50 protein-coding genes and 1 other annotated feature are annotated in these 52,154 nt (G+C 43.3%); of the genes, 7 read left to right on the top strand and 43 right to left on the bottom strand.

What is annotated here, in order from left to right; all coding sequences use genetic code 11:
• The 4 genes from A8805_RS20440 to A8805_RS20425 form a co-directional block, all read right to left on the bottom strand.
• On the bottom strand, positions 1-843 hold an 843-nt coding region (locus A8805_RS20440; protein ID WP_109714567.1), incomplete at its 3' end, for an NAD(P)/FAD-dependent oxidoreductase.
• Positions 844-935: 92 nt separating this feature from the next.
• Complete coding sequence (locus A8805_RS20435) at positions 936-2,429, bottom strand: BCCT family transporter (protein ID WP_109714566.1); 1,494 nt, start codon at positions 2,427-2,429, stop codon at positions 936-938.
• A gap of 39 nt (positions 2,430-2,468) precedes the next feature.
• On the bottom strand, positions 2,469-3,773 hold the full coding sequence (gene grdH, locus A8805_RS20430) for a betaine reductase selenoprotein B (RefSeq protein WP_109714565.1): 1,305 nt from the start codon (positions 3,771-3,773) through the stop codon (positions 2,469-2,471).
• Between the two features lie 13 nt (positions 3,774-3,786).
• Positions 3,787-5,112: a glycine/sarcosine/betaine reductase component B subunit gene (locus tag A8805_RS20425; RefSeq protein WP_109714564.1), complete on the bottom strand. Its 1,326-nt coding sequence runs from the start codon at positions 5,110-5,112 to the stop codon at positions 3,787-3,789.
• A 284-nt stretch (positions 5,113-5,396) separates the two neighbouring features.
• Between A8805_RS20425 and A8805_RS20420 the strand changes: the two genes are divergently transcribed.
• Positions 5,397-6,053, top strand: coding sequence for a TetR/AcrR family transcriptional regulator (locus A8805_RS20420; protein ID WP_109714563.1), 657 nt, complete (start codon positions 5,397-5,399; stop codon positions 6,051-6,053).
• 86 nt (positions 6,054-6,139) lie between these two features.
• Here A8805_RS20420 and atpC read toward each other — a convergent pair whose 3' ends face one another.
• The 27 genes from atpC to A8805_RS20280 all read right to left on the bottom strand — a co-directional run bounded on the left by atpC (position 6,140) and on the right by A8805_RS20280 (position 34,123).
• Positions 6,140-6,592, bottom strand: a complete 453-nt coding sequence (gene atpC, locus A8805_RS20415) for an ATP synthase F1 subunit epsilon (protein ID WP_207657739.1) — start codon at positions 6,590-6,592, stop codon at positions 6,140-6,142.
• Positions 6,593-6,625: 33 nt separating this feature from the next.
• Positions 6,626-8,020, bottom strand: a complete 1,395-nt coding sequence (gene atpD, locus A8805_RS20410; RefSeq protein ID WP_109714561.1) for a F0F1 ATP synthase subunit beta — start codon at positions 8,018-8,020, stop codon at positions 6,626-6,628.
• Between the two features lie 10 nt (positions 8,021-8,030).
• Positions 8,031-8,870: an ATP synthase F1 subunit gamma gene (gene atpG, locus A8805_RS20405; protein ID WP_109714560.1), complete on the bottom strand. Its 840-nt coding sequence runs from the start codon at positions 8,868-8,870 to the stop codon at positions 8,031-8,033.
• A gap of 21 nt (positions 8,871-8,891) precedes the next feature.
• Positions 8,892-10,403, bottom strand: a complete 1,512-nt coding sequence (gene atpA, locus A8805_RS20400) for a F0F1 ATP synthase subunit alpha (protein ID WP_109714559.1) — start codon at positions 10,401-10,403, stop codon at positions 8,892-8,894.
• Complete coding sequence (gene atpH / locus A8805_RS20395) at positions 10,397-10,939, bottom strand: ATP synthase F1 subunit delta (protein WP_109714558.1); 543 nt, start codon at positions 10,937-10,939, stop codon at positions 10,397-10,399. The genes atpA and atpH overlap by 7 nt, the downstream gene beginning before the upstream one ends.
• Complete coding sequence (locus tag A8805_RS20390) at positions 10,933-11,481, bottom strand: ATP synthase F0 subunit B (RefSeq protein WP_109714557.1); 549 nt, start codon at positions 11,479-11,481, stop codon at positions 10,933-10,935. The genes atpH and A8805_RS20390 overlap by 7 nt, the downstream gene beginning before the upstream one ends.
• Positions 11,482-11,531: 50 nt before the next feature.
• Entirely contained in the window at positions 11,532-11,804 is a 273-nt protein-coding gene (gene atpE, locus A8805_RS20385) for an ATP synthase F0 subunit C (protein WP_109714556.1), read from the bottom strand.
• Positions 11,805-11,947: 143 nt separating this feature from the next.
• Entirely contained in the window at positions 11,948-12,637 is a 690-nt protein-coding gene (locus A8805_RS20380) for a F0F1 ATP synthase subunit A (protein ID WP_146199466.1), read from the bottom strand.
• Between the two features lie 25 nt (positions 12,638-12,662).
• Positions 12,663-13,034, bottom strand: coding sequence for an ATP synthase subunit I (locus A8805_RS20375; RefSeq protein WP_109714554.1), 372 nt, complete (start codon positions 13,032-13,034; stop codon positions 12,663-12,665).
• 72 nt (positions 13,035-13,106) lie between these two features.
• Entirely contained in the window at positions 13,107-13,343 is a 237-nt protein-coding gene (locus tag A8805_RS20370) for an AtpZ/AtpI family protein (RefSeq protein ID WP_242992519.1), read from the bottom strand.
• Between the two features lie 62 nt (positions 13,344-13,405).
• Positions 13,406-13,999 carry a type IV toxin-antitoxin system AbiEi family antitoxin domain-containing protein gene (locus A8805_RS20365; protein ID WP_109714553.1) on the bottom strand — a complete coding sequence of 198 codons (594 nt, stop codon included), beginning with the start codon at positions 13,997-13,999 and terminating at the stop codon, positions 13,406-13,408.
• Positions 14,000-14,392: 393 nt separating this feature from the next.
• A complete protein-coding gene (locus A8805_RS20360) occupies positions 14,393-15,079 on the bottom strand; it encodes a D-lyxose/D-mannose family sugar isomerase (RefSeq protein WP_109714552.1) in 687 nt (228 codons plus the stop codon).
• Positions 15,080-15,197: 118 nt separating this feature from the next.
• Positions 15,198-16,046: a MurR/RpiR family transcriptional regulator gene (locus A8805_RS20355; protein WP_109714551.1), complete on the bottom strand. Its 849-nt coding sequence runs from the start codon at positions 16,044-16,046 to the stop codon at positions 15,198-15,200.
• 49 nt (positions 16,047-16,095) lie between these two features.
• Positions 16,096-16,962, bottom strand: a complete 867-nt coding sequence (locus A8805_RS20350; RefSeq protein ID WP_109714550.1) for a ketose-bisphosphate aldolase — start codon at positions 16,960-16,962, stop codon at positions 16,096-16,098.
• Positions 16,963-17,129: 167 nt separating this feature from the next.
• On the bottom strand, positions 17,130-18,443 hold the full coding sequence (locus tag A8805_RS20345) for an ADP-dependent glucokinase/phosphofructokinase (protein ID WP_109714549.1): 1,314 nt from the start codon (positions 18,441-18,443) through the stop codon (positions 17,130-17,132).
• A 37-nt stretch (positions 18,444-18,480) separates the two neighbouring features.
• Positions 18,481-19,317: a carbohydrate ABC transporter permease gene (locus tag A8805_RS20340; protein WP_109714548.1), complete on the bottom strand. Its 837-nt coding sequence runs from the start codon at positions 19,315-19,317 to the stop codon at positions 18,481-18,483.
• A 2-nt stretch (positions 19,318-19,319) separates the two neighbouring features.
• Entirely contained in the window at positions 19,320-20,240 is a 921-nt protein-coding gene (locus A8805_RS20335) for a carbohydrate ABC transporter permease (protein ID WP_109714547.1), read from the bottom strand.
• A 163-nt stretch (positions 20,241-20,403) separates the two neighbouring features.
• Positions 20,404-21,720, bottom strand: a complete 1,317-nt coding sequence (locus tag A8805_RS20330; protein ID WP_109714546.1) for an ABC transporter substrate-binding protein — start codon at positions 21,718-21,720, stop codon at positions 20,404-20,406.
• A gap of 441 nt (positions 21,721-22,161) precedes the next feature.
• The gene (gene tyrS, locus A8805_RS20325) at positions 22,162-23,370 is read right to left on the bottom strand and encodes a tyrosine--tRNA ligase (protein WP_109714545.1); all 1,209 of its coding nucleotides are present in this window, start codon (positions 23,368-23,370) and stop codon (positions 22,162-22,164) included.
• 87 nt (positions 23,371-23,457) lie between these two features.
• Positions 23,458-23,716 (bottom strand) — a binding site (T-box leader).
• Positions 23,717-23,833: 117 nt separating this feature from the next.
• The gene (dhaL, locus tag A8805_RS20315; RefSeq protein WP_109714544.1) at positions 23,834-25,594 is read right to left on the bottom strand and encodes a dihydroxyacetone kinase subunit DhaL; all 1,761 of its coding nucleotides are present in this window, start codon (positions 25,592-25,594) and stop codon (positions 23,834-23,836) included.
• A 101-nt stretch (positions 25,595-25,695) separates the two neighbouring features.
• Positions 25,696-26,697: a lipoate--protein ligase gene (locus tag A8805_RS20310; protein ID WP_109714543.1), complete on the bottom strand. Its 1,002-nt coding sequence runs from the start codon at positions 26,695-26,697 to the stop codon at positions 25,696-25,698.
• Positions 26,687-28,237: an FGGY-family carbohydrate kinase gene (locus A8805_RS20305; RefSeq protein ID WP_109714542.1), complete on the bottom strand. Its 1,551-nt coding sequence runs from the start codon at positions 28,235-28,237 to the stop codon at positions 26,687-26,689. The genes A8805_RS20310 and A8805_RS20305 overlap by 11 nt, the downstream gene beginning before the upstream one ends.
• 66 nt (positions 28,238-28,303) lie before the next feature.
• Positions 28,304-29,683, bottom strand: coding sequence for a dihydrolipoyl dehydrogenase (gene lpdA / locus A8805_RS20300; protein ID WP_109714541.1), 1,380 nt, complete (start codon positions 29,681-29,683; stop codon positions 28,304-28,306).
• 68 nt (positions 29,684-29,751) lie between these two features.
• Positions 29,752-31,038: a dihydrolipoamide acetyltransferase family protein gene (locus A8805_RS20295; protein WP_109714540.1), complete on the bottom strand. Its 1,287-nt coding sequence runs from the start codon at positions 31,036-31,038 to the stop codon at positions 29,752-29,754.
• A gap of 14 nt (positions 31,039-31,052) precedes the next feature.
• Positions 31,053-31,967, bottom strand: coding sequence for a class II fructose-bisphosphate aldolase (locus A8805_RS20290; RefSeq protein WP_109714539.1), 915 nt, complete (start codon positions 31,965-31,967; stop codon positions 31,053-31,055).
• 13 nt (positions 31,968-31,980) lie between these two features.
• Entirely contained in the window at positions 31,981-32,994 is a 1,014-nt protein-coding gene (locus A8805_RS20285; protein WP_109714538.1) for an alpha-ketoacid dehydrogenase subunit beta, read from the bottom strand.
• A 157-nt stretch (positions 32,995-33,151) separates the two neighbouring features.
• Positions 33,152-34,123, bottom strand: coding sequence for a thiamine pyrophosphate-dependent dehydrogenase E1 component subunit alpha (locus A8805_RS20280; protein WP_109714537.1), 972 nt, complete (start codon positions 34,121-34,123; stop codon positions 33,152-33,154).
• A 230-nt stretch (positions 34,124-34,353) separates the two neighbouring features.
• On the opposite strand from A8805_RS20280, the gene A8805_RS20275 reads away from it, so the two are divergent.
• On the top strand, positions 34,354-35,148 hold the full coding sequence (locus tag A8805_RS20275; RefSeq protein WP_109714536.1) for a DeoR/GlpR family DNA-binding transcription regulator: 795 nt from the start codon (positions 34,354-34,356) through the stop codon (positions 35,146-35,148).
• A 111-nt stretch (positions 35,149-35,259) separates the two neighbouring features.
• Here A8805_RS20275 and A8805_RS20270 read toward each other — a convergent pair whose 3' ends face one another.
• From A8805_RS20270 to A8805_RS20215, 12 genes are all read right to left on the bottom strand, one after another.
• Positions 35,260-35,928 (bottom strand): histidine phosphatase family protein, encoded by a 669-nt coding sequence (locus tag A8805_RS20270; RefSeq protein WP_109714535.1) that lies wholly within the window; start codon positions 35,926-35,928, stop codon positions 35,260-35,262.
• Between the two features lie 12 nt (positions 35,929-35,940).
• Complete coding sequence (locus A8805_RS20265) at positions 35,941-36,708, bottom strand: hypothetical protein (protein WP_109714534.1); 768 nt, start codon at positions 36,706-36,708, stop codon at positions 35,941-35,943.
• A 111-nt stretch (positions 36,709-36,819) separates the two neighbouring features.
• Positions 36,820-37,866, bottom strand: a complete 1,047-nt coding sequence (locus A8805_RS20260; protein WP_109714533.1) for an NAD(P)-dependent alcohol dehydrogenase — start codon at positions 37,864-37,866, stop codon at positions 36,820-36,822.
• An 18-nt stretch (positions 37,867-37,884) separates the two neighbouring features.
• Positions 37,885-39,384: an FGGY-family carbohydrate kinase gene (locus A8805_RS20255; protein WP_109714568.1), complete on the bottom strand. Its 1,500-nt coding sequence runs from the start codon at positions 39,382-39,384 to the stop codon at positions 37,885-37,887.
• The gene (locus tag A8805_RS20250; protein ID WP_109714532.1) at positions 39,381-40,322 is read right to left on the bottom strand and encodes a transketolase family protein; all 942 of its coding nucleotides are present in this window, start codon (positions 40,320-40,322) and stop codon (positions 39,381-39,383) included. The genes A8805_RS20255 and A8805_RS20250 overlap by 4 nt, the downstream gene beginning before the upstream one ends.
• Positions 40,315-41,148, bottom strand: a complete 834-nt coding sequence (locus A8805_RS20245; RefSeq protein WP_109714531.1) for a transketolase — start codon at positions 41,146-41,148, stop codon at positions 40,315-40,317. Before A8805_RS20245 ends, A8805_RS20250 begins: the two co-directional genes overlap by 8 nt.
• Before the next feature lie 33 nt (positions 41,149-41,181).
• Positions 41,182-42,168, bottom strand: a complete 987-nt coding sequence (locus tag A8805_RS20240; RefSeq protein WP_109714530.1) for an ABC transporter permease — start codon at positions 42,166-42,168, stop codon at positions 41,182-41,184.
• A 12-nt stretch (positions 42,169-42,180) separates the two neighbouring features.
• Positions 42,181-43,677 carry a sugar ABC transporter ATP-binding protein gene (locus A8805_RS20235; RefSeq protein ID WP_242992516.1) on the bottom strand — a complete coding sequence of 499 codons (1,497 nt, stop codon included), beginning with the start codon at positions 43,675-43,677 and terminating at the stop codon, positions 42,181-42,183.
• 256 nt (positions 43,678-43,933) lie between these two features.
• Positions 43,934-45,025, bottom strand: coding sequence for a substrate-binding domain-containing protein (locus A8805_RS20230; protein ID WP_109714528.1), 1,092 nt, complete (start codon positions 45,023-45,025; stop codon positions 43,934-43,936).
• Between the two features lie 347 nt (positions 45,026-45,372).
• Positions 45,373-46,386: a LacI family DNA-binding transcriptional regulator gene (locus A8805_RS20225; protein WP_109714527.1), complete on the bottom strand. Its 1,014-nt coding sequence runs from the start codon at positions 46,384-46,386 to the stop codon at positions 45,373-45,375.
• A 4-nt stretch (positions 46,387-46,390) separates the two neighbouring features.
• Complete coding sequence (locus A8805_RS22405) at positions 46,391-46,579, bottom strand: hypothetical protein (protein ID WP_109714526.1); 189 nt, start codon at positions 46,577-46,579, stop codon at positions 46,391-46,393.
• A 7-nt stretch (positions 46,580-46,586) separates the two neighbouring features.
• Positions 46,587-47,465 carry a MurR/RpiR family transcriptional regulator gene (locus tag A8805_RS20215; protein ID WP_181392939.1) on the bottom strand — a complete coding sequence of 293 codons (879 nt, stop codon included), beginning with the start codon at positions 47,463-47,465 and terminating at the stop codon, positions 46,587-46,589.
• A gap of 245 nt (positions 47,466-47,710) precedes the next feature.
• Here A8805_RS20215 and A8805_RS20210 point away from each other — a divergent pair, with 245 nt between their 5' ends.
• The 5 genes from A8805_RS20210 to A8805_RS20190 form a co-directional block, all read left to right on the top strand.
• The gene (locus A8805_RS20210; RefSeq protein WP_109714524.1) at positions 47,711-48,646 is read left to right on the top strand and encodes a transketolase family protein; all 936 of its coding nucleotides are present in this window, start codon (positions 47,711-47,713) and stop codon (positions 48,644-48,646) included.
• A gap of 9 nt (positions 48,647-48,655) precedes the next feature.
• Entirely contained in the window at positions 48,656-49,477 is an 822-nt protein-coding gene (locus A8805_RS20205; RefSeq protein ID WP_109714523.1) for a transketolase, read from the top strand.
• 17 nt (positions 49,478-49,494) lie between these two features.
• A complete protein-coding gene (locus tag A8805_RS20200; RefSeq protein WP_109714522.1) occupies positions 49,495-51,033 on the top strand; it encodes an FGGY-family carbohydrate kinase in 1,539 nt (512 codons plus the stop codon).
• Positions 51,034-51,069: 36 nt separating this feature from the next.
• Positions 51,070-51,756: a cyclase family protein gene (locus A8805_RS20195; protein ID WP_109714521.1), complete on the top strand. Its 687-nt coding sequence runs from the start codon at positions 51,070-51,072 to the stop codon at positions 51,754-51,756.
• A 183-nt stretch (positions 51,757-51,939) separates the two neighbouring features.
• The coding region (locus A8805_RS20190) for a transposase (protein ID WP_181392938.1) at positions 51,940-52,154 on the top strand (215 nt) is incomplete at its 3' end.

Raw genomic sequence — 52,154 nt, 5'->3', positions numbered from 1 at the left:
TGCCGCGTAAACTCCAGGGATATTGGTATGCATGTCTTCGTCTGTTTTAATATACCCGATTTCATCCATATCAATGATGCCTTCAAACACTTTTGTATTCGGAATCATCCCGATAAATCCAAACAGTCCAAACAGTCCATCCTCCGGATCAGCGTCTACTTTTCTGGTCTCTCCGGTCTTTACATTCTTCACAATCATTCCCTGAAGAATCTCATCTCCATAGAGTTCCTCCACAACAGTATCCCAGAAGAACTCCATCTTTGGATTGGCAAAGGCTTTCTCCTGTATGGATTTAGCGGCACGCAATTCGTCCCGTCTGTGAATCAGGGTAACCTTTCTGGCAAACTTTGTCAGATACAGCGCTTCTTCCACTGCGGAATCTCCGCCCCCTACCACATAAACTTCCAAATCTTCAAAGAAGTTGGCATCACAGGTTGCACAGTAGGATACACCCTTACTCGCATATTCCTTTTCCCCCTTGCAGCCAATCGGTCTTGGGTGGGCACCTGTGGCAATGATAACGTTCTTTGCCTCATACTGAGTTTTTTCCCCCTTCAGGACTTTGATTTCACCATCCAGAGAAACTTCCTTGATTGTATCAGACACACGTTCCACTCCGAATCTTTCTGACTGAGCTGTCATTCTTGCTGTCAGGGATGGGCCGGATTCACCTTCCAGTACCTGTCCCGGATAGTTTTCGATTTCATCCGTGATGGCTATCTGTCCGCCATCCTGTCCCTTCTCTATAATCAGGGCTGAAAGGCGGCTCCTGCCCGCATACAGCCCAGCAGATAATCCTGCCGGGCCTCCTCCTAATATAATTACATCATAAATCTTACTCATGATAGTTCCTCTTAAACTTTCTATAACTTTTCTGTCTTTAATACTTTCACAAGTGAAACACAGACTAATAGCCCCTATTCATTTTGCCAATATTATACTTTTTCCTTTTTAATCGTCTTCAAAAACGATGCACACGCAGCGAACATAATAAATATAAACGGGAATGCTGCTGCCAGCGATATGGTCTGTAAGGGTTTTAATCCGCCTGCCATCAACAGGCCAACTGCCATTACAGACTGAATAATTCCCCATAATATTTTCTTATTGTTAGGCGGGTTGATATCTCCGTCTGTAGTCAGCATAGATAGTACATACACACCAGAATTGGCTGATGTAATGAAAAATGCACACAATGACACGATTGCAACCAATGACAGGAGGAATCCAAGGGGATATTCCTGCAGTACTACAAATAAGCCGACTTCTGGTACTGCAACTGCTTCTTGAAGTTTCTCAATTGCAAGAAGGCCTTTTTCTCCCAGGTTGATTCCCATACTTCCAAATACGGCCCCCCATACACAGGATGCAAGGGCAGGAACGAGTACAACACCCATAATAAATTCCCTTATTGTACGTCCCTTGGAAATACGGGCAATAAATACGCCGACAAAAGGTGCCCAGGCGATAAACCATGCCCAGTAGAACAGACGCCAGCTTCCCAGCCAGCTATTATCACCATAAGAATTAATACTCAATGCATCTGGAATGAAATTTCCAATATACTGTCCCATTCCATTGATAAGGCTGCCCAGCACTTCCAATTTAGGTCCCACAAGGAAACACACAACCATCAACCCAATCGCTACATAGATATTTGTGTCAGATATCACCTTAATTCCCTTGTCAATTCCAGAAACAGCAGAGCCGATATACAACACAGAAACAACTATAATAATAACTATCTGTACCGCCAAATTAGATGGTACTCCAAACAGGTGGCTAAATCCTGCATTAATCTGCAATGTTCCAAGCCCAAGTGATGTCACAATACCGGCCACTGTAGCAAATACCGCAAGTATATCAACTAATTTCCCAAGCCATCCATTAGCAAGTTTTTCCCCAATCAAAGGTTCCAGTATACTACTGATAAGTCCTTTCTTATCCTTGCGGAACATAAAGTAAGCAAGCGCAAGTCCAATAACTGCATAATTGGCCCATGGAAGAATCCCCCAATGCATGAAGAATGACTTCATGGCAAAATCTGCAGCTTCCGGCGTAGCACTTTCTACTCCCTGAGGATTCAGGTAATGGGTTAAAGGTTCTGCAACACCCCAGAATACAAGGCCCACACCCATGCCACAGCCAAAAAGAAGACCAAACCACGTCAAATTACTGTATTCCGGTTTAGAATCATCTCCGCCCAGGCGAATCTTTCCGTATCTGCCGAATGCCATGTAGACCACAAATACCAAAAATACAATCATCGCTAATAGATACAGCCACCCAAAACCTGTTGTCAAAAATGTAAATGCTGAATTGGACAGTGTGGTAAAACTATCATTGAATGCTACAGACCAGATTGCCATAATAGCGATTAAAACCAGTGAAACATAGAATACCGCATTTCCCATTTTCTTTTTTTCCATACAAAATCTCCCTCCAGATATCCATCAACAGCCCGCGTATTATACGCGGAATACTGTCTGTTCGTCAATGTCTGTTGCCAGACTTTCCAGTGCCGCTTTTGTTCTGTGGTAACGCAGTTTCCACTGCTCTTCCTTGGTAGTTCCTGGATCGCCAAGAGGATATGGAATGGAAATTGTTGGAACGATTCTGTTTGCACCAACTGTTTTTGCTACAGGGATCAGATTACACATCAGTACAATTGGGAAGCCAGCCTTCTCAATTTCTTTCACCATCGTTGCACCGCAACGAGTACAGGTACCTCATGTGGCAACCATAATGCAGGCATCTACATGATCCTCTCTTAAAAATGGAACCATTTCCTGAGCCATTCTCTGTGCCTCAGCCTGGGTTGTTCCTGTTCCAACTGTGGAATAGAAATAAGGATGCAGACTACCGAAAAATCCTTCTTTTTCTAATACTTTCAATGCATCTACCGGAGTAATGACATTGGGATCCGCATCAGCGGCTGCCGGATCAAATCCAGCATGTATTGTCTTATATTCACCGGTTTTCAGAGCATCTGTGTTAGAAATATCATATCTGCCCCAGCGTGTGGCTGATGCGGACTGAATGCGGTCCGGGTTATCTACAGGTACGATACCGCCTGTAGTAAGCAGAGCAATTCTGGCTGTCTTTAAATCATTTACAGGTGCAGCAATCGGAACTCTGTCCATCTTAGGAATCGGAAGTTCTGTCTCAAACGGCTGCCCGTTTACTTTCTTAATCAACATGTCAATCATACGCTCAGAAGCTGGTTTTAAATCAGCACGCCATACCTGACGGCGGATTCCTCTTGGGAAATATCCTTCCTCCTCAGCACTTCCTACCGGCTCACCATTTAATAACTTGTTGGCAACACCAACCATTGCAGCCACGTCTTTTCTCATCTTGGAAGCAATATTTCCGCCTCTTAAGATATACATATCTTTTTTAAACATCTCTGCTCCAGGGTTTTCTTCATTAATAGAAGTTACAACCGGAACACCAAATTTTTCTTTTACAGCCTTGCATATTGTGCCGCAGGCAACTCCATACCGCCCTGCCTGGAACGCCGGACCTGCAAGGAAAATGTCAAACTCTTTATCTTCCAGCATGCCGATAATTGTTGCAATGGCTGCTTCTGTATTAGATCCCATGTAGTTGTCACCACAGATAATTGTATGGGTAACTTCTGCATCTAAAAGTTTATCAAACTGCATTGCCGGACCGATTTGTCCCTCATGAATCTGAGGTTCAATTCCAGCCTGGTCCTCTCCGCCAATCTGGCCGAAAAACTGGTTTACATATACAATCGCTTTTTTCATCATCTTCCCTCCATTAGAATTCTTTCATCGTTTTCGGAGACCATCCGCAAACCTGGTCACCACAGAACATTGAATTGTTTTCCATAATAATGGAACCATCTTCTCTAACAGATGAACCTAAAATTTCATCATTTGCCCATCCGCCAGAAAGTCCGTCTCTTGCTAATGCTTCCAATTCGCCAAGAACGGTTTCCATAGGAGGCAGCTCGATCATTTCTGAAACATTACCGCAGGATACGATTGCATCACATTTCTCATCCAAAGTCACAAGAGGCTGAGATTGTCCGTCACGTCCCGTACACTCATTTGTTACACCTACTGTCTTAACTCCTGCGTCTTCCAGAGCTACAATGCATCCAACGAAGTCCGCATCCGGATTTCCATATCCCTCTTCTGCTACAACAGCGGCATCAGCACCAAGTGTTTTTGCAATCTGCGCAACATAAAGTGCAGCTCTTTCTTTCTCCTCCAGTGCAACATTCAAGTTTGACATAATTACACCAAGGAAATTAATTGTCTTGCCATGCTCTTTATAAAGCGCTTTGATATTTGGACAATTCTGGAAATCATAGGTTGACCACTTAGAAGAAACAGGCATGAAGCTTCCTGATACAATAGCACCGTCTAAAATCTCATTTGGATTCATAACAGTAGGTACCATGTGGTTGGTATCCCATCCATAAACCAAATCATTGTAGCCTGCGGCCTCCATCTGAGACTGTGGCTGCATTACATAAACAACAGATGGTAATTTTTCAACCTCTTCCCCGCGTCTGATCATCGGCTCAGATTCATAAACTTCAGTATCTTCCGGTGTCAGTTCTTTCAAACATGCACCAATAAACTCTGCAAGTTTATGTCCTGCTCTTCTGAGCGCATCATTCTTTTTCTGCTGCTCATGTTTTTCAAAATCCTCATTTGTATCAGCAACTAATACAAGATTATTCAGCTGACCAAAATATGTATATTTCTGGCCTTCTCCACTCATGTCGATCACGCCATCCTGAAATCCGCCCCAATGTTTTCCAACTACTAATACGCTGCAGTTCTTTAAGGCATAAGTAACACCATCCCCAGCCTGCGCCAAATCTCCTATATATCCGGGGAACAGGCTTCTTCCATCCAGGCGGGTTCTTGGTTCAATTGCCTCTTTTACCGGACACATACGAATCTTATCTCCCGGCTTCGCAATGTAAAGATCTGCCTCTGTAATCCGATCATCTTCACATACAAACTTGAGAGCTTCTTCTTTATTAACAGTAAGCACGCCGTCATTAAACGACAACAGCTCTCCAAATACTATATCTTTCACATAGAAATTACCAATTTCCAGCTTCATGACTTCCTCCTTTTATTGGACTACACTAAATGTCATTTTTACTAAATATTCAATTTAACAAGCGCGCTTATGTTAAATATTATACAATCATATTAGCAATAAGCATGATTATTGTCAAGGCTAATTTATGATTATTATCTATAATGTTATTTGCTTTATAAATGGTCTGTAAAAACAGTTATATAAGTACTGAATTTACCTTGATTTTTGGTTGTTACGTGGTAAAATTTAGAAGGAATAACTTTACGCCATTTATTACAGACTGAAAGGAATAACAAAGAATTATGAGACCAAATGATATTGATAATGACGAACTTAAAAAGGCAAACCGCAGAGAGTTTATCAATGCTACTAAGGAGTTAATGGAAGAAGAAAGTTTTCAATATATCTCTATTAGGAAAATTGCAGAAAGAGCGGGTTTTCACAATTCTACGCTTTACTTGTATTTCAAAGATTTAGACCAGCTGCTCCTGTTAGCGTCTATGAAATATTTCCGTGAATACAGCCATTCTTTGAATATACTTAGCCGGGAGAAACACGCTCCTATTAAGAGCTTTATAAGCATTTGGGACTTTTTTCTTACATCGGTGCTGAAAAACCCTATGATATTTTATAATTTTTTCTTTGGAAAAAGCAGCGACAATCTATATGATATTATGACAATGTATTACGATATCTTTCCCGAAGAACGTGAACAGTTTTCGCAGGATATTGAAGCGATGTATTTTGGCAGAAATATTACAGAACGTTCGTTGTATATATTGCGTACTATCCTTTTCGAAAACACTTCCGTAACGGAAGAAAATCTACACATGCTGAATGAATTAAGCGTAAGTTATTGTAAGTATAAATTGGAGCTCAAATGCCAGAACCCCAATTTAGATTCTGAACAAATAAAAAAAGAGATTCTCACCGCCTATTCTTACCTTTTTGGATTATAAAAAACAAAAGGACTTGAATCCAGCTATTCGGATTCAAATCCTTTCATTTCTTGTCCTTCTTTTTATTGCCATTCCGGGCAATACATCTATATTGAATTTGTTTCTTCGTCGTCTGAATATTCCTCATCGTCTTCCAAATGTAAACTAACTTCAATGCGAACCAAAGAGCGGCGCAGCAAAATATAGGAACTGCGGAATTTCAGTTCTTCCGATGCTTCTAATATAGTGGCCTCTGCCGACTGGCGGTCCTCCTCCGCACGCTCTCTGTCAATTTCCTCCGGATGCTGTGCTATAGTAGTGAAAATGTTTACCGTCGTATTTCCAATTTCAGCGATACCGCCGAATACAGCAAGCTTCTTCTCAACACCATTATTGAAAATACGTAAAATTCCGTCACCAAGTATTGTCGAAACTGGTTCATGCCCCAAAAGCGCCCCCATATTTCCATCAATACAGCGCATAATAATCATATCCGCCTTTTCAACGAATTTCACCCCGCGAGGTGTAGTTATATTCAGATTGATTTTTCTATCATTCACAACATTCGTCTGCTGTCCGGCCATATTTTCACCCTATACATTCTTATATTTTTCTACGACTTCATCAATCGATCCTACATTGAGAAAATAGCCCTCAGGTATGTCATCATGGACTCCTTCAATAATTTCCCTAAATCCCCGCACAGTTTCTGCAATGGAAACATGACGGCCCGGAATGGATGTAAATTTCTCAGCCACATAAAAGGGCTGCGACAAAAAGCGCTGAACCTTTCTGGCCCGGCTGACAATTTGCTTGTCATCTTCGGAAAGTTCATCAACACCCAAAATTGCAACAATATCCTGAAGGTCTTTATAGCGCTGCAGTATACTTTGAACCGCCCTTGAAACATGGTAATGCTCTGCTCCCACAATATTTGCCTCCAGCATACGGGAGGATGAGCCCAGCGGGTCAACGGCAGGATAAATCCCCTGTTCAACGATAGACCTGGACAAAACCGTCACCGCATCCAGGTGAGCAAAAGTGGTTGCCGTTGCCGGATCTGTAAAGTCATCCGCAGGTACATAGATAGCCTGCACTGAAGTAATGGAACCGGACTTGGTAGATGTAATACGCTCCTGTAAGGAACCAATTTCCGCTGCCAGAGTTGGCTGATAACCTACTGCACTGGGAGTACGCCCCAATAAAGCTGACACTTCAGAACCCGCCTGTACAAACCGGAAGATATTATCAATGAAAAGCAATACATCCTGATTATCTCTATCTCGAAAATATTCAGCCATAGTCAGACCAGTAAGCCCTACTCTCATTCTCACTCCGGGCGGCTCATTCATCTGCCCGAAAATCAGTGCTGTCTTATCGAGAACACCTGAGTTTTTCATATCGTTATAAAGATCGTTTCCTTCACGGGTACGTTCCCCTACACCAACGAATACAGAATATCCGCCATGTTCTTTTGCAATGCTGTTGATGAGCTCCATAATAAGGACAGTTTTCCCTACTCCTGCACCTCCAAACAAACCTATCTTACCACCTTTCGCAAAAGGGCAAAGCAGGTCAACAGCTTTGATTCCGGTTTCTAATATCTCCGGCTGAGCAAGCTGGTCAGACAGACTGGGCGGCTGTCTGTGAATGGACCACTCTTCTTTCGCTTTCAAGGCCTCCAGGTTGTCAATTGGGTTCCCTAAAACATTTACCATGCGGCCAAGGACTTCTTCGCCTACGGGTACTGTAATGGGAGCACCTGTGTCTACTGCTTCCATGCCTCGTTTCAAGCCATCTGTAGGGTGCATGGAGATGCAGCGCACTGTATTGTCACCAAGATGCTGCATGACTTCCAACACCACTGTTTCTTCTTCCTGAAGTGGCACTTCAATCGCGCTATATAAAGAAGGCAGTCCACTTTTAAAGCGAATGTCAATAACTGCACCTATTATTTGAATAATTTTACCTGTATTTTTAACTGCCATGTAGTCCCCCTTAGTTTAAATTATTTGCGCCGCCTACAATCTCACTGAGTTCTTGTGTGATATTTGCCTGGCGTTTACGGTTATACATACGAGTTAAATCCTCAATAATTTCCGAAGCATTCTTTCCCGCTGCATCCATGTTGACCATACGTGCTGCCTGTTCACTGGTGTGTGATTCCGAAAATGCTCTGAATAAGCTCATATGCAGGTACAACGGGATAGTGTGGTCAATGAAGGTATTAATGTCCGGTTCATATTTTCTAATACCATCATCTTCATCCATCATCCCGGCCATAGGCAAAGGAAGCAGTTTTTCTACAATGGGTTCATAATTTAAAACTGTTCCAAAGTGTGTATAAGCAACAAACACTTCTTCTATTTCACCGGCCAGATAGAATTCCATCACCTTTTTTGCAATGCGTTCAGTACCATAATATACCTGGGCATCCGCCATATCAGTAATAGCATGGATAATATTCTTATTTTTTTTCTTAAAATACTCGTGCCCCCTGGAACCTACTGCGAGTATTTTTTCGTTTTTGCCCTGATTCATATGTTTTAAGGATCTTGCCATAATATTTGCATTATAGCTGCCAGAGAGTCCACTATTGCTGGTCAGTATGATATATAAAGAATTTTTCACTTTACGCTCTTCATAGAATACATGATTTTTGCTTTCCTTCTGTCTCCCAAGCTCTTCTACAACACGTTTAAGCTCATAGCAGATAGGGCGGACACCTTCCAACTGCGCTCTTGCTTTAACCAGCTTTGTAGAGGCAACCATATCCATCGCTTTTACAATCTGCTCTACGGAACTAACGTTGGATATTCTCTGTTTGATATCTCTCATCGAATTCACATTAGTCCCTCCTTAGTTGTAGTTATACTGTTCTTTGACCTGGGAGATGGCTGCATTGATATGCTCAACCAGCTCTTCTGAAATCTTACCACTTCTCCTAATATCTTCTGCAATATGAGCAGCATGTTTTTTCACATAGTGAATGAAGTCCTTCTGGAACTTCTGGATACGCCCGGTATCTATACTTTGCATATATTTATTGCTTAAGGCATAGAGCATCAGAATTTGATATTCTACAGGCATGGGTTTGTATTGCGGCTGTTTTAAAACCTCCATAATACGTTCACCGTGATCAAGACGGTCCAACGTATCTTGATTTAAATCGGAGCCAAACTGGGAGAAAGCCGCCAATTCTTTGTACTGTGCAAATTCAATTCTAAGAGGGCCTGCCAGCTTTTTCATAGCCGGAATCTGAGCTGATCCTCCTACACGGGAAACAGACAAACCGGGGTTAATCGCCGGACGGACGCCATCGTTAAAAAGATCTGCTTCCAAATAAATCTGTCCGTCTGTAATGGATATAATATTCGTCGGAATATAGGCAGAGATATCACCCTCTTGTGTTTCTACAATAGGCAGCGCCGTTAAAGTACCTCCCCCGTAATTCTCGCTCATACTTGCTGCACGTTCCAATAATCTTGAGTGCAGGTAAAAAACATCTCCCGGATAAGCCTCCCGGCCGGGAGGACGGCGCAGAAGCAAACTGATTGCACGGTAAGCCACCGCGTGCTTAGATAAATCATCATAAACAATCAACACATCCTTGCCCTGCAGCATCCACTCTTCTGCAATGGCACAGCCCGCATAAGGGGAAATGTACTGCAAAGGCGCAGAATCACTGGCAGTAGCTAAAACCACTGTTGTGTAAGCCATGGCTCCGGTCTGGTTCAGCACTTTTATGATACGTGCTACGCTGGATGCCTTTTGCCCTATAGCAACATACACACAATAAACATCTTTGTCTTTCTGATTGATAATGGTATCAATACCAATCGCTGTTTTTCCTGTTTCACGGTCACCTATAATCAATTCCCTCTGACCTTTTCCAATGGGAACCAGTGCATCAATGGCTTTGATACCTGTCTGTAAGGGCTGATTTACTTCACGGCGCATCATTACACTGGGAGCCGTGCTTTCTATTTTACGGTAAGTATCTGCTGCAATGGGACCCTTTTCATCCAGGGGCTCTCCCAGCGCATTAACAACACGTCCAAGCAAACCGTCACCCACCGGAACTTCAGCCATCCGGCCTGTCAGCTTAACAGGGTCTCCCTCTTTGATACCTGCGTCAGCCCCCATAATAACAACGCCTATACTCTCTTCATCCAGATTCAGTGCCATACCGTAGGTTCCACCCGGAAACTCCAGGAGTTCGCCGCTCATCGCACTATGTAAGCCATACACGCGTGCAATGCCATCCCCAACCTGTATGACAGTACCGGCTTCAGAAAAATCCAGATTGGACGAGTAAGACTCAATCTGTTGTTTTATCACCTTGCTTATTTCATCAGGTTTTACTAGCATTCATAACTTCCTCTCTTTAAGCATTCTCTCATATTGTGCAATTCAGACCGCAGCGTACCATCAAAGATACGTCCGTCTGCCAGAACATAAAATCCACCTATTACATCGGGGTCAACTGTTGCTGTTACCTTAACCTGCATATTCATTTGCCTTGATAATACAGTACGGATGGATTCTGTTTGTTCCTCTGTAAGCACTTTAGCAGAAACAATTTTTGCCTCGATTCTGCCTAAGCGTCTATTTGTACGATCTATATATTCTGTTAATGCGGACACAATTAATGACTCGCGATTCTTCCGGACCATAAGATATAAAAATCCCATTAGATGCCTGGCGAGCTGTTCTGAAAAAGTATTTTGAAAAAGTTCATGTTTTGCTGAATCAGGAATGTGAGGATGTACAAGAAATGCCTGTACATCAGCATTATTAAGCGCATCTCTGACCAAAACCACTTGTTCTAAATCCTTTTCTAAAGTACCGTTTTCTTCTGAGAGTTCCAAAAGTGCGTTCGCATAACGATTCTTTAACTTTACCATTGTGCAATCTCCATCTGTGCCAATGCCTCCTCAAAGACTTTATCCTGGGTTTCATTGTCTATCTTCTGGGTAATATACTTTTCAGCCATGAAGGAAGCCATCTCAATAATATAAAGACGCGTTTCCTCCTGAAGACGTTTCTTATCTGCCAAAACACTGTCCATAGAACGTTTCTTGATCTCACTTGCCTCTTTTTTCGCTTCTTCCAAAATGAGTTTACCTTCATCAGCCGCCTTAAGACGGGCAGCTTCAAGAATTTTTATACGTTCTTTATCTATATCCTTTATCTTTATGTCGTACTCGGCGATAAGTTCCTGGGCTTTGACCATTGTTGCATCTGTGTCCTCAATCTTGCTCTGAATCCCTTCGGTACGCTTACGCATAAATTCTTTTACTGGTTTATAAAGAATAAAACCAAGAGCAGCAGCTAGAATGATTCCGTTTACTAACTGGATACCGATACTGATTAAGGTTTGTAAATCCAAACCAAAAACACGTCCGGACGGCACAGTTTGAGCCAAAAATACTATCTGACTATGCAATTCAAATGACCTCCTTTCCTCTGTCTTTTATCAAGTTCTTCCATCCACTGTTAACCGATGTAGTTAATCAAAATATTTACTAGAGGATTTGCGAATAACATGATGATAGCAATCAAAAGACCGTAGATACCAGATGTCTCAGCCATAGCTAAACCAACAAACATAACGCTTCGGATAGAATCGGCAGCTTCCGGCTGCCTGCCTATTGATTCGATAGCCTGTGCGGCGATTTTCGCCTGTCCAAACGTAGTGAACAGCCCGTTCATAAGTGCAAGCGCAGCTGCGATATGGGCTACAGCAATAACAGTTCCTAATATTTCCATAATAATTTCCTCCAATCACTTCTTCTATTTTTTATTTTTATAGCATTATGTGTTTCTTACACAATGCCTGTTTCACGCTGTACAGTATTCTATTTTGTATTGTATACCTTCTTGAACATTAGTCGTTCAAGAAATATAATATGTTATTCTGCTGCGCCTCTGACATACATGAGGCTGATGATGACAAAGATATAGGTTTGTAACGCTCCAAATACCACATCAAAGAATGCATGCAACAATGAAGGGATGCCGAACTGAACAAATAGTGGTGTCAGTCCATAATAGAGTGTCAGAATAATCGTACCGGAAAGCATATTCCCAAAGAGTCGAAAACTCAATGAGACCGGCTTCGCCAATTCTCCTATAAAATTCAATGGAAAGAATATAAAATGTGGTTCAAAGAAGCTCTTCAGATATTCACCTTTACGATGCTTAAATCCCATAAAGAGCATAAGTGTGAAACTGGCAAGGGCCAGGGCGAAAGTAGTTGCCCAATCTGCCGTAGGGGCTCTTACTCCGAAAACGCTGAACAAACTAGACGAAAGAACAAATGCAAATACCATGAAAAACCAAGGTGCTACATAGGAGAGCTTTTCCCCTAACGTGTTTCTGGCAAAGTTATCAAATGTCTCTACCATTATTTCTGTTACATTTTGAAATCCTGTTGGAACCGTTTTAAAATTACGAAGTTTAACATGTGCTATCACTGCAAATACAATAAGAACAAACATAATAAGCCATGTATTCACAATTGTTTCTGTAATCCATACTTCAACACCCGCAATATTTAACACCCAAATATTATCGATGTTTAAATTCACTAAATAAATCACCACCTGACTTCTACTAAATTTTTACTTACTTTTTTGAGATGAATTTAACGTTGTACACAGCGAGCTGGAAGGCTAATATTCCAGCCGCCACTCCCCACAAACTAATCTGAGACACAAGTGCACCTAACATCAACACGGCACCGGAAATAAGAAGCCTCAACAGATGCTGGAGATTAACATAGTTTCCAGCGCGTTTTTCTTCCATTGACAGGGCTATATCCACAGCCCGCTCCAAAAGAAATACTTTGAAAATACTGACGATTGAACCTAAGAATACACCGAACATAAATGGGAGAAACTCCCGAGAACGATAATAGATTGCTGAACCCAGAATACAGATTAATGATATGGCCAATATTGTAATAATCATACGCTTCGCTAAACGCGACAGCTTCATAATACTCCTCCCCTCGAATTATCTTTTTATTTATATATCCATTGGGGCCTCAGATAAAGACTGAAGATTTTTTCACTTTTTATCCTTCGGCGTATTAAACAGGCTCTTGATTGCTGCACCTACGCCTAACAAGGAAAAAACCAACAATAACCAAGGGGTTGTGCCAAGCAAGTCGTCTAGGAACTTGCCCAATAAGACGCCTGTAAGTATCGTTGCCGCTAGAGTTATTCCTATCTGAGAAAAGTAAGCTAAGGCTCGCAAAGTTTCATGATTCTTTGGTTCTTTGTCCTCATCCTGCTGCTCACTCAAGCCAGTTTCCTCCTTTCCTCAAAAATGTAGCGTCCTAAATGCGACTTAATAGGACAATATATTCAAAGAAGTACGTCTAAATAACTTCGCAGAACCTTTTCAACTCTTAAAAAACTTGCACACTTCATAAGCTGTTCCAGATCCTTATCCTGTTTTTTGACATATCTTTTTAAAGCATTCGACATAACTGTAATGTCCCGATTATGTCTGTCTCTCAAAATATCACAAATACTTCGTTCCATATTATATGTCTTCACATCATTTCCGAAAATGGTTTGTTTAATACAAATACCCAGTTCCAGAAATTCCTTTTTCACAGTATGGACAATCAATCCCTCTTGATGTAACTTGCTGGTATGATACCCTGCCGGAACAGTCACACAATAAACCGTTGGATTTTTGTCTGTTAGACCATGTAGAAATAAAGCTGTTTCATGAGAATATATCATTTTCTCCTTTCGCAACTGGAGAATTAGCATTTTATCTTCCCATACATCAGGTGTGATGTAGATACCGTGAGAAATTCTCTCTAGCTTTCCCTGCCTTACAAATTCACTCAAGTATTCTCTATGGACCCCATGGGCAGCTGCAAACTTGGCAGTAATTACCCCCTTGCTGCATTTCAGCAAATCATCCAACTTACCAACCCCACTCATTTTAATACCTTCTTTTTTGACATTTATACTTTAATATTATATATTCGAAGCATAATTGTCAATGCCTGGCTTTATTTTTAACAAGTTCTTAACATGTTTTCTATAATGTTATCCACTTAATGCCCCCACTGTAAAACGTTATATCTCTTTTGAAAAGCTTACTGCCATTATTGAATAAAGAGTTTGCTTTGCAAACTCTTGCGCCTGGAGCGGTCGCCTAGCGACATCTGCCACTTACGCCGCAGTGCGATCCCCCGGAGGGTTTTCATATAATAGGAAACGCGCAGTTTCTTATTATATGAAAAAGACTTAAATCCTGCTATAAATATCCGGATTTAAGTCTTTTATTTTCTCACTTTTAATTCTTATTCAACAAGAGCGAATAATTTCCCTTTATGTCCCTGCCTTTGGATATTCATTACACAGCAGCCTGTAAGGCGCCTCATCTTCCTCAATTTCAGGAAAACGTCCTATGGACTTGTTATAGAAGAAATTATCATTATCATCATCGTTACACATAGACACCTCCCCCAACAGAACGGAGCCGCCAGTCTCCGGCACAATAAAATCATGATACATATATGGCATAATGGTAATACTTTCACCTGGCTTCAGAAGCACTTTCGTCCCTGCCGGAACAATAGTATGCCTTCCATCAGAGTATACTGTTACATCGGTATCCAGCATCTCCTCGTCCTTCGTTCCATTGTAAACGGTAATGTACACATCGTTTCCGCCTCTGTTGATAATATCTTCCATCTTACTTGCATGGAAATGCATTGCTGCCGTTTGCCCCTCGTACAGCATCAGGAGCTTTTCCGCATATGTTTTCTTATATTTATCTAATTTTGGATTTCCGTTTCTTATAGTAAACAGGGAAAATCCCACTTCATCAAACTTTCCAAGTCCGAAATCCGTAATATCCCATCCCAGCTTGTTATCACGGATTTCATCATATTCATGCCCTATACTATTCCATTCCTCCGCCGTCCACCGGGCGAAAGGCGGCATCTCAAAACCATGCTCTTTTATCAGAGTCTCCATGTCCTTAATAACCTGATTAATCCTTGAACGCTTCATATTCACTCCTTAATGAAGTTCCTTTCCCTAAGCTCGATAACACCTCGCTAAGCTCAAGGAACGACCTCGCACTAACCTCATCCTTCGCTATCGCTTGGATTCGCTAAGTTGCTTTCGGTCACACCTTATATTCTGACAGTATAATTTCTGGCCTGTCTGCATGTTTTATTTTAATTAGTTCTTCATTTGTAACAAAGTTAAGCAAGGCATCAATGACTGCTGTTTCATTCAAGTGTGCATATCCTTTATAATAGTTAAATGGCTCCTCCTTGCCGGCAGACAGAAGAACATAGTCTGCAAGTGCGGAAATCGGTGACTGGGCAAATGCCGTAATAGCTATACTTTTGAGGTTCTTTTCTTTTCCAAGCTCCAGCCCCCGCATAACCTGTGTGGAACTTCCGGATTGGGATATTGCAATCAGGATATCTTCCTCATCAGCCAGATTCACATGGTTCATGAAATATTCCGGAGCCACATTGTAGGTACACTTGACCCCCAGCCTGCCAAGCCTGAACCCCATATACTGTGCCAATGGACTGGTATTCCCGGTGGCAAGAATGTGTGCCTGCTTACAAGTCTTTATCAAATTTACACAATTCCACATAACACCGGCATCCATCCTTTTCCCAATGGCCAGCATCGCCTCTGCATACTCATGAAATATCTTTTCCACAGCATCTTTGCTCTCTGTTATGGCAATGCCGCTGAATTGCTGCTTTCCCAAATCCTGCGCCAGAGTAATACGGAATTGATAATATCCTTTATACCCTATGTGATGGCACATTCTAACCACTGTCGCATCACTCACCCCGCTAAGCTTAGCCAATTCAGAAACATTGGAATCAACTGTTTTCTGTGGATTCTTCAAAATAAAATCCGCCACCTTTTTCTCTGCCGAAAATATACGGTCATAATGTGCTCTTATATTATCCAGCACTGCCATTTCAAGAATATTATTATCACTCACTTTGTCACCTCTTTATTTCTTATATTCTAAATTGAGGCTGAGAACTTTCCTACTTGCAATACAAGGCCGCCTTTCCATTTGCCTGGAACAATTCAATCTTATGGTATGCTACTTTTTTCATCGCTGCGATGCATGGCGGCTGAATTGTGTTTGGTTCTCTAAGCCCTTTGTCAGCCAGTATTTCTCTCATTTTATCATAATATGCTACTTTAATGTCACTGGAAATGTTAATTTTATTTACACCCAGCGTTACAGCTTCCCCAATTTCCGTGTCCGGGTTATTAGAACCTCCATGAAGAACAAGCGGAATAGATACTTTCCCTTTAATCTCCTTTAGTAGATCTAGTTTTAATTCCGGCTTCATACCTTTGGGGTAAATGCCATGAGAGGTTCCTATCGCAATCGCCAATGTGTCCACACCAGATTCCTTCACAAACTTTACCGCATGATCCGGGTTGGTATAAATAATAACATTTGCCCCTGCCTCCGCCTCGGCATCTGTGGAGCCAATTGTCCCAAGCTCACCTTCTACAGATACATTTACTGCATGTGCAGCTTCTGCCACTTTTTTGCACACTTCAATATTCCTCTCCAACGGAAGGCTGGAACCATCAATCATAACTGATGTGAAACCTGCCCGTATTGCAGTCATAACCTGTTCAAAAGAAGATCCATGATCAAGATGTATGCACACTGGCACTGACGTCTTATTTGCCTTTTCAATAATTGCCCTTATCACCTCAGTCCCTATATGGCTGAGTTCATCGGGGTGAATTGCAATAATTACCGGAGCATTATTCTCCTCCGATGCCTGCATAATACCATTAAACATAGAATAGTCGCTGATATTAAATGCAGGCACTGCAAAATCATTTTCATTTGCTACAGCTAAAAGTTCTTTCATATTCACTAACATAAGTTTCTTCCTCCATAGATAAAATTTTTTTGTTTATAGTCAAATACACCGCCGCAAGCAGCGGAGTATTTGACCCTCGCGGCATTCGCCAAATGCAAGCGCGCTTGCGCCCGGCTCATTGCTCGCGGGAATAAAGCAGGTAAATCCACTTTATATCTCTTGTAACGTCAAAAGCAAATCTGAACACCACCCACGAATGAATCCCCTAAACCAATTGTATATTTCGGTTTGTCTATGTACTTAGAAGGAACTAAAACGACTTCCGAAGCATACTCACTCTCTGCAACCTTCCTGGCGCCTTCAACTCCTTTTGAACTGCATTCCAGTCCCAGCACCTCTTTTATCTGTTCCCTTGTTCCATACCACCCGTTTCTCGCTTTTGCCGTGGCTAAAAGATTTCCATATATAAGACCGGTCTCAATATCTGCTTCCAACTGTTCCCCCACATACATGGAGTAGTCTTTGGTATGAACAATGACTCCTCTGTGTATTCCAAATTTTTCACGAATAAACTTTGCACCTTTTACGCAGGAAATAATATCCTCTATATCCGCCGGAAACCTATACATCTCCAGCGTATATTTAAGCTCCTCTTCATTCAGGCTCACAATATCGACACAAGAATACACTGTCTCCAGACAAAGCCTTCTCACCGTATCATCATGGTAATGGGCATCTTCAAAATACACAATGCCGCCCGGATTATGCCTGCGGTATACTTTCACATGCTGCTCTACATAATCCAGGCGTTCTTTCAATATGGCTGAATCCAGGATTACATTAAAGCTGGACAGTACATTACTGCTCACTTGTCTTGCATTCTCCTCTACCCATTGAAAGTACGGCATGGAAAATGGAACCGATTTATTCACTGTAACTTTCGTCAAAATAAGTCTGTTTGAACATGGAATTTCAATTTCCTGATGTCCCAGATCTATTTTATCCCCCTTTTTAAACTGTATAATGAAATGAACTTCCTGTTCCTGTGTCTGAATAATTTTATCCGTATGAACAAGCCTGCCATCTTCATTTATTGTATATACAAACGGTGTATTCAATATATCGCAAACTTCTTTCGAGTTATCCGTAAGATGCACCAGAGAAGGGCATCCCAATTCCGAAAGAGCCAGGGCGGCCTGAACTGCCGTCCCGCCCATTCCAAACTCAAATTGAAAACTTTCCTCTACAAGAGCGGTATTTTCCACATCAACTTCCCCGCCGATTCCATTTGAACAATAGTACACTAATGTCTCAAGCAAATCCGGCATGGTTACAATGCTGCCGGCCGGTCTCATATCCGACAGCTTTGCATCCGGCATATACTCCTTTAAAAGCCCATTCAAACGTTCCACTTGAAAATCACAGAGCATATCCAGATTGCTCGTATATCCCATAGCCATATATTTCTTGTTCTTTACTCTTTCCGAGATGATTTCTTCCATCCCCTCAAAGACTTTTTTATATTTTTGCTCTATATCCATTTTTGTTCCCCCTTTCAAGTATGTAAAAGTACTGCACTTAATTTTTTACCGATCCTGCCGTCATGCCTGCAATGAAGTATCTCTGGAAGAAGAGGAACAACAATAATACCGGAAGGGAACCAAGTACGCTCATGGCCATCATCTGATTCCATTCATATGCGTGCTGCCCCATCAGAAGGTTAATTCCGACCGGAACGGTACGCATCTCATTTGTTTTCGTCAGTGCCAGCGCAAATAAATATTCATTCCACGCCTGCATAAAAGTGTACATCCCTACAGATACAAGCCCGGGGACCGCGGGGGGTACAAGAACACTCCACAGCGCCTTGAACCGTGATCCTCCGTCAATCATAACCGCCTCGTCCAAATCCTGGGGCAATGTATTAAAATATCCTGTCAGCATTAAGATTGCATACGGCAGCGTGAATATAAGGTAAGTCAAAATCAACGCCCCATATGTATTGTACAATCTGACCGTTACAATCAGGCTCAAATACGGGATGAGAAGGACAATAGGGGGCACCGCCTGTACACTTACTATCACCGTATTAATCAGATTTTTCCCTCTGAATTTAAAACGGCTGAAAGCGTAAGCTGACAAAATACCGATAACTAAGGTCAGGACAACTACTGTAATCGCAATTGCATAACTATTAATAAAAAATCTAATCTGCTCCGGATTACTAAAAATTGCTTTGTATGCATCAAGGCTGAATCTCCTGGAAATCCATACGGGAGGAGAGGCAAAAATCTCAACATTGGGCTTAAAAGAATTTAAAATCATCCATACAACCGGAAAGGCCGCATAAAAAGCTCCCATAAGCAGTCCGATGACAATCAACACTTTTACCCACCATTTTTTCTTTCCAATCATAATCACTCCCTCGCTTTCTGATGCCTGACATAGAAGATTGCTATGATTGTACATACAATCAACAGTATGACCGCACTCGCCGAAGCCATAGAATACTGATATTTACTAAATCCCTGTTTATAAATATATGTACTTACCATCTCAGTGGCATTAATCGGTCCGCCTCCGGTCGTCATCCAAATCAATGCAAACTGCTGTATTGTCCATACAAAATCTAACATGATAAGACTAATTAAAATGGGGCTTAACTGCGGAATCGTAATCCTAAAAAACGTCTGAATGCTGTTTGCCCCATCAAGCGCAGATGCCTCATATAAATCAGTAGAAATCCCCTGCAGCCCAGCCAGTATACTAATCATATAAAAGGGATACCCAGACCATATATTGATAAATGTTACTGCAAGCAGCGCAAACTGCCTGGAACCCAGCCATTCAATACTCTCGCCTGTCAACTGTACATACTGAAGCAGATAATTAATAACACCATTAGGGTTCAGCATCATCTTCCATAAGATCGCAATAACGGAAGCGGTAAACATCCACGGCAGCGCATAAATTACTCTGAATATGCCTTTCGTTTTATCTCCCAGATATCTGGTATTCAATAACATAGCAAAAAACATACCAATGATTAAATGTGCAATCACACTTACAGCAACAAAGAATAATGTGTTTTTAACAGCTACATAAAATGTGGAATCTGACAAAATCTTTTTAAAATTCTCCAGACCAACAAAAACCGGATTTTTATTGATGATGACATTATCATAGAAAGAATATTGAATCACCATAACGATCGGCACAATCAGCAGGACAACCATTAAAATAATGGTCGGTGCAAGGTATGCATACGGCATCAATTTTTTCTTCAAAACCGCCTGATTGTTTTTTGACCGCGAAGAGGTCTTGTCGTTCCCTTTCATCACCTTATTTCATCCCCTTTCTTTCAAATTAATGGGTCTGTAAATTCCTGACACACAGACCCATTTGTATACTTATAATGAAGTTCTTTTCACTAAGCTCGTCAATACCTCGCTAATCTCAAAGAACGGCCTCGCGCTAAATTCGACAATACCTTATTAAGCACTACTGGCCAAATGCAGGGCTCCAGACTTCATCCGTTGCTTTCAGCATATCTTTAGCAGAAGCTGTATCTCCATCCAAGTATAACTGCAACTGCTCATCAAAACCTCTCATCAACTCCTCCGATGTGGGAAGTCCCGTAAATTCATTAATTGCATAACATTCTTTGAACAATTCATATGCCTTTTTAAACAACTCGTCTGATTCAGAATAGTCAGGCTGTGCTTTAGAATTTCCAGGAAATGCATTTGCCAGCACTGACAGCTCTGCATTTACTTCCGGGCCCATAAGATATTCTACAAACTGCATTGCTTCCTTTTTGTTTTCACAATTCTCTGCAATACCAATTCCCCAGTTTGCAACGTCCATTCCGCTCTCACCTGTGTAGCCATCCTCTACCGGAAGCTTCATAAAGTCTACGTTGAGATCCGGCGCTTCTTTTTTAATTGTTGAAAGATGAGACACACCGTCTGTCATAAATGCAACCCGTCCGTTTGTAAACTCTTCAACCATATCCGCTTCTTTCATTGCATAAGCACCTTTTGCAATGACCCCTTCATCGTTCAGTTGTTTTACAAACTCAACTGCCTTTTCCATATCCGTATTGTCTGTCAGATTTGGTTTACCGTCCTTTAGCATAGAACCACCAGATGCCCACACCCAGCTCATAAACTGATTCTGGATTCCGCTTGGTGATTCTGTTGATAACGGAATCGCCCACCCTGCAATATTGTCATCATATGCTTTCACCTTCTTACAGGCATCAATAAATTCAGTCCGTGTTGCCGGCAGTTCAGAAACGCCTGCTGCTTCCAGAATATCCATATTGACATACATGGGATATGCAAAGTTCACAACTGGAATCATATATGTATTTCCTTCATACTTAATCTGATCGGATAACTGACTGTCATCATATCCACTTTCTTTCATAAGCTCTGTCAGATTTGCAATAGAACCCTGCTTTGCAAAATCATATACCCAGGAACCGTCAAGCCCTACCACATCGGCCATAGTTCCTGCCGCGGCACCAGATGCAATCTGAGTCTTTGTATCAGCATATGGATTGCTCAGCAATTCAATCGTAATGCCTGTATCCTCTGTAAACTTCTCGCAGATTTCTGCCAGGGCACCATCAGGAAGTTCAACGCCCCACCACTGCTGAAATTCCAATGTAACACCATCGCCGCTTCCACTGTCACCATTATCCTTTTCTTTCGCATCACCGCTGTCCTTGGTGCCGCATGCAGCTAATGACAACACCATCGTCCCGGCAGCCACCACAGAAACTGTCTTTTTCATAACTGTTCTGAACTTCATAAAACTTCCTCCTTGTAATGAAATTTTTTTTAGTGATTTGCGCTCTTTTCTTCTTAAACCTTGTCATATTTGGTTTATTTTAATAACTTTAACCCTATTTTAACGCAATCACTTGTGCTATTTATATAACATCATTATAAAATATTTTTTCATATTGTCAATACTCTTTTGTGATTTTTAATATAAAAGCTTAAAATAGATATTTTTTTCTATGCAAAATTAACCTAAATGTAATAATTTTACACGTACGCGTAATTTTATTTCATCAATTTATACCTTTTTTCAACATATTATGAATTCTCCAGAGATAAAGTACAGGTAAAAACTTGCAAAAAGATGGAGCAAAAAATGGATAGTTCCCGCAAATGCGCGGGAACTATCCATTTTTTTACTTTAATAGTAGAACGAAGTAAACCTCATCCGTTTTACGAATTGTTGATATTATATTTCCGAAACAATTTTAACGAAGCGTTTTTTGCCAATTTTCAGCACATCACCATCACTTAAAACGGTCTCCATATCCTCCAGCTTTTTTTGATTGAGCTGTACACCATTTTGCTGAATCAGACGCCGGAACTCCCCGTTACTTTTTATGAATCCATTCTCCACAAGCAATGGAATGATTTCGATTAAGCGGCTTTGTGTTTTCACCGTAAGCTCTGGTATCTGTTCTGGAATCGCTTTTTTGCCGAAAGCAGTATCATAGTATTCTTTTGCCGAAGCAACCTCCTCTTCTGTATGATATAGGCGGGTAATAATTTCAGCTAAAAAATATTTAATATCCCTCGGGTTTTTACCTTCATCCAGCTCTTGTTTGATAATTTCTATGTGGTTTGGATGCTCATCTGTAGCCAGCTCAAAGTATTTCACAATCAGCTTGTCGGGGATCTCCATAACTTTTTTGAACATCACCTCAGCAGATTCATAGACCCCAATATAGTTTCCAAGGCTCTTACTCATTTTCTCCACTCCGTCCAATCCCTCCAACAAAGGCATAAACATGGCAACCTGCTGAGCCTGCCCCATTGTTTTCTGTAAAGTTCTGCCCATCAGGATGTTAAAGGTCTGATCGGTGCCACCTAGTTCAATATCTGCTTTTAACTCGATGGAATCATACGCTTGCATCAATGGGTAAAAAAACTCATGAATACCTATAGGGATATTATTGGTGAAACGATTCTGAAAATCGTCCCGTTCCATCATTCTGGCTACCGTGGTTGTAGCTGCTAATCTGAGGACATCCTTAAAATTCAGATCACTGAGCCATTCACTATTATAGCGGACAGTTGTCTTTTCTTTGTCCAACACTTTAAATATTTGCTCAAAATATGTCCGGGCATTCTCCTTAACCTGCTTATCGGTCAAAGCATTACGACCTTTAGATTTGCCCGATGGATCCCCTATTTTCCCAGTAAAGTCACCGATGATAATTACAGCTTCGTGTCCTAAATCCTGCATTTGTTTGATTTTCCGTAATACAACGGCATGACCCAAATGGATATCCGGCGCGCTCGGGTCCAGCCCCAGTTTAATCGTGAGGGGACGGTTGTTTTTGATGGATTCTGTCAGCTTGCTCCTTAGTTCATCCTCATCTACCAGCTTACTGACTCCTTTTACAATGATACGCAATTGTTCTTCGACACTCTTCATTTAAATCTCTCCTTCTAATATTAAATAGTTATTTAATACAAGCAAGGTCTATAAGATGGAGAAATAAAAAAGCTCTCGCCCTTCTGAATGAAGGACGAGAGCAAACTCCCGTGTTACCACCTTACGTTTACGGACAATTTACATTGTCCGCCTTATCAAGTACGCCATGATAATGGTTATACTCTATGCACTATAACGTGTGCAGGAATCCGTCACAGCCTACCGGAAAAGTGTTCGGTGTGAAGCTCAAAGAGGTATTCATAACCAGCCAGCCACGCGCCTCTCATCATCCGGCAACTTTCTGTATGCGGTACAGGTTACTACTTTTTCTTATCATAGCTTTTCATTTATTGATCTTATACTCCGAAATGCAGATATCTCCACAAATCTTCGTTATGCGGATATTAAATTATCTGATATTATAAGCGGAGACAAAAGAATTGTCAAGCCCCCGAAGATGTTTCTACCCTTCTATATATTCTCTCATCCCCTGAAAAATCAGCCACACCGAAGTTGCTCCGGCATCCTGGTATCCAATTGCCCTCTCCATCAAGGATTTCGCGCGTCCGAACTTTGCAGTGTATTTCTTTGTTTCTTCCACACCCTGCCTTGCCGCTTCCTCAGCCGCCTTCAACATTTCAAGCAGCCCTTTCCTATAATTCTTTTCCATAGCTGCTACAGCAGGCTCCAAGGCATCCACCATTGTCTTGTCTCCAACTTCGGCTTTTCCTCTCTCCTTAATTGCAGACAGGCTCTTGCGCTCCATCTTTGCCAGATCTTCTGCAGTCAGAGCCGCCTTCGCTTCCATTTCCTTCGCCCCTGCTAAATAAAGACTCCCGAAAATAACTCCCGATGCCCCTCCCATTGACATGAGCATAGCTTTCCCTGCTGCCTCGAACACCACATAAGCATTCTGCTCCCCTTTCATCTGCTGCAGCTTTTCTTTCGCTTTTTTCATTCCCCCTGCCATTCCGATGCCGTGGTCCCCGTCACCGATGGCGCTGTCTATTTCGGTCAAATACGGTTTTTTTGCTCTAATCTTGTCCGCTACATACAGAAGCATTCCCCGAACATCTTCTGCACCCAGCTCCGTCAGAACTCCTTTTCCCTTCCTGGGTACACAAGGCTCTGATACCACTTCATCATCCAGCTCTTCAGGTTTTGAAATACCAGATGATATCTCCCCGCCGTATTCTTCTGTTTCGGTATCATAAGAACTTCCTGTCAGCTCTCCTTTTGCATAATAGGGGCTATAACAAGGCATATCGTAGTATTGCTTCAGCTCTTCATCTAATTGGAACAATGTAATGGAAAATCCGCCCATTTCCTGGCTTGTGCAGTAATTGTTCAAGTCTGCATCATAAACCTTTATTCCATCCCGCTCCAGCAGTTCGCTGACCTTACGGTAAACAATGGCAAGCTCTGTAATCGTAGTAGAGCCTAACCCATTAACTAATACACATACCTCATCCCCCTCCTTCAGGTCTGTATCCTTCTTAATTTCACCGTACATTTTTTCTGCCAGCACATCTGCGCTCTGCCACTGGGTCCGCAGCACTCCCCGTTCTCCGTGCAGGCCCATTCCGTACTCAATCTCATTTTCCCCCAGCTCAAAGATTGGCTTCTCCAATCCCGGAAGCTGGGCGGATGCAGTTGCAACACCGATGGTCTTCGTATTGTCCCTTGCCTTTTCCGTTATTCTTATAACATCTGCAAGGTTCAGGCCCACGTCACAGGCTGCCCCGGCAATCTTTACCACAAAGACATCTCCCGCAATCCCCCGGCGGTCTTCGATTCTGTCCCCGGGCGCACTGGCAACATCATCCCACACCCGTATATGGGCTGTCTGTATGCCTTCTTCCTGGAGCATCTCTTCCCCCATATCAAAGTTCAGGTTATCCCCTGCATAACATCCATATACGAAAAGGACTCCCTGGCCTTCCTCCACGGCTTTCGCCGTCTCATATACCGTGTTGGGATCAGGAGAGGCAAAGATATTCCCGCAGGCTGCCGCATCTGCAAGCCCTTTCCCCACAAAGCCGGAGAACATAGGCTCATGTCCGCTCCCGCCTCCAATGACCAGGGCAACCTTCCCCTTCCTTCTCTGCTTTAAAATCACACCGTTTACATTCGGATGCTTCCGGTAATATCTGCTGTAGGCGCTGACATAGCCCTCCAGCATCTCTTTTACTACATTGTCCGCATGATTGATAATTTTCCGCATCGCCATACCTCTTTTCCGGGACTTTTTATAATCATTGTACCACAAATCACATTCTTTGCCTGTAAAATATTCTTTAGGAAGATATATGTATGTTTTTCATTTTATCCCGCCACACAGCATATACATGCAGACACTTCTTCCGCACCTATGCTTCCGAAGTATTCTGATATTTTGAATTCCTCCAATATATTCAGCACTTCCGTGTAATGATATCTGCATCCTGTCAGCCGCTGTGCTACATCAGATGCGGGCCGCAGCGCCATAAAGTCTCCATACATCAGACATTCCTCTATCCGTCCATGGTCCACACGCATATATACCTCTACCGTACCGCCGTCATACTTTTTATAATTATGAACTGTATATTGGATTGGGTGTCCGTAAGTCCATTCCCAAACCGCATACTTTTCATCTCTGAGCTTTTGTATTTCCCGCTGTTCCCTTTCGGAAAATTCCAAAAGCGTATAAGGGTCTTCTTCCATAAACGTATGTACCAGACATTGTTTGAATTTTTCGATACTGACAGGGGATGGCAGGAAGTCCACAACATTCCCAACTCGTCCCTTCACTGATTTCACTGCCTTTGAATGAAATTTCTCACTTCTGACATTCAAGCTTTTTGCCACCACAGACAAGTCTGAATCAAACAAGATACATCCATGGTGGAGTATACGGTTTTTATGTACCCTCTGAGCTGTCCCCGACACTTTTTTACCATCAATTACAATATCATTTCTTCCGTTAAAGGATGCCTGGGCACCTAATTGGCACAGGGTATCGACAATGGGAACAACAAGCCGTTTCATCTCTTCCGCTTCTTCCCCATTCCTGTTGGTAATAAATGAATAATTAAGGTTTCCCAGGTCGTGATATACTGCACCCCCGCCTGTTGTTCTTCTAACTACACGGATACCATGCTCTTTTACATATTTTTGATTAATCTCTTCCATTGCATTCTGATGACGACCTACTACAATCGTATTCTCATTCTGCCAAAGCATCATAATGGTTCCTTCCATATAATGAGTCAGCAGATATTCCTCCAACGCAAGATTATAATAAGGATCTACAGAAGCATTGATAAACAAATAATTATTTTTCATACTTTTTCGCCACCTTATATAGTTCTGTAAAATCTTCTTTTAAATGTTTGTACAAGTTACGGTATATCTGGAAATATTCCATATAACGCTCATGGGTTGCCTGGTCCGGTTCCATGTAATCAATATATTTCACCTTTTCTTTAGCAATAGAGAAATCTTTAAATACCCCTGCAGACACTCCCGCAAGAATTGCATCTCCAAAAGGAGCACCTACCCGGTTTTCCACAAATGCCGTTGGGACATTAAATACATCTGTGATAATTCTTCTCCAGAGTTTACTTTTTGCCCCGCCTTCATTCAGAATAATCGGTGCATTTGCCTTGATTCCCTTTTCCTGCATAAGGCGGTAGTTGTCATACAGTGCATACGCAACCCCCTCCATCATTGCCCGAATCATATGCCCTTTTGTATGATGCAGAGACAGGCCGAATATAGTCCCTCTTGCATATGCATCCCAAAGGACCGTTCTTTCTCCCATGAGATAGGGAAGAACAATCAGTCCCTCACTTCCTGCCGGAATTTTTTCTGCTTCTTTGTTCATAAGGTCATAAACATCCATATCTGCCATGAGTTTCGCCGTCTCATGCTCCATCTGGCAGAAGTTGTCCCTGATGTATCTGAGCACCTGCCCTCCTGTTAACACAACTGCTATAGATATGAAATCATTACAGGAATTGGTTGTATATGCGTCATTACATACAAGGTCAATGAACTCTTCACTGTCATTTACAACCCCCATAACGCCGCATGTGCCAAGATTAATCTGAACGTCACCAGGGGTAATTGCTCCGCCGCCTACGAATCCCGCATTACAATCCACCTGTCCCGCACACACTGGTATCCCCGGCACCAGACCCAGCTCCTTCGCAGCTTTTTCCGTAACCTCTCCTACGATATGCTCACAAGGATATAATTCGGGCATAAGCGCCATATCAATCCCCAGTTTTTCCATCAGCTCTTTATCAAATTCTTTTTTACGGATATCATATGCAACACCCCAGAATCCGCCGTGGGAATAGCTCATTGCTGCAACACCGGTCATACGAAGCCTTACAAAACCATCAATCGTCAGTGTTTTCCATATCCTCTTGTAATCTTCCGGCCGGTTATTTTTCTCCCACATGATATTTACCATTGTCGGATAGTCCTCAATACGGTTCCCGTTAATCTGAAAAATCTTATCCACACCGATGTTCTCCCGCAGCCATTCCACTTCTGCAACAGCCCTCCGGTCCATCAGGTTGTAAGCCCGGTTAATCGGGTTACAGCCTTCATCCACCATAACCAGGCAAGGCTGTGCGGAAGAAATTCCAATTGCACGGACCTCTTTCGGATCTACTTTCGCCCTTTTCAGGCAATCCTTAATTGTCTCACAGGCCAGTGTCCAGTAATTTTCCGCATCATGCTCCGACCAGGATGGTTTATCTACATAGATAGGATATTCCTGAAAGGAATATGCCAATACATCCGCATTCTCATCAATGATACATGCCTTGCCTCCGCCCGTACCGTAATCCAGGCCAATCATATAACTTCCCATAATCCTTCCTCCTGCTTATGTAACTTAGGCTTGGTTTTTTCAAGCCTTAGTGACATGGGTGTTTCCTTACGCTCTATGAACACTCTTCCCAAAGCAGTCAAGAGCCGCTTCTTTTATCATCTCCGACAGGGAGGGATGGACGACAATCATTTGCTGCCATTGCTTTAGTGTCATCTTATCTTTTACTGCTGCAGAGGCAAACGCAATCATCTCAGGTGCACACTCCCCTACAATCTGAACTCCCAGCGTTGTCTGTTTTTCCCTGTCCATAATTACACGCACCATACCTTGTGCCCCCTCAGCCAGAGCCATCCCGTTCCCCATATAGGAGAACTCCCCAGATACCGTCTTAATACCCTTCTCCTGCGCTTGTGCTATACTGATTCCCACTGCCGCATAGGGAGGCGTTGTATAGATACAGCGGGGCATGATATCCAGATTTACAGGTTCAGCTTTACCAAGAATGTGATTCACCGCCGTTTCTGCTTCAGCGTAAGCAGCGTGGGCCAATTGGTATCCGCCTGCCGCATCTCCGATAGCATAAATATGGGGAATACTGGTCTGCATATATTCGTTTACTTCAATCTCCCCTTTTGTGTTGAGTGCAATACAGGCATCAATGCCTTCCAAATTTGCTTTTCTTCCGGTAGCCATCAGAACCACATCTGCATCTGCCACACCATTTTTTTCTCCCTCGTATGTAACTTGATAATAATCTTCCGCCCGTCCTATAGATTTCACCCTTGTGCCGCACAAAATATGGATATCCCGTTTCTTCAATTCTTTTGTCATGTAGGAAACTGCCGCCTCCTCCTCTCCCGGAAACAGCTTCGGCAGTACTTCTATCACTGTTACCCGAGAACCATAAGAGCAAAAGGCACTGGCCAGTTCCATCCCAATGACTCCCCCGCCGATTACAACCAATTTTTCCGGCACCTGTTCCAAAGCCAGGGCTGATGTGCTTGTAATGGTGTATTCTGCACCGGGTATTGGTATAGACAAAGGAACAGCTCCTGTGGCTATAACGATATCTTTTCCCATATAGGTCACACCGTCACACACCACTTCGCCCGCCGCCTTTACCCGGGCAAATTTCTTTATCACTGTCACCTTGTTTGCTTTCAGAAGATATTCCACGCCGCCTGTCAACTTCTTAACCACAGCCTCTCTGCCCGTCTGTATCTTCTCAAAACTAAAGAACCCGGCCTCTTTTAATATATGCTGATCCGCAAGTGCCCGTATTTTTTCAAGGGCCGCAGCCTTGTCGAGAAGATATTTCGTGGGGATACACCCTACATTCAGACAGGTTCCGCCTATATATTCCCCTTCAAACAACAATACCGACAGTCCTTCTTTAGCAGCAGAAATTGCGGCCGTATATCCCCCCGGTCCGCCTCCTACTACAATTACATCATAACTCTGCTCATTCACTGTCATCATCTCCATTCGTCATAATGTAGTTACTTTACCAGCTCATCCTTCTCTCTTGCTCAGATTCGCCAGGTTGCTTTCGGTCACAGAGCCAATGCCGGACTTTCAATTATCCGTTTCAACTCTGTCAGGAACTCTGCCCCATACGCACCATCCACTACTCTGTGGTCAAAGCTCCCCGTAATCTTCATTACCTGCACCGTCTTCCATTGCCCGTCTATGAACTCTGGTTTTTCTTCGGCAGCACCCACCGCAAGAATACATACCTCCGGAGGATTGATAATTGCATTGAACTGTGTAATTGGATACATGCCAAGATTTGATAATGTAATGGTTCCTCCGGACATTTCATCCGCCAGCAGACTGCCTTCTCTCGCCTTTCCAATATTTTGCTGATTTACCTCAGATATCTGTGCAATGGTTTTCTTATTTACCTGTTTCACTACAGGTACTACGAGACCTGCATCTACCGATACTGCAAGGCCGATATTCACATTATGATGCAAAAGGATTGCTGTATCTGTATACGATGCATTTACATATGGATATTTTCGGATCGCCGCCTCAATACACTTAAACAAAATATCATTATAAGATACTTTTTTTCCTTCTTTGTTATCATTTATCATCTTCCGCAGCGTGATGCACTGCTCCATTTTCACCTCTACGGTTGCCTGGAATGACGGAATGTTCTGAGTACTTTCCAGCATTCTGCGGGCAATTGTTTTACGCATTTGACTCAATGGAACTTCCGTATAGGAAGCGTCTGCTTTGTCCGGTTTTGCACCAGTTGATTTTGCCGGCGCCCCATCGTCCATATACTTCTCCACATCCTGGCGTTTCAAGATATCCTTTTTTACATACGCTGCAACAGCTTCCAGGGATATTCCCTCTTCTCTTGCAAGTAATTTTGCATTGGGCATTGCTTTTATATCTGACAGTGCCGGACCTGTTTCTTCCCTGGCGGGAGCTGGTGTATACAAGGCAGATGCTTTTTTGTCAATGGGCTGATACTCTTCCCGCTGAGGAGCTTCCTCCCGTCCGGTGTCCGGACTTTCTTCTTTTTGGATTTGTACATCTGCCTGAACATCAGCTTTTCTGCCTAATTTTGCTTCCACTTCCGGCAGATCGCTCTCATCTCCGATATAGGCTATGACCTTTCCCGCAGATACCCGGTCTCCTTCTTCTACCAGAAGCGCAAGTACGGTTCCTTTTGCGAAGCTCTCTACTGTAAGAGTTGCTTTATCCGTCTCAATCTCCAGCAGCATATCCCCGCGTTTTACCTTATCTCCCTTTTTCACCAGCCAGGTGCCCACGGTAGAAGTATCGGTTGTCTGCCCGCCTGCAGGCATGGTTATCTCTTTTATCATTCTCTTACACCACCTTAAAATGCTTTATTTTCACCATTTAACGCTTTAATGGTGTCTTCCACATAACGGATTACCGCCTCCTGTTCCCGCACCATAATATCCTTATCCCCGCCGCGGCCAAGCACATCATTGGGATCCATCTTGTCCACATCATGTTCTGTAAAATATGCTTTCATGGTATTCAAAGCCACTCTCTTCATTCCCGTTCCGAAGTTGACCTTTGCAACCCCCATCTCCGCCGCTTTAGATAAATCTTCATGGGAAATACTGGTTCCACCGTGAAGTACCAGCGGTATATCTATTTTCTCCGCCAGATTCCGCAAGGAGTCAAAATTAAGAGTTACCATTCCATCCTCTTTCAAATGGCAGTTTCCTACCGCCACGGCTACCGTATCAATGCCGGTTTCTTCTACAAATTGGCGGCAGATTTCCGGGTCAGTATCCTCACCTTCATGTAATTTTCCTGTCTCTGAGTTAAAAAGCGGAAGTTCTCCTACTTCACCCTCCACAGCAACTCCCTTCGCATGAGCCTTCTCCACAATTCTCTTTTGAATCTGTGTCAGCTCCTGAAGAGGAAGGGCTTCCGATGCAAATACAGGTGCAAACATAACCATATCAAATCCAACTTGCGCTGCCTGTATGACCATCTCTTCATCATCAGATTCATTGAGCAGTAAAGCTACCGGCACACTTGCTTCCTCCGCAATCTTGGCGAGCATAGCCTGATACACTGTAACGCTCTCTTTATAAGCTCTTTTAGGTTCTCCTATGTAAGTTCCGCATACTCCGATCATGATAGGAGACTTCATGTTCTCGGCAGCTCTTACCATAGCAAGAGTAGATTCCAGGTTCCAGCTTTCAAAATATCCTACTGCATACTTGTGTTTTAATGCATGTTCCATTAATTCTTTTACTTTCACTCTGCTCATAATGCGTACCCTCCTAGAATTTTGCCAGTTCGCGTGCTGTATCTGTAATCCGTTTGGTGGATGGAATCACAAAATCCTCCATTGGAGAAGCGAACGGTGTCGGTGTGTCATAAGCTGCTACAACCTTAATCGGTGCATCCAAGTCAAAGATATTAAATTCTGCAAAATGAGATGCTACCTGAGCTCCCCATCCATTCGTATAAGTATCTTCATGTACAATTAATAGTTTCCCTGTTTTCTTCACAGATTTTTCTACTGTCTCATAGTCAAAGGGCAGCAGACTTCTTGGGTCAATAACCTCACAGCTAATTCCTTCCGCCTCCAAAAGTTGTGCCGCTTCCTGTGCCCGGTAGCTCATCAGAAGGTTTGCCACAATTGTAACATCTTTTCCTTCCCTCCGGATTACCGCTTTTCCAAATTCTACTGTGTAATCTTCATCCGGCACTTCTCCCGAAGCCTTGATTGCATCTTTTTCTTTTCTCTTACTGCCGTACAGCAACTTATGCTCAAACACAAGCACCGGGTTGTCATCCCGAATAGCCTGCTTCATCATACCTTTTGCATCATAGGGGGTAGATGGGCAGATTACTTTCAATCCAGGTACATGAGTAAAATAACTTTCCAGACTCTGTGCATGCTGTGCGCCTCGATTGCTTGCTCCGCAGGGTGCCCTTAAAACCATAGGTACGTGTACCGTTCCGCCGGACATATAACACATTTTGGCCGCCTGATTTACAATCTGGTCCATCATACAGAATAAAAAGTCTCCATACTGAAGGTCTGCTACCGGGCGCATCCCTGTAATCCCGGCACCTACACACACACCGCCGATTAAGATTTCTGAAATAGGGGTGTTCACTACCCGCTCCGGGCCAAACTCTTCCGTCAACCCCTTTGTAACGGTAAAGGCCCCGCCCATTCCGCCGTCGATATCCTCATCTTCTCCAATACAGAAGACAGTTTTATCTCTTCTCATTTCTTCTTTGATTGCTTGCTTTAAAGCATCTGCAATTGACATCTCCGCCATTATGCATTTCCTCCTTCCCAATATACATATCTGCTCACAACCATGAACAGATATGTCGCAAGCCCATGAAAATCGCTTTTGGCGATGGGGCTTGCTATCACATGTTCCACGTTTTCACAGGCCCTGTGCAGTAAATGCACAGTTCTGTACTGAACAATTACTCCCAATATACATTTCTAAGCGCAGCTTCCGGTTCCGGATCCTTGCTGTTCTGAGCGTATTCCACCTCTGCTTCAATTTCCGCCATAACGGCCTCTTCTACCTTTACCAGCTCCTCTTCCGAAGCAACCGCTTCCTCAAGGATACGTTTTCTAAAAGACTGAATCGGATCTCTGGAAAACCATTCCTGTTCCTCTTCTTTTGTACGGTATCCGCAAGCATCATTTCTGGAATGCCCGCCAATCCGATAGGTCTTCAACTCCAGAATGGTCGGACCTTCTCCTTTTCTGGCACGTTCAATTGCCCTTTGCGCCGCCTCATTTACCGCCAGTACATCATTGCCGTCAACCACCTCGCCCGGAATGTCATAGGCACAGGCTCTTCCTGCCGCCACATCCTCCAGATTGCATGTCATCTTAATCGACGTGGTCGCCGAGTACAGGTTATTCTCACATACATAAACTACTGGAAGCTTCCATACTGCTGCGGCATTCAAGGCTTCGTGAAAAGCCCCTTCATTGCTGGCTCCATCGCCAAAGAAACACACTGCCACATTGTCAGTCTTTAACATTTTGCAGCGAAGCGCCACGCCTGCTGCTATAGGAAGATTTCCTCCTACGATGGCATTGGCTGTAATTGCCCCTACAGAAATGTCACCGGTATGCATAGCTCCGCCTTTTCCTTTGCAGCAGCCTTCCGCCTTTCCGAACATTTCACACATCATGGACCGCAGGGTCACACCCTTGGCAAGGTCATGTCCTGCCGGACGGTGGGTTGTAAGAATATAATCCTCCTTTCCCAGATCATATATCATCCCAACCGCACATGCTTCCTGCCCATGGGACTGATGAATTGTTCCCGGCATAATCCCTTCCAGAAACAGGTAATAAATAGTCTCTTCATACTGGCGTATCAGGTACATATCTCTATACATACCCAGCGCCCGTTCTTTCTCAGGCATCTTCATCATCTTCCTTCTCTCCTTCATAAAAAGTGTTCTTAAATTTATATGTTTATTGTAGCTTTAAAAAGTTATACTTTCAACATTTCCGCCCCTCTGCAATGTTCGAATTGAAATATATTTACCTCTATTATTGTTCGTTTTCACACATTTATTTCTATTTTCTATTGATTAAACACTCATATTGTTATACTATAACCATAGAAACCGGATGTTTCCCCAACAAAAAGGAGAGCATTATGAAAAAAGAACGTCACGCACAGATTATTGAGCTATTAGAAAACCGCATGGTGTGCACTTCACGAGAACTGGCAGAGGAATTGAACTGCAGCGAAATGACCATACGCAGAGATTTAAACGAACTAGAAAGCATGGAACTAATACGGCGCAAACACGGCTGTGCGTTTCTTGTTAAGGCTGCAAAACCCAATTACTTTCACGAGCAAATTGATGAGTATCAGTATGAAAAAGAAGCCATTGCCAGGGCTGCCCTGCATTTCATACATCCCTACAGCGTTATCTGCATAGATTCGGGTACCACCGCTCATACGGTATCCCGTTTCTTGCCGGATAACATCCCTTTATCTGTCATTACCTCCAACCTGATGTCTGCCATAGAACTATCGTCCAAGGAAAATATACAGACCTATCTGGTAGGCGGGATGCTGTATCACCGGACCAAGTCCATTATGACAGAATCCAAAGAAGCACTCTTCCAGCACCCTGCTGATGTTGCATTTATTTCCTGCAGAGCTTTTCGGATTCCCGGGGGCGCCTTTGAGCACACATACCCCTTGGTGGAAACCAAGAAATCTCTTGTTTCTATTGCCCGGAAAACAGTACTGCTCATTGACCACACAAAGTGTGAGCACACTTCTCTCTGCAATTCGATACCACTGAACCAGATAGATGCGATTATAACGGACAATAAAACTTCTCCGGAAATCATTCAAAAAGCGGTGGGGCTAAAAAAAGAAGTCATCATTGTAGACCCGGAAACTTCCGGGGTTGTCCATCATTACAATAAAAAGTAAAAAGCAAAAACCACCCTGTAACTTTAAATAGCCCGCAATTTAATGCTAAGGGTGGTTCCCGCTTTTTTCACAGCTTCAGCCTGGGAGTCTGGCAATCCAGACTCGTTACACTTACTCCTCTATGTAATTTCTCCCCGCTACAAGAACACTGCCTTTTCTATCCTCCTCCGGCACAAAGCCGTCATCGCTCCATGCAGTAATCCTGATTTCATTATCTTCTTCCACTTCCACAATATTCAAAGCAGCATTTCCAATTGGTTTTACATTCCACATTTCATTAATCCGTTTCCCTTCAAAGTGGATAAGCAGCAGCGTCAGGCATATCATATGAGACGTCATGAGAATGGTTTTTCCACGGTTGGCATCTACAATTCGGAAAAACGCATCTACAATACGTTCCGACACTTCCAAAAAGGTATCTCCACCCTCAATCCGGAGCTCTTCCGGCCTGCTGCCCCAAAGTGCAATCTGTCCGGGGTATCGTTCCTCTACTTCTCTTCCATCCAATCCTTCCCACTTTCCGCAGCTAATTTCTCTTAGTCCGGCATCTGTATGAATTTCAAGAGTTCTGTCACCTCGGATAATTTCTGCCGTTTCACAAGCCCTCTTCATAGGGCTGGAATAGATCACTTCTATATGCTCATCCTTTAGGGCATCCTGGGCATACCCTGCCTGTCTTCTTCCTTTTTCATTCAGTGGAAGGTCTACACTTCCAAGAAACTTACATAACACATTCCATTCTGTCTCACCGTGACGCACCATGATTACTTTTGTCTTCATAAAACTCCCCCTCTATTCCCCCTTTGCTTCCGTCTGGGTACACTGGTCCGCAAGCCAGGATTTCACATTATCCCTTGTCACAAGCAGACGCATCTCATCTTCCGGCACCGCTTTCAGCAGAAGTTCTGCATTGGCAAATTTATATTCCTTTGCGTATTCCCCAAGGGCCGTCTGGAAATCTTCGTCATTAGGCTTCAGCGCATGTTTTAATGCAATCACATTTGCGATCAGTTCCTGCTTTGTGGAAGCCTCTGCCGCTTTCTTCAGGTCTGCCTCTGACATATTAAGGGCCTTCAGATATTCTTCATATTCCATCCCAGCTTCCGAAGCGTAGACTTCATACTGTGTCTTCAGGTTTTCCAACACTTCCTCTATCCGGCCCTCGGGGTATTTCTTAACCTCTGATTGATCAATCACTTTTTCCCATACTGCATTCTCTAACTCTGCCCTTGCTGCCTTTTCTTTTGCGGAAGCAATCTGTTTCCGCAATTCTTCCCGGTACTGCTCTACGGTTTTAGATTTATGAGATAAGGTTTCCTGCACAATCTCATCCGTAATCTCTGTATCCTCAGGCAAATCATGCTCTGCCGTATATCCTTTCATCATACGGGCTACCACTTTATCAACGTCTTCCTCTGTTGTCTTCTCAGGCTCAACCCTTTCTACCTCAATCTCCTTATACTCATTTACAGTTACATATTTATCTGACAGCTTTCCTGAGCATCCGGCCAGCAAAACCGTTATGAAGACTTCCAATATAATTACTATCAACTTTTTCATAATACACCTGCCTGACTAATAGAATAATTTCCTATTACACAAATGGGGACAGCCCCTTCCGGACAAGAAGAGACTGCCCCCCTGTATAAAGAACGAGCGAATTCTCTCCCTTTACACCATTTTTACGACGGATTTGATTACATCGTCTTTATGATTCAAACTATATTCAATTGCTTCCATACAATCTTTAAAGTCAAATATATGAGACACTACCGCCTTCAAAGGAACCGCCCCGGATGCCACTGCTGCAATTGCTGTCGGATATAAATTTCTGTAACGGTATACAGAATACACGGTTCCTTCCATTGCATTTAAGGTTGCAGTATCCAGTTCCAGTACCGGTTCAGGGGAAACGCCTACAAGTGTTACTTTTCCAGCTCTCCGAATCAGCTTACAGCTCTGCAGTGTGGTATATCTGCTTCCGGCACACTCATACACCTGGTCTACGCCTCCTCCCGGAAGGGTTTTTGCAAATTCCACAATATCCTCTATTTTTCCGTTAAATACTCTCGTTGCCCCTACTTCCTTTGCTTTTTCCAGACGCTTATCCATTACATCCACTGCATAGATTTCACTCACGCCTCTCGCTTTTAAGGACATAATTGTAACAAGCCCGATGCATCCGCACCCTAATACAATGGCAGATTCACCAATCTTTGCATTTGACAGCTCACACGCATGCATCCCAACGGATAAAGGCTCTATCAGCGCACCTTCCATTGTATCCACATTTTCAGGAAGTTTAAAGCACATACTTGCGCTGTGTGTGCAGTATTCCGAAAATACACCGTCCTTTTCCTCTGGAATAGCCATGAACTTTACATACCGGCACAGATTATAATGGCCCTTTCGGCAGTCTTCACACTGTCCGCAGGGAACTCCCGGTTCAATGGCAACTTTATCACCAATTTCAAAGCCCTCCACATCCTCGCCAATGGCCGTTACTACCCCGCCCGGCTCATGACCAAGCACGAGAGGCCCTTCCGGTACCCAGTTTCCCAGACGCCCCTCATCATAAAAATGAAGGTCAGAACCGCATACCCCCACATATTCAAGCTTAATCTGCAGCTCTCCTTTGTTTGGCTGTGGAATGTCATATTCTGCCCATTCCAGCTTCTTCGCACCTGTCATCACACAAACTTTCATTTTTCCTTCCATGTTATTTACCTCTCTTCTTTAAAATCCTTCTGTCTGCTTTGTTGTCAATACTTTGGAAACTGCTTCTTTCCATCCGCCATATTTTTTGTTTCTTACCGCCCCATCCATCTGGGGCTCATATTTCTTACGGTTCAATTTCTGAAATATGCTTTCATCCCACACGCCAAGCGCAAGGCCCGCCGCATATGCGGGACCGATTCCAGACAACTCTTCCGAGTCCGGCACCTGTACCACTGCTTCTGCAATGTCGCTTTGGAACTGCATCAGATAACTGTTCCTTGTAGGCCCGCCGTCCACACGCAGTTCTTCTACTTTCACCCCTGCATCTTCACTCATGGCCTTCACAATGTCCGTAATCTGGTATGCGATACATTCCACGCCTGCCCTTACTACTTCTGCTTTTCCTGTAGTTCTTGTCATTCCCAGCACAGCGGCTGCGGCATGACTATCCCAATAAGGAGCACCCAGCCCCGAAAATGCCGGAATAAGATATACCGAATCATCTGTTACCGCCTCTTTTGCAAGCTCCTGTGTCTCTCCCGGCGACTGAATCAGTTTTAGGTCATCCTTCATCCAGGTAATCACAGCTCCTGTATAATTTAGGTTTCCTTCCAAAACATAATTCACTTTTCCACTCATACTCCACGCCAGAGAAGTCACTACACCATGAGTGCTCAGTACAGGGGTTTCTCCGATATTCATCATAATGGAGGAACCCGTACCGTAAGTGGATTTAATCATCCCCTGATACAAACACCCCTGCCCAAACAGAGACCCATGGGAATCTCCCAGCACTCCATGGATTGGTACAGGATGGGATAAAAGCCCCTCAAAATCTGTATCCCCGAATTTTGAATTGGAATCACATACTTCTGCCAGGTTTTCAGGGCGAATCCCAAACAATTTGCATATGTACTCATCCCACTTCAACTCAAAGATATTAAACAGCTGGGTGCGGGATGCATTGGAATAATCTGTTTTATAGGACCTGCCCCCGGTCAGTTTATAGATAAGCCAGCTGTCAATAGTTCCGTGGCAGATTTTCCCTGCATCAGCATTTTCCTTTGCCCCCTTTACATTTTCCAGTATCCATGCAATCTTAGATGCAGGAAAATAAGGAGAAAGATTCATTCCCGTAGACTCACGGATCCGATCCGCCTCGCCCATTTTTTCCACCCGGTCACAAATGTCCGCTGCCCTGGCACACTGCCATACAATCGCTTCGCCGATTGGCGTCCCGGTTGCCCGGTCCCATGCAAGAGATGTTTCTCGTTGATTACTGATACCTACGCCTGCAATACACTCATCGTCAATTCCCGATTCCTCTACCAGCCTTTTTACAACCTCAATTGTATTTTTGTAGATTTCCTCCGGGTCATGAGATACCCAGCCTTTCTCGTTTACAATCTGGCTGTGGGATTTGTCGGTGCGTTTCATAAGGCTGCCGCTCTCATCAAAAAGCAGCGCCTTTGTGCCTTGGGTACTCTGGTCTATGCTGATAATATACTTCTGCATTATTTTCCGCTCCCAATACAAGACTTTACTGTATCCGCAATACCTTGAGCATTCAGCCCGTAGTAGTCAAATACTTCTTTGGATGTTCCCGTAATAACCGGAGCATCCGGCAAAGAAAGATTTACAACCTTTTTCGGGCATTCACTGCTTATCACCTGGCTGACCATAGAACCAAGGCCTCCAAAAGGTGCGTGTTCTTCTACTGTAACCACTGCCTTTGCATTCTCCGCGGCTTTTACAACTGCTGCTTTATCCAGCGGCTTTACGCAGTACATATCCAAGACAGTTGCGCTGATGCCTTCTTCTTTTAGCAGCGCCGCTGCATCTGCTGCCGGTTTTACCATTTCTCCGCAGGCAACGATTGCCACATCGCTGCCTTCTGCGATAACCGTTGCTTTGTCCATTTCAAACGGCACATTTTCTTCTTCGTATACGTCGTCAACCGCATTGCGCCCTACACGGATGTATGCAGGTTTTTCATCTTCCAGCAATGCTTTTATTAAAAGCCCTGTCTGAAACCTGTCGCTCGGAAGATAGACTCTCATATTCGGTACCGCAGACATTGCTGCAATATCCTGGGCAGAGTGATGGGTCATGCCCAGAGCACCATAGCTTACACCGCCGCTGATTCCTATTAACTTTACATTGGTGTTGGAATACGCCACATCCACTTTACACTGCTCATAACTTCTGGTAGATAAGAAACAGGCCGGTGATACTGAATATGCTTTCTTTCCGCATCTTGCAAGCCCTGCCGAAATACTTACCAGATTCTGCTCCGCAATGCCCGTCTCCAGAAACTGGTCCGGAAATTCGTCTGCAAACGGTGCAAAAGATGCACTTCCTCTGGAATCACTGCAGAGCGCCACTATATCCTTGTCTGTTTTAGCAGCTTCCATCAATACTTCACATATCACTTGTTTGTTTGCAATCTTAGCCATGAAGCGCCGCCTCCTTTCTCTCCGCCAAATCTTTTCTGATCTGAGCCAGTTCTTCCGCATTTGGAACTCTGTGATGCCAGTTTACTTTATTCTCCATAACAGGAGATCCTTTCCCCTTTACTGTGTTGGCAATCAGTACCGTCGGTTTTCCTTTTACCGCCTTTGCCTCTTCAAAAGCCTCGTGAAGCTGGTCGATATCATTTCCGTCTGCCACATCAATGACATTCCAGCCAAAGGCTGCGAATCTCTGATACAGATCATCATGTGCCATTACATCTTCCGTCCCCCCGGAAATCTGCAGCCGGTTTCTGTCCACTACTGCGCAGAGGTTATCCAGTTTATAATGACTTCCCGACATAAATCCTTCCCACACAGAACCTTCCGCCAGTTCTCCATCTCCCATTACCGTATATACACGATAATCCTGTCCGTTCATTTTCCCGGCAAGCGCCATTCCTACAGAAACCGGAAGTCCATGCCCCAGAGAGCCGGAATTCATTTCAACTCCCGGAATCTTATTATTCGGATGCCCGATGAACTTGGAGCCAAATTTACTAAATGTAGATACCAGCTCTTCCTTCTCAAAAAAGCCTTTCTCTGCAAGCACCGCATAATATGCTTCTACAGAATGTCCTTTGCTCATTACAAACTTGTCGCGGTCAGGGTCATCCTGGTTCTCCGGGCTTATATTCATCTGTCTGAAGTAGAGTTCCGTCAGAATATCAATTACACTCATATCACCGCCTGTATGCCCTGCTTTTCCCTCTACGATTACGTCGATTACCGTTTCTCTTAGTTTATAAGCCAATGCTTTTAGATTTTCCATGGCAATGTCCTTTCTTATCTTTGAATCTACAGTTTATTTTCTTTTCACCAGACGTACCACCTTTTCACGCAGTATAGGGTTTTCCTTCATTGCATCAATTACTACCGCAATCAGAACCACACCGCCTGTAACAACAGTCTCCCAGTAAGAAGATACTCTCAGCAGTGTAATAGAGGTAGAAATCGTACCACTCAGCAGACCACCGATTACAGTACCTACCACTCCGCCGACACCGCCAGTCATGGATGTTCCTCCAAGTACGGTAGCAGTTACAGACGGCATTACCCAGTTTGCTCCTATACTCGCCTGGAAAGACGCCAGTTTACAAGTCATCAATACACCTGCAGTAGCTGCCAAAAGACCGCTCAGACAGTATACAAGCATTTCTACCCTCTCCGTTTTGATGCCTACAATTTTTGCACAGTTTCTGTTGCCGCCCAGTGCAAAGATGTGACGCCCAAATTTTGTACGCTTCAGCATAATCGTCAGGATGATACAGATGACCACCATAATAATTGAAACTGTAGGAATGATTCCGCCGATAACTCCGTTTGCGATAAACTGTGCGTTTTCCGGCACACCTACAATCGGCATACCTTTTGTGATGATATATACAATACCTTTATAAATTTCCCCGGTTGCCAATGTCACGATAAAAGGCGTGATTTTCAGATACGAGATAAAAAAGCCGTTTATTGCGCCGAAGAAAAGTCCAAGCAGACAGGAAATAATAATTGCAAGATATGCATTCATGCCCATTTCTACCATAAAGGTTGCTGCAAACATACTGCATACGGAACCTACTGCCGCCACTGAAAGGTCAATACCCCCGGTCAGAAGTACAAGCGTCTGCCCAAAGCTGACAATAATAATGAATGATGCCGCACGTGTCAGCGTGCTGATGTTATATGCCGTAAAAAAGTTTCCTGTTGTAATATGTACCATTGCACCTACAAGAATGGTTACAATCAGAACCATACCTGCAGTGGACTTAATGAAATCTACTGTCTTTTTTCCCATTTCTATTCCCTCCTACCGAAACGCCACTTTCAAAACGTCTTCTTCTGTGGTCATATCTACATCCTCAATATACCCTTTAATTTTCCCCTGGTGCACAACCATAACCCGGTCCGCAAGTGCCAGCACCTCTTCCATCTCAGAAGATATTACGACTACGGCTACACCGTTGTCTGCCAGTTCACGTACAAGCTGATGAATTTCTCCCTTGGCATTCACATCAATACCGCGGGTGGGCTCATCCATAATCAGCATCTTAATTCCCTTTGCCATCCAGCGCGCAACGATTACCTTCTGCTGGTTTCCGCCGCTTAGGTTTTTAATCAATTGCTCCTGCCCTGCAGTTTTAATCTTAAACTTTGCAATATAATCACCTGCAATTTGAGATGCCTGTTTAAAATCAATCAATCCGTTTTTCTTGAGATTGTCATAAGAAGGAAGCATCATATTTTCCAAAACGGACATTCCCGGTGTAATACCATCATGACGGCGTTCTTCCGATATATACCCCATGCCGAGACGGATGGCAATACGGGGATCCTTAATATCCACTTCTTTCCCCTCAATCAATGTCTTTCCGCCAGCTTCCTTTTGGGTAATCCCAAACACAGTCTTAAAAATTTCCGTTCTTCCTGCACCTACCAGACCTGCAATACAGAGGATTTCTCCCTTTCTCACTTTGAAATTAACATCCTCGAATTCCCCTTCTCTGTTCAAGTTCTGTGCTTCAAAAAATACTTCATCGGAAACATTTCTTATGACATGCTTTGACTCCTCTACTTTCTTCCCCGCCATAGCAGTAATGATATCTTCTTTTGTCGTACCTTTCACTTCTGCCACCTTCACAAGCTGTCCATCCCTCATAATGGTCATCCTGTCAGCCTGTTCCAAAACTTCATCCAGATGATGAGTAATAAATACCATGGCAGTTCCTTCGCTTTTCAGACGCTGCATAGATTCAAACAGGGAGATTGCCTCTTTGTTCGTAAGTACTGCCGTAGGTTCATCCAAAATCAACACTCTCGGAGAATAGGCAAGCGCCCTTGCAATGGATACAAGCTGCTGGTATGCGGCAGATAATCTTTTTACCTTTTGTGTCACATCTATCTCAACATTTAAAAGTTTCAGCAATTCAACTGCATTCTTTTGCGTATCTTTCCAATCAATTAGTCCGCCTTTGGCTCTTTCATTTCCAAGAAAAATATTCTCTTCAACAGAAGCTTCGGGAATCAAATTCAATTCCTGGGGTACTAACACAATGTTTTTCCCAAAGGCGTCTTTAGGTGATGATATCTTTACTGGCTGTCCGTCCATTAAAATCTCACCTTCATCCATGATATACTGTCCGGTCAGAACATTCATCAATGTGCTCTTTCCTGCACCGTTCTCACCCAGCAGAGCATGGATTTCTCCGGGCTTTATGCTCAAATCCACTTTGTCCAGGGCTTTCGTTCCCGGGAAAGTCTTGGTGATTCCTTTCATTTCGATTACGAATTCGCTCAATTTTTTCACTTCCTCTACTATTTTTTCATCTTTTCGGTGCTGCTTTAGCGGCCATTTCCTTTATGCGCGCAGTGCGCATCCCCCGGATGGGTTTAATATAACAGAAACACAGTTTTCTATTATATTAAAATTCCACGCGACCATTGTATAATCACGTGGAATTCTATCATTATCAGCATCTGTTCAGAACCATGAACAGATACCATTATCGGTCATATGGCCGGCACGTGGTGTCATTTCAACTCAGGTCTGTTCCATTTACTTTTTATTTACCAAAGAGCATATCGATATAGGTCTCTGCCTCTGCCTGGTATACAGATGTAGAACCAACATCTGTTACTTCATCAACTTTTTCACCATCAATTGTTTTAACAGCATTGTAAATTAATTTGTATCCCATGTCATAGCAATTCTGAACCTGCGCAACATATAATGTACCATCTGCCAGGTAGTTGAATGTACGAAGGTCATGGTCCATACCACCGATGATTACTTCCCCGCTTTTGCCTGCATCTTTTACAGCCTGACATGCGCCAACAGGATTGGACATGTTGTTGCAGAGTATACCGCCAAGGTCAGGATATGCCTGCATCCAGGCTTCTGTAATTTCGATTGCCTTTTCTACGAAGTCGTTATCTCTCTGGTCATCCACTACTTCAATGTCCGGATATTTCTCTGCAGTGTCATAGAAAGCTTCCAAACGTTGTTCATGGGAAGATGCTCCAATTGTTCCTGAAAGGAAAGCAACCTGTCCTTTTCCGCCCATCTTTTCAAATACTGCTTCTGCAATTGCAGCACCGTCACCATAGTTATCATTGTTTCCTACGAAGAATGATCTCTTGGAATCCGGAACATCAGAAGATGCAAACAAAGCGACTTTCGTGCCTGCATCTACAGCCGCATCTACCGCAGGTTTTGTTGTCTCAATCTGGTTGACGTCTACAGCAACCAGGTCATATCCCTGCCCAACCGCTGTTTCAATAGAGTTCACCTGGTCAACTGCGTCCGGCTCTACCGGGGCATACCATTCATAGTCAATGGTAACACCTTTTGCTTCAAAGTCTTCTACGGCCGCTTTTACGCCAACTTCGATAGCGTCATACCAGGCATGAACTAATTTGTATGTACAATAAATCTTATATTCATCTTTTGCCGGTTCATAACTTGTGTCAAAATTCTGATCTGCAAGAGCTTCTGCATTTGGTGCACCCTCTGCGCCCTCCGCCTTTTCTGCTGTTTCTTCTGTTTTTGCCGAATCATCTGCAGGAGCTGCTGTTTCGTCATCCTTGCTTCCACATCCTGCCATAGTCAATACCATAGCTGCTGCCATTAATACACTTACAACTTTCTTTTTCATAATTTTCTCCTTTCAACCCTAGACCTGAATTCTTTCCTTTTCACATGCCATTAAACTTTTATGAAACGCTCCTCCTTTCTCTTGTTCTTGATCACTCGGAATTCTTTTAGTATATTTTTCATAAATAATAACTAAATTATTTATTTCTTATTTTTCAGAAAATTTATTCATCACTTTCAAAAATATACACTTTGACTAAGTTTTAACATAATTCCTCGTGTTTTTCGACTTTATGACTAAGTTATAGCACCTTTATACACGTATGTCAACTAAAACTTAAATAAAAAATAGTATTTTTACTAAATTAATTTTAGTAAAAATACTATCTTATCTTTCATTTTTCCAGTTTATACCAGATTTTTTACACTTTCATTAATAATTAATTTTGTTCCCAATTTATATTTCGCAGTATGTTTTCTTTTATTTCCCAGCCTCTGCATCAGTAATTCAACAGCCATTTCCCCCATCTCATCGCCAGGAAGCTGGACTGTAGTAACTTTCGGCTCAGTGAAGGAACATATGGGCCTGTTGTCAAATCCCACTACCGAAACGTCATCCGGAACTTTTATGCCATTTCTTTTAAACGCCTGTACAGCCCTGCATGCCAGAAGGTCATTATCAGCCATAAATACCGTCGGCAGATCCTTCTGCTTTTCCAGATACGCTTCGATATCCCGCTCCGTTTCTGATTCCAGGTACCCGACCTCCATAACATGCTCCGGCCTGCACTTAATCCCCCAGCGTCTCAGGCAATCCTCGAATGCATTCATACGCTCTTCAAAACATAAGATAGGCACTTTGCTTTTAATATATCCGAACTCCCTGTGCCCCATATGATACAGGTACTCGAATTCCTGGTAAATACCAAGATAATTATCTACTGTCACCGTATCTACTGCAAGGCTGGGAAAAGGATTATCCAAATACACGCAGGGAACATTCAGCCTGGTGAAGATATCCATATCTTCAGGATACATCTCAACCGCATATACAATATATCCCGCATACCTAAAATTCTCCAGCGCGACATATCTTTCATTTAACGGCATATCCTTATCGAGATACATCATCGTCATTGTATAATTATTTTTCTCAATAGCACGGTTCAGGCTTTCTGAGAGATAATTAAAAAACGGATATTCATCAATAATGGAGCCGCCGCATTTGTATATGACCAACCCGATATCCCCCCGGTTAAACCCGTTATCCTTTAAGAGATATTCGCAATCCAGCTCCATAATCTTTTTCATGATTTCTTCCCGTTTTTCCGCACCTACCCCCGGCTTGTTGTTCAAGACCAGGGATACCGTTGCCGGAGACACCCCCAACTCTCTCGCAATATCTTTCGCCTTATATTTCATTCTTTCATTTTCCTCCTGCCCTAAATCCAAGGTATCTGTTCAGAGCCATGAACAGATACGCCGCAAGCCCATGAAAATCGCCTTTGGCGATGGGGCTTGCTATTACATGTTCAACGTTTTCACACGGACTGTGCAGTAAATGCACAATCCTGTACTGAACAGTTACAATCCAAGTATGTCTCGGCATACTCATTCTGACATCACATATTTTTATCGGGTATCTTGTTTACTTTTAAATTTTGAGAAACCTCTTGTAATTTTGCAAAAGAGTTGTTTTCCATCTTTTGAAGTACACCCATATAGATTACATCCAACATCGCCTGTTCTGCAACCCTGCGGGCAATAATTTCTTTATCCACGGTTGTGTCCGTAGTCACATTGTACAGAACAATATCCGAATATTTTGTCAGTTCAGATTTTCCTGCCTTTGTAATGCACACTGTCACAGCCCCTCTTTCCCTGGCAATCCGCATGGACTCTACTACTTGTTTCGTCCTGCCGCTGTGGGAAATCGCAATCGCCACATCGCCCACCCCCATATTGCAGGCATTTACAATCTGTACATCAGCATCACTATCCGCATAACAGTCATATCCGATTCTCCTGAACCGGAGGCTGGCATAACTGCACGGAAACATTGCATCTCCTATGGCAAAAAAGCAGATTTTTCTTGCTGATGCTATTACTTCACAGGCACTCTCGTACTCCTCCACCGCAGCAACTTCCAATGTTTTTTTCAAGTTTAATATATTTAGTTTAAATACATTCTCAATAATCTGGCCCATTCCATGGTCTGCACCAAGATGGACAGATTCTTCCTTTGCCGGAGGATATGAAAGCTGTGCCTCAAGCAGCAATTTAAACTCTGCATAACCAGATACACCAACCGTTTTGCATAACCGCACAATCGTAGCTTCTCCGCACCCGCACCTTTTTGCAAGCTTTTGCAGCGGCATCTTTATCACTTCCTTAGGGGATGCCAGTACAAATTCTGCTACTCTTTTTTCCGCTGCTGTCAGGCTCGGAAGGAGAAACTCAGTGGTTGCCAATATATTGCGTCCATTCTCAATCGCTTTCATTTCCATATGTCTCCTATCCTATGTTCTCGTTTTTATTATCCTACTTTTTTACTCCGTTTTCAATGCATTGTTTTTGGAGTTTATACATCCCATATATCAATATATATTAGACATATTGCCAGTTTATATCATTTATATTCTGTGATTTATTATATAATTTTCAGTATTTACAATCCACTTTTATTGTTATATACTCGGAGTAAATACTTAATTTTACAAAATACTTTTTAGAAAGGATCTTCAAAATGAAAAAATCATTCCGGGCAACCCTCATTGACGCTGTACTGAAAAATGCCGAAGATTACCCTAATCTCGTTGTTTTAAATGCAGATTCAGCAAGGGCACTTAAATTAACCGACTTTACCGCCGCTTATCCTGACCGTATGTATGGATTCGGAATCAGTGAGGCAGACATGCTCTGCACTGCCGCAGGCATGGCCGCTGCAGGATTAATCCCTGTAGTAGTCGGTTTTTCCATGTTTGTCTCCGAAAAACCTTTTGAGCAAATCCGTCAGGCAATTGCTTATCCAGACCTCAATGTCAAAATTATCGCCACCCACAGTGGACTGTGTGTAGGGCAGGACGGCGCAACCCATCAGGCATTGGAAGATATTGCAATTATGCGGAGCCTGCCAAATTTTAAAGTGTTTGCGGCTGCCGATGTCACAGAGACAAAAGCAGCCATTCATGCAATGCTCAAACACAACGGGCCTGCCTATCTCCGGTTGGGCAGGGATTTGGCAGAAGATATTTTCAGCGGTGATAAAAGTTTTGTTCCCGGAGGTGCCGATATATTAAGAGACGGCGGAGATGTTACAATTGCAGCCTGCGGTCTGATGACAGAACAGGCACTGATTGCTGCCTCTGCTCTGAGGATGGAGAAAATTTACGCTTCTGTACTGAATCTGTATTCCATCAAGCCTCTTCCGGAAACTCTGCTGTATGAAAAAGCCAGAAAAACGGGGGCTTTTGTCACAGCAGAAGACCACAGTATTATCGGCGGATTGGGCGGAGCCATCTGCGAATATCTGTCTGGCATCTGCCCCGTTCCGATTCAAAGAGTAGGTGTAAACGATCATTTTGGAGAGTCCGGTACCCAGTATGAGCTGTACGAAAAATACGGTTTAACCGCAGACCATATTATTGCAGCAGCTAAACGAGCAATTGGTATGAAAAGGTAGGTGAGGATGATGTGCAGAAACATAGATGAGTTAAAGATAAAAGCAAACACTATACGAAAAGACATACTGGAAATGATTTATAATATCCAGTCCGGGCATTTGGGCGGCTCTTTTTCTATGGTGGAAATATTGACCGCCCTCTATTTCGGTGAAATGAACTATGAGCCAAAGAATCCCTCTTCTCCCGCCCGGGACCGTTTTATTCTTTCCAAGGGGCATACAGCCCCAGCCCTATATGCCACGCTGGCAAACGCAGGATTTTTTCCAAAGGAAAAGCTGCTTACTTCCTTCCGGCGCATTGATTCCATGCTCCAGGGACACCCTGACATGAACAAAACACCAGGGGTAGAGATGACCAGCGGTTCCCTGGGAATCGGCCTGTCCGCTGCCAATGGAATGGCTCTCGCTTTGCGTTACCAAAACATAGATGCAAGAGTCTATTGTATGATTGGAGACGGAGAACTAAACGAAGGCCAGATCTGGGAAGCTGCATCTACTGCTTCACATTATCATCTGGACAATCTTGTAGTTTTTGTGGATATCAATGGTCTTCAGAATGATGCAGAAACTGTAAATGTAAAGGATATGCTGGATATCAGAACCAAATGGGAAGCCTTTGGATTTCACACTTTGGAAATAGACGGGCATGATTTTCCAGAGATTTTCACAGCACTGGATAATGCCAGAGCCTGCAAGGGATTTCCAACCGCTATTCTTTCCCACACCATCAAGGGAAAAGGAGTCTCCTTTATGGAAAACGAAATAGCATTCCACGGCAAAACTCCTACATCAGAAGATTACAGAAATGGAATGAAAGAATTAAATTCTTAATCAGGGAGGATTTCCTTATGAGTAATCATATCTTTATCGGATGCGACATTGGAACATCCGGGACAAAAGCAGTAGCCGCAGACAGCAGCGGAAACATTTTAGCTCAGGCCGCTGAGACTTATTCTATTATCCAGCTTCATAACAATTGGGCAGAGCAGGAGCCTGATGTATGGCTTGAGGCAGCCGTTTCAACTCTCCGCTCTGTAATTGAACAGCTTCCCTCAGGTACAGATATTTCCTCTATCTGTATCAGTGCCTTGTATGGCGGAACGGGAGTAATGTGCGACGAACATATGAACTCCATACGCCCTCCTCTTATCTGGATGGACCGCCGCGCAGAACAGGAAAGCAGCCATATTAGAAGCACCCTGGGTGAAGAGCTATTATTTAAGACAACCGGAAATGGCATAGATTCTTATTTTGGTTTCACAAAGCTTCTCTGGGTCCAAAAGAACGAACCAGAAAACTGGGCAAAAATAAAACACATCCTTCCCATTCACAGTTATATCATCTATAAAATGACCGGACAACTCTGTGTAGATTACTGTTCTGCCGGAAATATGGGAGGAATCTACGACCAGCATACTCATTCCTGGTCAGAAGAAATGTGCAGCAAATTAAACATCCCTTATTCTGCCCTCCCCTCTGATTTTCACAATCCCAGTGACGTCATCGGAATGCTGAACAAAGACTTTCAGAGAAAGCTGGGGCTTGACCATCCCGTTGCCATGTGTACAGGGACCGTGGACTGTATTGCGTCAATGTTAAGCGCAGGCATTGTACACCCGGGGGACAACGCTGCCGTTCTTGGGACTTCTCTGAACTGGGGACTGGTGCATGGAGATAAGCTCAAGGACCCCACCCTTGTTTCCATGCCTTATTGTATCACTCCCCGGCAGCTCAACTATACTTACGGAGGCGCTTCCACCGCAGGCGCCCTGCCCAGATGGTTTGCCGCTCAGTTTATGGATTCTGACTCTCTTCTGGCATACCAGGAACTGGAGGCTTCCATTGCCCGCCAGAATATTGCCCCAGGTGCAGAAGGACTAGTCCTCCTCCCTTACTTTATGGGAGAACGCACACCCATCTGGGATGAAAATGCCACAGGCGTATTATTCGGACTGACCCTGTCACATACAAAAGCACATATTTACCGGGCAGTACTGGAGTCTGTTGCCTATTCCCTGCTTCATATCATAGAATCTATGACAGGCGGCTCCCTGGCAGTTCAAAAAATCGTTTTAGTTGGAGGCGGTGCCCGTTCAGAGCTTTGGAAACAAATTTTTGCAGATGTCACCGGGCTGCCTGTTTATACTCCAATACAGGACATCGAAGCACCTCTGGGGGATGCTTTTCTGGCGGCGGTCGGAAGCGGATCCATCAGGGAATACAGCGTGATAGAATCCTGGATTACAATGAAACCCGCTGTTTTGCCAAACAAACAGCATCACCTGGCATATAAAGAATATTTTGAGTTATACAAGGAACTGTACCTCAAACTCAAAGAGACCATGTCCAAACGTGCCGGAATGCTCAAGCCAGATCTCCCGCAGTAAGTTGCAGGGAATGAAAATGAAAAGGAGAATGCGATTATGAAAGTTGATTTTACCAAAGTTGTAGAACTAAGCCACCGTATGGTTCCAAGAGAAGAACCCTTCAACCTCCAGACCTGGGTATATGATGTGGATCTGCTGGGAGAACGCGGAGAACCTCACAGTCCCGGGACATGGTATGTGACCGGAGATGTTGCCTTTTCCACACATTGCGGAACCCATGTAGAATTTCCGCTTCATCATGTAGAAGGCGGAATGAATGCTGCCAATTTTCCATTGACAAATCTGATTGGGGAAGCTGTAGTTTTAGATTTCACAGATAAAAAGGCCGGAGATTGTATGACCTTAGAAGAATTCAAAGCCTATGGCGAGCGAATTAAAGAAGGAGATATCGTGTTTTTACATACCGGACTGGATAAAAACTGGCGCACTGATAACTGGGAGCCATATCCCTATATTGCATGTGATGCTATGGAATGGCTGATTAAAGAAAAGAAAATTATTGCAATCGGAACTGACGCAACTTCCCTTGAAAACTTTACCCTGGCCGACCAGCCAAATCACAACCTTATTTTTAATAACAACCTCGCCATGGTGGAATCACTGACAAATCTGGATAAAATCAAGGATGAGAGAACTCTTGTATTTATGCTTCCCTTAAAAATCACAGGGATCGAAGCATGCCCATGCCGGATTATAGCCATCAGGGACGGGGGAATTATATAATATAAGCTCTTATATTTACAAAGCAGGCCAGAGGGTATAAGTCCTCTGGCCATTTATCACACTATAGACAGCACGATAGGGAGTGTAAGATAGAGTGTGTAAGTTCAAAATGAACTTCACACTCTGTTTTTTTGTCAGGATATGTTAAACTAAACAACAGAGAAAAGGAAGGATAGAACTACTATGGCAAGAAGAAAACGTGACCCTAAAAAAGATGCACTGGTACAGGCAATACTGAATCAGTACCAACCGGAAAACGTCGGAGACATGCAGGATGCTTTGAAAGATATCTTCGGCCCTATGTTTGAATCAATGCTTCAGGGAGAAATGAAAGATCATCTGGGTTATGAGAGTAATGACCGACAGGAAAAGGAGGGGACAAACCGCAGAAATGGATA

The sequence above is a fragment of the Faecalicatena contorta genome, from assembly GCF_003149105.1.
Classification (GTDB): domain Bacteria; phylum Bacillota; class Clostridia; order Lachnospirales; family Lachnospiraceae; genus Muricomes; species Muricomes contortus_C.
This window is presented reverse-complemented; position numbering and strand designations above follow the sequence as displayed.

What these genes read in the sequence shown, in the direction of transcription:
- A8805_RS20435 (WP_109714566.1), bottom strand. Translation starts at nt 2,429, where the DNA reads ATGGAAAAAAAGAAAATGGGAAATGCGGTATTCTATGTTTCACTGGTT.
- A8805_RS20425 (WP_109714564.1), bottom strand. Translation starts at nt 5,112, where the DNA reads ATGAAGCTGGAAATTGGTAATTTCTATGTGAAAGATATAGTATTTGGA.
- A8805_RS20420 (WP_109714563.1), top strand. Translation starts at nt 5,397, where the DNA reads ATGAGACCAAATGATATTGATAATGACGAACTTAAAAAGGCAAACCGC.
- atpD (WP_109714561.1), bottom strand. Translation starts at nt 8,020, where the DNA reads ATGGCAGTTAAAAATACAGGTAAAATTATTCAAATAATAGGTGCAGTT.
- atpG (WP_109714560.1), bottom strand. Translation starts at nt 8,870, where the DNA reads ATGAGAGATATCAAACAGAGAATATCCAACGTTAGTTCCGTAGAGCAG.
- atpA (WP_109714559.1), bottom strand. Translation starts at nt 10,403, where the DNA reads ATGCTAGTAAAACCTGATGAAATAAGCAAGGTGATAAAACAACAGATT.
- atpH (WP_109714558.1), bottom strand. Translation starts at nt 10,939, where the DNA reads ATGGTAAAGTTAAAGAATCGTTATGCGAACGCACTTTTGGAACTCTCA.
- atpE (WP_109714556.1), bottom strand. Translation starts at nt 11,804, where the DNA reads ATGGAAATATTAGGAACTGTTATTGCTGTAGCCCATATCGCAGCTGCG.
- A8805_RS20375 (WP_109714554.1), bottom strand. Translation starts at nt 13,034, where the DNA reads ATGAAGCTGTCGCGTTTAGCGAAGCGTATGATTATTACAATATTGGCC.
- A8805_RS20365 (WP_109714553.1), bottom strand. Translation starts at nt 13,999, where the DNA reads ATGAGTGGGGTTGGTAAGTTGGATGATTTGCTGAAATGCAGCAAGGGG.
- A8805_RS20360 (WP_109714552.1), bottom strand. Translation starts at nt 15,079, where the DNA reads ATGAAGCGTTCAAGGATTAATCAGGTTATTAAGGACATGGAGACTCTG.
- A8805_RS20350 (WP_109714550.1), bottom strand. Translation starts at nt 16,962, where the DNA reads ATGTTAGTGAATATGAAAGAACTTTTAGCTGTAGCAAATGAAAATGAT.
- A8805_RS20345 (WP_109714549.1), bottom strand. Translation starts at nt 18,443, where the DNA reads ATGGATATAGAGCAAAAATATAAAAAAGTCTTTGAGGGGATGGAAGAA.
- A8805_RS20340 (WP_109714548.1), bottom strand. Translation starts at nt 19,317, where the DNA reads ATGATTGGAAAGAAAAAATGGTGGGTAAAAGTGTTGATTGTCATCGGA.
- A8805_RS20335 (WP_109714547.1), bottom strand. Translation starts at nt 20,240, where the DNA reads ATGAAAGGGAACGACAAGACCTCTTCGCGGTCAAAAAACAATCAGGCG.
- A8805_RS20330 (WP_109714546.1), bottom strand. Translation starts at nt 21,720, where the DNA reads ATGAAGTTCAGAACAGTTATGAAAAAGACAGTTTCTGTGGTGGCTGCC.
- tyrS (WP_109714545.1), bottom strand. Translation starts at nt 23,370, where the DNA reads ATGAAGAGTGTCGAAGAACAATTGCGTATCATTGTAAAAGGAGTCAGT.
- dhaL (WP_109714544.1), bottom strand. Translation starts at nt 25,594, where the DNA reads ATGCGGAAAATTATCAATCATGCGGACAATGTAGTAAAAGAGATGCTG.
- A8805_RS20310 (WP_109714543.1), bottom strand. Translation starts at nt 26,697, where the DNA reads ATGAAAAATAATTATTTGTTTATCAATGCTTCTGTAGATCCTTATTAT.
- A8805_RS20305 (WP_109714542.1), bottom strand. Translation starts at nt 28,237, where the DNA reads ATGGGAAGTTATATGATTGGCCTGGATTACGGTACGGGCGGAGGCAAG.
- lpdA (WP_109714541.1), bottom strand. Translation starts at nt 29,683, where the DNA reads ATGGAGATGATGACAGTGAATGAGCAGAGTTATGATGTAATTGTAGTA.
- A8805_RS20295 (WP_109714540.1), bottom strand. Translation starts at nt 31,038, where the DNA reads ATGATAAAAGAGATAACCATGCCTGCAGGCGGGCAGACAACCGATACT.
- A8805_RS20290 (WP_109714539.1), bottom strand. Translation starts at nt 31,967, where the DNA reads ATGAGCAGAGTGAAAGTAAAAGAATTAATGGAACATGCATTAAAACAC.
- A8805_RS20285 (WP_109714538.1), bottom strand. Translation starts at nt 32,994, where the DNA reads ATGGCGGAGATGTCAATTGCAGATGCTTTAAAGCAAGCAATCAAAGAA.
- A8805_RS20280 (WP_109714537.1), bottom strand. Translation starts at nt 34,123, where the DNA reads ATGATGAAGATGCCTGAGAAAGAACGGGCGCTGGGTATGTATAGAGAT.
- A8805_RS20275 (WP_109714536.1), top strand. Translation starts at nt 34,354, where the DNA reads ATGAAAAAAGAACGTCACGCACAGATTATTGAGCTATTAGAAAACCGC.
- A8805_RS20270 (WP_109714535.1), bottom strand. Translation starts at nt 35,928, where the DNA reads ATGAAGACAAAAGTAATCATGGTGCGTCACGGTGAGACAGAATGGAAT.
- A8805_RS20265 (WP_109714534.1), bottom strand. Translation starts at nt 36,708, where the DNA reads ATGAAAAAGTTGATAGTAATTATATTGGAAGTCTTCATAACGGTTTTG.
- A8805_RS20260 (WP_109714533.1), bottom strand. Translation starts at nt 37,866, where the DNA reads ATGGAAGGAAAAATGAAAGTTTGTGTGATGACAGGTGCGAAGAAGCTG.
- A8805_RS20250 (WP_109714532.1), bottom strand. Translation starts at nt 40,322, where the DNA reads ATGGCTAAGATTGCAAACAAACAAGTGATATGTGAAGTATTGATGGAA.
- A8805_RS20245 (WP_109714531.1), bottom strand. Translation starts at nt 41,148, where the DNA reads ATGGAAAATCTAAAAGCATTGGCTTATAAACTAAGAGAAACGGTAATC.
- A8805_RS20240 (WP_109714530.1), bottom strand. Translation starts at nt 42,168, where the DNA reads ATGGGAAAAAAGACAGTAGATTTCATTAAGTCCACTGCAGGTATGGTT.
- A8805_RS20230 (WP_109714528.1), bottom strand. Translation starts at nt 45,025, where the DNA reads ATGAAAAAGAAAGTTGTAAGTGTATTAATGGCAGCAGCTATGGTATTG.
- A8805_RS20225 (WP_109714527.1), bottom strand. Translation starts at nt 46,386, where the DNA reads ATGAAATATAAGGCGAAAGATATTGCGAGAGAGTTGGGGGTGTCTCCG.
- A8805_RS22405 (WP_109714526.1), bottom strand. Translation starts at nt 46,579, where the DNA reads ATGAGTATGCCGAGACATACTTGGATTGTAACTGTTCAGTACAGGATT.
- A8805_RS20215 (WP_181392939.1), bottom strand. Translation starts at nt 47,465, where the DNA reads ATGAAAGCGATTGAGAATGGACGCAATATATTGGCAACCACTGAGTTT.
- A8805_RS20210 (WP_109714524.1), top strand. Translation starts at nt 47,711, where the DNA reads ATGAAAAAATCATTCCGGGCAACCCTCATTGACGCTGTACTGAAAAAT.
- A8805_RS20205 (WP_109714523.1), top strand. Translation starts at nt 48,656, where the DNA reads ATGTGCAGAAACATAGATGAGTTAAAGATAAAAGCAAACACTATACGA.
- A8805_RS20200 (WP_109714522.1), top strand. Translation starts at nt 49,495, where the DNA reads ATGAGTAATCATATCTTTATCGGATGCGACATTGGAACATCCGGGACA.
- A8805_RS20195 (WP_109714521.1), top strand. Translation starts at nt 51,070, where the DNA reads ATGAAAGTTGATTTTACCAAAGTTGTAGAACTAAGCCACCGTATGGTT.